This window comes from Streptomyces sp. NPDC042002 (assembly GCF_055588305.1).
The window spans coordinates 1-56,160 of sequence record NZ_JBVJCT010000029.1 but is presented as its reverse complement, the minus strand read 5'-3'; the positions used below and the strand labels follow the sequence as shown (position 1 = coordinate 56,160).

The 56,160-nt window shown below is 72.1% G+C and carries 50 protein-coding genes, 1 other RNA gene and 1 pseudogene (1 of these 52 only partly in view); 26 read left to right on the top strand and 26 right to left on the bottom strand.

Going from position 1 to position 56,160, the window contains the following annotated elements; all coding sequences use genetic code 11:
• The 4 genes from ACZ6KY_RS31195 to ACZ6KY_RS31180 form a co-directional block, all read right to left on the bottom strand.
• Positions 1-741: the start of an ABC transporter ATP-binding protein gene (locus tag ACZ6KY_RS31195; protein WP_469313608.1), read on the bottom strand. Its footprint begins 1,029 nt before the window's first position; only the first 741 of its 1,770 coding nucleotides appear in the window; the start codon lies at positions 739-741; its stop codon lies off the left edge, out of view.
• Positions 738-1,922: an energy-coupling factor transporter transmembrane component T gene (locus ACZ6KY_RS31190; RefSeq protein WP_469313607.1), complete on the bottom strand. Its 1,185-nt coding sequence runs from the start codon at positions 1,920-1,922 to the stop codon at positions 738-740. Before ACZ6KY_RS31190 ends, ACZ6KY_RS31195 begins: the two co-directional genes overlap by 4 nt.
• 193 nt (positions 1,923-2,115) lie before the next feature.
• Positions 2,116-2,772 (bottom strand): SCO2322 family protein, encoded by a 657-nt coding sequence (locus tag ACZ6KY_RS31185; RefSeq protein WP_469313606.1) that lies wholly within the window; start codon positions 2,770-2,772, stop codon positions 2,116-2,118.
• Positions 2,769-4,013 (bottom strand): prenyltransferase/squalene oxidase repeat-containing protein, encoded by a 1,245-nt coding sequence (locus ACZ6KY_RS31180; RefSeq protein WP_469313605.1) that lies wholly within the window; start codon positions 4,011-4,013, stop codon positions 2,769-2,771. Before ACZ6KY_RS31180 ends, ACZ6KY_RS31185 begins: the two co-directional genes overlap by 4 nt.
• Positions 4,014-4,363: 350 nt before the next feature.
• Here ACZ6KY_RS31180 and ACZ6KY_RS31175 point away from each other — a divergent pair, with 350 nt between their 5' ends.
• Entirely contained in the window at positions 4,364-5,026 is a 663-nt protein-coding gene (locus tag ACZ6KY_RS31175) for a phosphotransferase (RefSeq protein WP_469313604.1), read from the top strand.
• Positions 5,027-5,138: 112 nt separating this feature from the next.
• Here ACZ6KY_RS31175 and ACZ6KY_RS31170 read toward each other — a convergent pair whose 3' ends face one another.
• Positions 5,139-6,248 (bottom strand): PP2C family protein-serine/threonine phosphatase, encoded by a 1,110-nt coding sequence (locus ACZ6KY_RS31170; RefSeq protein WP_469313603.1) that lies wholly within the window; start codon positions 6,246-6,248, stop codon positions 5,139-5,141.
• A 160-nt stretch (positions 6,249-6,408) separates the two neighbouring features.
• Here ACZ6KY_RS31170 and ACZ6KY_RS31165 point away from each other — a divergent pair, with 160 nt between their 5' ends.
• The gene (locus ACZ6KY_RS31165) at positions 6,409-8,505 is read left to right on the top strand and encodes an ATP-binding protein (protein WP_469313602.1); all 2,097 of its coding nucleotides are present in this window, start codon (positions 6,409-6,411) and stop codon (positions 8,503-8,505) included.
• Between the two features lie 387 nt (positions 8,506-8,892).
• Here the strand turns inward: ACZ6KY_RS31165 and ACZ6KY_RS31160 are convergent, their stop codons facing one another.
• Positions 8,893-9,972 carry an MBL fold metallo-hydrolase gene (locus tag ACZ6KY_RS31160; protein ID WP_469313601.1) on the bottom strand — a complete coding sequence of 360 codons (1,080 nt, stop codon included), beginning with the start codon at positions 9,970-9,972 and terminating at the stop codon, positions 8,893-8,895.
• A 215-nt stretch (positions 9,973-10,187) separates the two neighbouring features.
• Here ACZ6KY_RS31160 and ACZ6KY_RS31155 point away from each other — a divergent pair, with 215 nt between their 5' ends.
• Both ACZ6KY_RS31155 and ACZ6KY_RS31150 read left to right on the top strand, forming a co-directional pair.
• Positions 10,188-11,645 carry an aldehyde dehydrogenase gene (locus ACZ6KY_RS31155; protein ID WP_469313600.1) on the top strand — a complete coding sequence of 486 codons (1,458 nt, stop codon included), beginning with the start codon at positions 10,188-10,190 and terminating at the stop codon, positions 11,643-11,645.
• Positions 11,646-11,647: 2 nt separating this feature from the next.
• A complete protein-coding gene (locus tag ACZ6KY_RS31150; protein WP_469313599.1) occupies positions 11,648-11,881 on the top strand; it encodes a ferredoxin in 234 nt (77 codons plus the stop codon).
• A gap of 75 nt (positions 11,882-11,956) precedes the next feature.
• On the opposite strand, the gene ACZ6KY_RS31145 is transcribed toward ACZ6KY_RS31150, so the two are convergent.
• Positions 11,957-12,658 carry a TetR family transcriptional regulator gene (locus ACZ6KY_RS31145; protein WP_469313598.1) on the bottom strand — a complete coding sequence of 234 codons (702 nt, stop codon included), beginning with the start codon at positions 12,656-12,658 and terminating at the stop codon, positions 11,957-11,959.
• Positions 12,659-12,898: 240 nt separating this feature from the next.
• Here ACZ6KY_RS31145 and ACZ6KY_RS31140 point away from each other — a divergent pair, with 240 nt between their 5' ends.
• From ACZ6KY_RS31140 to ACZ6KY_RS31130, 3 genes are read left to right on the top strand one after another with little or no spacing between them, the layout of a single operon-like run.
• Complete coding sequence (locus ACZ6KY_RS31140) at positions 12,899-14,350, top strand: glycosyltransferase family 4 protein (protein WP_469313597.1); 1,452 nt, start codon at positions 12,899-12,901, stop codon at positions 14,348-14,350.
• On the top strand, positions 14,344-15,117 hold the full coding sequence (locus ACZ6KY_RS31135; RefSeq protein WP_469313596.1) for a class I SAM-dependent methyltransferase: 774 nt from the start codon (positions 14,344-14,346) through the stop codon (positions 15,115-15,117). The genes ACZ6KY_RS31140 and ACZ6KY_RS31135 overlap by 7 nt, the downstream gene beginning before the upstream one ends.
• Positions 15,114-16,193, top strand: coding sequence for a prenyltransferase (locus ACZ6KY_RS31130; RefSeq protein ID WP_469313595.1), 1,080 nt, complete (start codon positions 15,114-15,116; stop codon positions 16,191-16,193). Before ACZ6KY_RS31135 ends, ACZ6KY_RS31130 begins: the two co-directional genes overlap by 4 nt.
• A 73-nt stretch (positions 16,194-16,266) precedes the next feature.
• Here ACZ6KY_RS31130 and ACZ6KY_RS31125 read toward each other — a convergent pair whose 3' ends face one another.
• Positions 16,267-16,560 (bottom strand): hypothetical protein, encoded by a 294-nt coding sequence (locus ACZ6KY_RS31125; protein ID WP_469313594.1) that lies wholly within the window; start codon positions 16,558-16,560, stop codon positions 16,267-16,269.
• A gap of 178 nt (positions 16,561-16,738) precedes the next feature.
• Here ACZ6KY_RS31125 and ACZ6KY_RS31120 point away from each other — a divergent pair, with 178 nt between their 5' ends.
• Complete coding sequence (locus tag ACZ6KY_RS31120) at positions 16,739-17,302, top strand: hypothetical protein (RefSeq protein WP_469313593.1); 564 nt, start codon at positions 16,739-16,741, stop codon at positions 17,300-17,302.
• 8 nt (positions 17,303-17,310) lie between these two features.
• Here ACZ6KY_RS31120 and ACZ6KY_RS31115 read toward each other — a convergent pair whose 3' ends face one another.
• The 6 genes from ACZ6KY_RS31115 to ACZ6KY_RS31090 all read right to left on the bottom strand — a co-directional run bounded on the left by ACZ6KY_RS31115 (position 17,311) and on the right by ACZ6KY_RS31090 (position 24,056).
• Positions 17,311-18,321 (bottom strand): LLM class F420-dependent oxidoreductase, encoded by a 1,011-nt coding sequence (locus ACZ6KY_RS31115; RefSeq protein WP_469313592.1) that lies wholly within the window; start codon positions 18,319-18,321, stop codon positions 17,311-17,313.
• A 114-nt stretch (positions 18,322-18,435) separates the two neighbouring features.
• On the bottom strand, positions 18,436-19,269 hold the full coding sequence (locus ACZ6KY_RS31110; protein WP_469313591.1) for a hypothetical protein: 834 nt from the start codon (positions 19,267-19,269) through the stop codon (positions 18,436-18,438).
• A 172-nt stretch (positions 19,270-19,441) separates the two neighbouring features.
• The gene (locus tag ACZ6KY_RS31105) at positions 19,442-20,413 is read right to left on the bottom strand and encodes an N-acetylmuramoyl-L-alanine amidase (protein ID WP_469313590.1); all 972 of its coding nucleotides are present in this window, start codon (positions 20,411-20,413) and stop codon (positions 19,442-19,444) included.
• 242 nt (positions 20,414-20,655) lie between these two features.
• On the bottom strand, positions 20,656-20,976 hold the full coding sequence (locus ACZ6KY_RS31100; protein ID WP_469313589.1) for a 4a-hydroxytetrahydrobiopterin dehydratase: 321 nt from the start codon (positions 20,974-20,976) through the stop codon (positions 20,656-20,658).
• A gap of 374 nt (positions 20,977-21,350) precedes the next feature.
• Positions 21,351-22,001: a class I SAM-dependent methyltransferase gene (locus ACZ6KY_RS31095; protein WP_469313588.1), complete on the bottom strand. Its 651-nt coding sequence runs from the start codon at positions 21,999-22,001 to the stop codon at positions 21,351-21,353.
• 309 nt (positions 22,002-22,310) lie between these two features.
• Positions 22,311-24,056, bottom strand: coding sequence for an MFS transporter (locus ACZ6KY_RS31090; protein WP_469313587.1), 1,746 nt, complete (start codon positions 24,054-24,056; stop codon positions 22,311-22,313).
• Positions 24,057-24,351: 295 nt separating this feature from the next.
• Here ACZ6KY_RS31090 and ACZ6KY_RS31085 point away from each other — a divergent pair, with 295 nt between their 5' ends.
• From ACZ6KY_RS31085 to ACZ6KY_RS31070, 4 genes are all read left to right on the top strand, one after another.
• On the top strand, positions 24,352-26,673 hold the full coding sequence (locus tag ACZ6KY_RS31085; protein ID WP_469313586.1) for an acyl-CoA dehydrogenase: 2,322 nt from the start codon (positions 24,352-24,354) through the stop codon (positions 26,671-26,673).
• A 16-nt stretch (positions 26,674-26,689) separates the two neighbouring features.
• A complete protein-coding gene (locus tag ACZ6KY_RS31080; RefSeq protein WP_469313659.1) occupies positions 26,690-27,883 on the top strand; it encodes a lipid-transfer protein in 1,194 nt (397 codons plus the stop codon).
• Positions 27,884-28,165: 282 nt separating this feature from the next.
• Entirely contained in the window at positions 28,166-29,608 is a 1,443-nt protein-coding gene (locus ACZ6KY_RS31075) for an MFS transporter (RefSeq protein ID WP_469313585.1), read from the top strand.
• 152 nt (positions 29,609-29,760) lie between these two features.
• On the top strand, positions 29,761-30,312 hold the full coding sequence (locus ACZ6KY_RS31070) for a hypothetical protein (RefSeq protein WP_469313584.1): 552 nt from the start codon (positions 29,761-29,763) through the stop codon (positions 30,310-30,312).
• Between the two features lie 35 nt (positions 30,313-30,347).
• On the opposite strand, the gene ACZ6KY_RS31065 is transcribed toward ACZ6KY_RS31070, so the two are convergent.
• Positions 30,348-30,980, bottom strand: coding sequence for a response regulator (locus ACZ6KY_RS31065; RefSeq protein WP_469313658.1), 633 nt, complete (start codon positions 30,978-30,980; stop codon positions 30,348-30,350).
• A 378-nt stretch (positions 30,981-31,358) separates the two neighbouring features.
• On the opposite strand from ACZ6KY_RS31065, the gene ACZ6KY_RS31060 reads away from it, so the two are divergent.
• A complete protein-coding gene (locus ACZ6KY_RS31060) occupies positions 31,359-32,852 on the top strand; it encodes an alpha-L-arabinofuranosidase B (RefSeq protein WP_469313657.1) in 1,494 nt (497 codons plus the stop codon).
• Positions 32,853-33,022: 170 nt separating this feature from the next.
• Here the strand turns inward: ACZ6KY_RS31060 and ACZ6KY_RS31055 are convergent, their stop codons facing one another.
• The 3 genes from ACZ6KY_RS31055 to ACZ6KY_RS31045 are packed head-to-tail and all read right to left on the bottom strand — an operon-like array spanning position 33,023 to position 35,888.
• A complete protein-coding gene (locus tag ACZ6KY_RS31055; protein ID WP_469313583.1) occupies positions 33,023-34,273 on the bottom strand; it encodes a sensor histidine kinase in 1,251 nt (416 codons plus the stop codon).
• Between the two features lie 14 nt (positions 34,274-34,287).
• On the bottom strand, positions 34,288-35,007 hold the full coding sequence (locus ACZ6KY_RS31050; RefSeq protein WP_469313582.1) for an ABC transporter permease: 720 nt from the start codon (positions 35,005-35,007) through the stop codon (positions 34,288-34,290).
• Positions 35,007-35,888 (bottom strand): ABC transporter ATP-binding protein, encoded by an 882-nt coding sequence (locus ACZ6KY_RS31045; RefSeq protein WP_469313656.1) that lies wholly within the window; start codon positions 35,886-35,888, stop codon positions 35,007-35,009. The genes ACZ6KY_RS31050 and ACZ6KY_RS31045 overlap by 1 nt, the downstream gene beginning before the upstream one ends.
• 389 nt (positions 35,889-36,277) lie before the next feature.
• On the opposite strand from ACZ6KY_RS31045, the gene ACZ6KY_RS31040 reads away from it, so the two are divergent.
• The 3 genes from ACZ6KY_RS31040 (at position 36,278) to ACZ6KY_RS31030 (ending at position 39,310) form a co-directional block, all read left to right on the top strand.
• Positions 36,278-37,135, top strand: coding sequence for a MaoC/PaaZ C-terminal domain-containing protein (locus ACZ6KY_RS31040; RefSeq protein ID WP_469313581.1), 858 nt, complete (start codon positions 36,278-36,280; stop codon positions 37,133-37,135).
• 56 nt (positions 37,136-37,191) lie between these two features.
• Positions 37,192-38,268 carry a Zn-dependent alcohol dehydrogenase gene (locus tag ACZ6KY_RS31035; protein WP_469313580.1) on the top strand — a complete coding sequence of 359 codons (1,077 nt, stop codon included), beginning with the start codon at positions 37,192-37,194 and terminating at the stop codon, positions 38,266-38,268.
• A gap of 85 nt (positions 38,269-38,353) precedes the next feature.
• Positions 38,354-39,310: a 3-oxoacyl-ACP reductase gene (locus ACZ6KY_RS31030; RefSeq protein WP_469313579.1), complete on the top strand. Its 957-nt coding sequence runs from the start codon at positions 38,354-38,356 to the stop codon at positions 39,308-39,310.
• A gap of 312 nt (positions 39,311-39,622) precedes the next feature.
• Here the strand turns inward: ACZ6KY_RS31030 and ACZ6KY_RS31025 are convergent, their stop codons facing one another.
• Entirely contained in the window at positions 39,623-39,793 is a 171-nt protein-coding gene (locus ACZ6KY_RS31025) for a hypothetical protein (protein ID WP_469313578.1), read from the bottom strand.
• 48 nt (positions 39,794-39,841) lie between these two features.
• Positions 39,842-42,334: a hypothetical protein gene (locus tag ACZ6KY_RS31020; protein WP_469313577.1), complete on the bottom strand. Its 2,493-nt coding sequence runs from the start codon at positions 42,332-42,334 to the stop codon at positions 39,842-39,844.
• 269 nt (positions 42,335-42,603) lie between these two features.
• Between ACZ6KY_RS31020 and ACZ6KY_RS31015 the strand changes: the two genes are divergently transcribed.
• From ACZ6KY_RS31015 to ACZ6KY_RS31000, 4 genes are all read left to right on the top strand, one after another.
• Complete coding sequence (locus ACZ6KY_RS31015) at positions 42,604-43,464, top strand: Nif3-like dinuclear metal center hexameric protein (protein ID WP_469313576.1); 861 nt, start codon at positions 42,604-42,606, stop codon at positions 43,462-43,464.
• On the top strand, positions 43,461-44,204 hold the full coding sequence (locus tag ACZ6KY_RS31010) for a zinc ribbon domain-containing protein (protein WP_469313655.1): 744 nt from the start codon (positions 43,461-43,463) through the stop codon (positions 44,202-44,204). The genes ACZ6KY_RS31015 and ACZ6KY_RS31010 overlap by 4 nt, the downstream gene beginning before the upstream one ends.
• A gap of 12 nt (positions 44,205-44,216) precedes the next feature.
• Positions 44,217-45,800: a bifunctional RNase H/acid phosphatase gene (locus ACZ6KY_RS31005; protein ID WP_469313575.1), complete on the top strand. Its 1,584-nt coding sequence runs from the start codon at positions 44,217-44,219 to the stop codon at positions 45,798-45,800.
• An 83-nt stretch (positions 45,801-45,883) separates the two neighbouring features.
• Positions 45,884-46,117 (top strand): zinc-binding dehydrogenase, encoded by a 234-nt coding sequence (locus tag ACZ6KY_RS31000; RefSeq protein WP_469313574.1) that lies wholly within the window; start codon positions 45,884-45,886, stop codon positions 46,115-46,117.
• Positions 46,118-46,134: 17 nt separating this feature from the next.
• On the opposite strand, the gene eda is transcribed toward ACZ6KY_RS31000, so the two are convergent.
• Complete coding sequence (gene eda, locus ACZ6KY_RS30995) at positions 46,135-46,779, bottom strand: bifunctional 4-hydroxy-2-oxoglutarate aldolase/2-dehydro-3-deoxy-phosphogluconate aldolase (protein WP_469313573.1); 645 nt, start codon at positions 46,777-46,779, stop codon at positions 46,135-46,137.
• Between the two features lie 27 nt (positions 46,780-46,806).
• On the opposite strand from eda, the gene ACZ6KY_RS30990 reads away from it, so the two are divergent.
• Positions 46,807-46,974 carry a hypothetical protein gene (locus tag ACZ6KY_RS30990; protein WP_469313572.1) on the top strand — a complete coding sequence of 56 codons (168 nt, stop codon included), beginning with the start codon at positions 46,807-46,809 and terminating at the stop codon, positions 46,972-46,974.
• A gap of 18 nt (positions 46,975-46,992) precedes the next feature.
• Here the strand turns inward: ACZ6KY_RS30990 and yaaA are convergent, their stop codons facing one another.
• Complete coding sequence (gene yaaA / locus ACZ6KY_RS30985; RefSeq protein ID WP_469313571.1) at positions 46,993-47,793, bottom strand: peroxide stress protein YaaA; 801 nt, start codon at positions 47,791-47,793, stop codon at positions 46,993-46,995.
• A 127-nt stretch (positions 47,794-47,920) separates the two neighbouring features.
• Here yaaA and ACZ6KY_RS30980 point away from each other — a divergent pair, with 127 nt between their 5' ends.
• From ACZ6KY_RS30980 to rnpB, 4 genes and pseudogenes are all read left to right on the top strand, one after another.
• Entirely contained in the window at positions 47,921-49,354 is a 1,434-nt protein-coding gene (locus ACZ6KY_RS30980) for an RNB domain-containing ribonuclease (RefSeq protein ID WP_469313570.1), read from the top strand.
• 187 nt (positions 49,355-49,541) lie between these two features.
• Positions 49,542-50,360, top strand: a complete 819-nt coding sequence (locus tag ACZ6KY_RS30975; RefSeq protein WP_469313569.1) for an AraC family ligand binding domain-containing protein — start codon at positions 49,542-49,544, stop codon at positions 50,358-50,360.
• An 82-nt stretch (positions 50,361-50,442) separates the two neighbouring features.
• A pseudogene (locus ACZ6KY_RS30970) lies at positions 50,443-51,270 on the top strand (DMT family transporter); the annotation flags it as partial.
• 70 nt (positions 51,271-51,340) lie between these two features.
• Positions 51,341-51,754, top strand: an RNA gene (rnpB, locus tag ACZ6KY_RS30965) — RNase P RNA component class A.
• Between the two features lie 204 nt (positions 51,755-51,958).
• Here the strand turns inward: rnpB and ACZ6KY_RS30960 are convergent.
• The 3 genes from ACZ6KY_RS30960 to ACZ6KY_RS30950 all read right to left on the bottom strand — a co-directional run bounded on the left by ACZ6KY_RS30960 (position 51,959) and on the right by ACZ6KY_RS30950 (position 54,459).
• Positions 51,959-53,311, bottom strand: a complete 1,353-nt coding sequence (locus tag ACZ6KY_RS30960) for a hypothetical protein (protein ID WP_469313568.1) — start codon at positions 53,309-53,311, stop codon at positions 51,959-51,961.
• A 182-nt stretch (positions 53,312-53,493) separates the two neighbouring features.
• Positions 53,494-53,862 carry a MazG-like family protein gene (locus tag ACZ6KY_RS30955; RefSeq protein WP_469313567.1) on the bottom strand — a complete coding sequence of 123 codons (369 nt, stop codon included), beginning with the start codon at positions 53,860-53,862 and terminating at the stop codon, positions 53,494-53,496.
• Between the two features lie 51 nt (positions 53,863-53,913).
• Complete coding sequence (locus tag ACZ6KY_RS30950) at positions 53,914-54,459, bottom strand: DoxX family protein (RefSeq protein ID WP_469313566.1); 546 nt, start codon at positions 54,457-54,459, stop codon at positions 53,914-53,916.
• Between the two features lie 132 nt (positions 54,460-54,591).
• Here ACZ6KY_RS30950 and ACZ6KY_RS30945 point away from each other — a divergent pair, with 132 nt between their 5' ends.
• Positions 54,592-54,918 carry a nuclear transport factor 2 family protein gene (locus ACZ6KY_RS30945; RefSeq protein WP_469313565.1) on the top strand — a complete coding sequence of 109 codons (327 nt, stop codon included), beginning with the start codon at positions 54,592-54,594 and terminating at the stop codon, positions 54,916-54,918.
• 363 nt (positions 54,919-55,281) lie between these two features.
• On the opposite strand, the gene ACZ6KY_RS30940 is transcribed toward ACZ6KY_RS30945, so the two are convergent.
• The gene (locus tag ACZ6KY_RS30940) at positions 55,282-56,046 is read right to left on the bottom strand and encodes an ABC transporter ATP-binding protein (RefSeq protein WP_469313564.1); all 765 of its coding nucleotides are present in this window, start codon (positions 56,044-56,046) and stop codon (positions 55,282-55,284) included.
• Positions 56,047-56,160 lie beyond the last annotated feature (114 nt).

Here is a 56,160-nt window from a genome sequence, read left to right as displayed (position 1 = left end):
GGCCAGGCGGCCCAGTTCCACCACCGGGGGGCAGACCGGGGAGACGGCCATGATCTCCGACGGGGTGCCGAGCGTCAGGGGCGCTCCCGGCGCGGGGAGGAGGGCGAGCCGGTCGGCGTACTGGACGACGCGTTCCAGGCGGTGCTCGGCCATCAGGACCGTCGTGCCCAGGTCGTGGACCAGGCGCTGCAGGACGGCGAGGACCTCCTCGGCGGCGCCGGGGTCCAGGGCCGAGGTGGGTTCGTCGAGGACCAGGACCCGGGGGTGCGGGGTGAGTACCGAGCCGATCGCGACCCGCTGCTGCTGGCCGCCGGACAGGGTGGCGATCGGACGGTCGCGGAGGTCGGCCAGGGAGAGGAGGTCGAGGGTCTCCTCCACGCGGCGGCGCATCACCGCCGGTGCCAGACCCAACGACTCCATGCCGTACGCGAGTTCGTCCTCCACGGTGTCCGTCACGAAGTGGGACAGCGGGTCCTGGCCGACCGTGCCGACCACGTCCGCGAGTTCACGCGGCTTGTGCGTACGGGTGTCCCGCCCCGCGACGGTGACCCGGCCGCGCAGGGTTCCGCCGGTGAAGTGCGGGACCAGTCCGCTCACCGCGCCCAGCACCGTCGACTTGCCGACCCCGGACGGGCCGACCAGCAGCACCAGTTCGCCCTCCGGGACCTCGAAGTCCACGCCCCGGACGGCGGGTTCGGCCGCCCCGGCGTACGTCACGGAGACATCCTCGAAACGGATCACGGTGACTCCTCGGGGGCCGGGGTTCGCTGGGGGGCCGGGGCCAGGAAGGCGGGGAGCAGGCCGAGCATGACCGCCGCTGTCGGCCAGAGAGGGAGAGCTGGGGTCACCAGGGGGATGACGCCGGGGCTCAGCGCGGCGGGGTCGTAGGACGCGGCGACGATCATCAGGGCCGCGACCGCCACACCCGACCCGGCGACCAGCCAGGCCCGGACACCCCAGGTGTCCGGCCGGTACCGCGTCCGCGGTGAACGGCGGCCGCCCAGCCACAGGCCGCCGAGCGCCGCGCCGAGCCCGGCCAGCAGGACCGGCAGGCCGTAGGTGTCGCCCGCCGCGGTCAACAGCCCGTAGGTGCCCGCGCAGACGCCGAGCAGGCCGCCCAGGGTGAGGGCTCCGGTGGTCCGGCGGACGGCGGGCGGGACCTGTGCCGTGCGCCCGTACCCGCGTGCGTCCATCGCCGCCGCCAGCGCGACCGAACGCTCCAACGCGCCCTCCAGGACCGGGAGTCCGACGTGCAGCAGGCCGCGCAGCCCCCGGTCGGGGCGGCCACGGAGCCGGCGCGCGGCGCGCAGTCGCTGGACGTCGGCGATCAGATGCGGGGCGAAGGTGAGCGCGACGACCACCGCGACGCCCGCCTCGTACAGCGCTCCCGGAAGTGACTTGAGCAGCCGTGCCGGGTTCGCGAGGGCGTTCGCCGCGCCGACGCAGACGAGCAGCGCGGCCAGCTTCAGTCCGTCGTACAGCGCGAAGAGCAGGCCCTCGGCGGTGACCCGGCCGCCGATGCGGATCCCCTGTGCCCAGTGCGGGAGGGGGATTTCGGGAAGCGTGACGAGCACGTGGGACCCGGGGACGGGGGAGCCGAGGAGGACCGCGAAGGCCAGCCGGATGACGAGGACGGCCGCGGCCAGCTTCACGAACGCGGTGTAGGAGCGGGCCCAGGGGGCGTCGGTGCGATGGGTGGCCACCACGAAGCCCGCCACGCCGATCAGGAGCGCGAGGAGGAGGGGGTTCGTGGTGCGGGAGGCCGCCGTGCCGAGCCCCAGGGCCCAGATCCACCAGGCGCCGGGGTGCAGGGCGTTCGCACGGGTCGCCCCCGGTGTGCGGGAGAGAGGGAGGGCGCGGGCGCTGGAGCCGGGCGCCCGCCCGGTCGGGCCGGCATCCGGCGCCGGGCGCTGAGGTCCCACCGTCCTGGGTTCCCGGTCCTGTTCGGACGGCTGAGGTCCCACCGTCCTGGTTTCCCGGTCCTGTTCGGACGGCTGGGGTCCCATCGTCCTGGGTTCCGGGTCCCGTTCGGACAGGGGAGGCTCCCACCGCGGCGCGGGGCGACGGCCCGCGGCGGTGGGGCGTTCGGGATCGCCCTTGGTCATGATCGGTGCCTCAGCCCTTGCGCCGGCGGCCCTGCCAGACGGCCGCCGCACCCAGCGCGGCCACCGCCGCCGCTCCCGCCAGCAGGCCCACCGAGGGGCCGTGGTGGGCCGGTTCGGAGGCGTGCGTGCGGGCGGGCGCGGTCGGTCCGCCGGCCGCGACCGGGTCGCCGCAGCCCGTTCGCGGATAGCCCGAGATCGCGCACAGCAGGGCGTTGGTGTCGTAGCGCAGGGGCTTGGCGACCGCGGCCAGGGCCTCCGCCGTGCTCGCGTCGGGGGCGACACGGGCGCAGGCGGTACGCGGGGACGGCGGCCGCTCGCCGGACGGCGCGTCGGCGGCCGTACCCGGGTCGATGACCAGGGCCACCCGCTTCTTGCCCCGCTGGGCAGGCGTCTTGGCGCATATCGTGGCGAACTCCCGCCCCCCGCGCGGCTGTACGGCGTGCCGGGAGTCCTCGCTCACCGCGAAGCGGAAGCCCTGGACATCGCCGTCGGACGGCCGCGCGGTCGACGGACCCTGGGTGGCGTACGTCCACTTCCCGCCGGTCAGGTCCCAGAAGGACCAGTAGCGGTAGCCGACGGCCCGGGCCTGCCCCGCGCCGCCGAGGACGAGGAGCAGGAGAGCCAGCGCGAGCGCCAGGGCGGGCGCGGTCGTCCGACGGCCGGTCACAGCTGACGCTTCTTGTTGCGGCCGCTGATCAGGAAGCCGATGCCGATGCCCGCGACCAGGCCGACGCCGACGATCCACCAGACGCCGAGCCCGTTGCCGTCGTCCTTCTTCTCGTCCTTCTTCTTCTCGCTCGGGGTGGCCGAGGCACCCGCCGCGCTCGGCGCGGGGCCCGTCGCGCCCAGCAGCGCGACCAGGTCCTTGCCGCCGAAGTCGCGCGGGTCGGTGCCGGTGGCGTGCGCGGCGAAGATCAGCTGCGCGTACGCGGCGGGGCCCGACTTGGCCGCCCAGGCCGCGGAGTTCTTCTCCAGCCAGGCGAGCGGCTTCTGCGCGAGTTTCGTCGCACCGTCCGCCGAGAGGGCCACCACCGCGTCCGCGGTGTTGCCGTAGTCGGGCTGGTCCGCGGCACCGGGGAGCGCGGACTTCAGGTACGAGGTCTTCGCCAGGGCCGTGGCGAGATAGTCGGCGCCGTTCCCCGCCGCGTCCTGGGGGCCGGGAGTGGCAGCGGTCGCGCACTGCGTGCGGCTGTACGGCAGCCCGCCGGCCTCGGCCGCGAAGCCCTCGCCCAGGCTGCCGACCACGCCCGCCGCGGTCGCGTCCGCGTTCGCCGCCAGCTCGCCCTTCTTGTCGGGCTGGTAGGCGAAGGCGCCGCCGCCCTCTCCCTTGCACGGCATCGACAGCTTCAGCAGGGCGTCGTACGGGGACTTGCCGTCCTTGGAGACGTTCTGGGGCTTCTTGTCGACCGCCGTCAGCGCGCCGATCACGACGGACGTCGAGTTGGCGTCGCTGGCTCCGCCGGCCATGTAGCCCCAGCCGCCGTCCTTGTTCTGCGCGGACTTCAGCCAGGTCACGGCCCTGCCGGTGGCATCGTCCTGCCCGGGGAGCGCCGCGAGGGCCTGGACGGCGGCGGCCGTGCTGTTGGTGTCGACCTGCGTCTTGGCGTCGCACGCGGCGGTCGCGTCGGGGCGGTACGCGGCGAAGGCGCCGTTCGCGCACTGCTGACCGGTCAGCCAGTCCACGGCCTTGACGGCGGGGGTCACGCCGACGGTGTGCTGGGCGAGCAGCGCGAGCGACTGCCGCCAGACGCCGTCGTAGGTCGGGTCGGTGGAGCCGAACAGGCCCGAGGGGAGCGCCGCCGAGGGCGACGGCGAGGGGGACGAGTCGGCGGCGAAAGCGGCCGGTGCGGCGACCGCCCCGATGACGGCGGTGGCGGCCAGTACCGCTGCGGTGCGGCGAACAAACATGACTCTCCCTGCGGGGAGCCGGGCAGCACCGGGCACGCTGAGGATTCCGGGCGGCTCCGGCTCCGTATCCCTCGACGGTGCCGGCCGTCGGCGGGCTGCCGAGGGCACGAGCCGGTCACGTCCCGGGCGAGGCGATCCGGCTCACCACCGAAGTGGCTCACGGTTGCGGGTCAGCGCCGGATTTGCACCGGCTTCTCCTCGTACGGGCGTGATGACGACGCGCTCACTCTACCGGCCGCCCGGAATTCCCCGAGTGCCGCCTGTGGAGCGGGTGCGGGAAGGGCGAGCGGGTGTCGTTCGGATCACCGCGGAGCCGGGGCGAGCCGAACGAAATCCGCTAGGTTCGGGCCATGCGAACGGGGAGACTGCTCGGCTCGGGGCGTTCGGCGGACGTCTACGAGATCGACGAGGCGTGGGTGCTGCGGCGGGACCGCGCGGGCTGGGGCGACGCGACGGCCGAGGCGGCGGTGATGCAGCACCTGCGCTCGCACGGCTATCCGGTGCCGGGTGTACGGGCGGCGACCCGCGGCGATCTGGTCATGGAGCGGCTGTCCGGACCGACCATGCTGGAGGCCTTCGGCCAGGGCCTGCTCTCCGCCCAGGAGGCGGGTCTCACCCTGGCCCGGCTGCTGCGCAAGCTGCACGCCGTGCCCGCCCGGCTCTCCGCCGACCCCGCGGTCCGCGTCCTGCACCTGGATCTGCACCCCGACAACGTGATGCTCACCCCGGACGGACCGAAGGTCATCGACTGGTCCAACGCCGAGGAGGGGCTGCCCGACCTCGACTGGGCCATGTCCGCCGTGATCCTCGCCCAGGTCGCCGTCGGCGGCGAGGCGATCGGGGACGTGGCCGAGGAGACGCTGGACGCGCTGCTCGACGGGAACGAGGACCGGGTGACCGAGGAGGGGCTCATGGAGGCGGGACGGCGCCGGGCGGCCAACCCGACGATGAGCGCGCACGAGGTCGAACTCCTGGGTGACGCGGACGAGTTGATCCGGGCGCTGCTGAGCTGAGCGGCTGAACGGCGGCCGGACGACGCGGCTCACGGCACGCGCGCGGGGAAGCGTGCGCGCGGCGGAACCCGTGGTCCGAGCCGTCGTCACCGGCGGCCGATTCGACCGGTCGTCACAGAACGCGCGCGGGGACCGCGGCCTCCACCGGCTGGCACAGGACCAGCGCGAGATCGTCCGCGAGTGGCGCGCCGGTGTGCCGGAGCAGGCTGGCGTGCAAGGCGTTCAGGGCGTCCTCGGGGAGGGGTTCGCGCAGCGCGAGGGCGGCCTCGCCGAGCAGCGGGAACGGGATGCCGTCCGGGTCGCGGCCCTCGGTCAGTCCGTCCGTGTACAGGAGCAGGCGGTCACCGGGCTGGAGCCGCACGCGGTACTGCCGGGGATCGGGTCGCAGCCCCAACGGCGGTGTGGGGAACTCGGGTTCGAGGAACTCGACGCTCCGGCCGGAGCGCAGCGGCGCGGGGTGACCGCAGTTGACCAGCCGCACCTCGCCGGGCGCGAACTCGGCGAGCAGGGCGGTGACGAAGTCCTCCGGTCCCAGCTCCGGTCCGAGGCGGGTGTCGAGCCCGTCGGCGAGGGCCGGCAGATCGGGCGCGGTGTAGGCGAGTTCACGGAAACCGGTGATCGTCTCGGCGGTCAGCCTGAGGGCGTCGAGGCCGTGCCCGCGTACGTCGCCCACCAGGACCCGTAGCCCGTACGGGGTCACCGCGACGTCGTACAGATCGCCGCCGACCGTCGACTCGGTGCCGGAGCAGTGGTAGCGGGTGCACACCTGAGTGCCGCCCAGCATGCGGGAGATGGGCCGCAGGATCGCCGCCTGGGTGACCCGGGCGACCTCGCGGGCCCGCGCCAACGCCTCCGTCAGACGCTCACGCCGGCCGGCCGTGTACACCGTGATCGCGCAGCCGAGCAGCAGCCCGCCGAAGTGGACGCCGAAGTCGAGGCCGGTCGCGTCACCGTCGGCGAGGCCCGTCGCGAGGCCCAGCGCCGCCGACCAGCAGCAGACCAGCAGGGTCCGGCGCACCCCGAACCGCGCGCACGCCAGCAGCGGCCCGATCAGCAGCAGGGTGACCAGGGGTGGCACGCGGTCGTCCAGCAGATGGGGCAGGGCCGCCGCCAGACAGACGGCCGGCGGCACGAGCACCGGCCACGGGAACCCGGCTCCGACCTGGCCGTCGCCTCCGTCGTCGGCGGACATCCGCTCGCCCCGCTGCTCCCTTTCACGCATCACCCGACAATCGCCGAAAACCGCGCTCGTCGCCCACGCCGACGGAGAGTTGATCACATCTCGCCGGAAGGTGCCCGGAAATGACCTTGCGCTGTGGGTCTTTTGTCCGAGTCCGGGGAGCGGGGCATCGCACGTGTGCGATCCGGTCACACTGGTGCGCGTGCCCGACAACACGACCGGTGGACGGCCCGGCAGAGCGTCCGGTGGACGGCCCGGCAACCTGCCCGTACCGACGCGGAGTTTCATCGGACGGCTCGAGGAGCTCGGCCGGCTGGAGCGCGAACTGGATCCGGGTACCGGGATCGACCGGCTGGTGAGCCTGGTCGGCGTCGGCGGAGTCGGCAAGACCCGGCTCGCCCTCCAGGCCACCGGCCGGATCGAAGGCGCGTACCCCGACGGGGTCTGGCTGGTGGAGCTCTCCCCGCTGCACACCGCCGGACTGGTGGGCCTCGCCGCCGTGGAGGCGCTGCGGCTCTCCGACCGGTCGACACGGCCGGTCACCGAAGTGGTCGCCGAATGGGCCCGGGGCAAAAGGCTGCTGCTGGTCCTCGACTCCTGCGAGCACGTCCTCGCGGACTGCGTGGCCTTCGTCGAGACGCTGCTGCCCCTGCTGCCGGGCCTGCGCGTCCTCCTCACCAGCCGCGAACCGCTCGGCCTGCCGGGCGAACGCGTCCTGCGCCTCGACCCGATGCCGGTCACCGGCGACGCGGTGGCCCTGTTCGCCGACCGCGCCGCCGACAGCGGATTCCCCCTCGCCGCCACCGACCGTCCCGCCGCGGAGGCCGTGTGCCGTCGCCTCGACGGCATCCCGCTCGCCATCGAGCTCGCCGCCGTCCGGCTCGGCGAACTCACCCTGGAGCAGTTGAGCGGCCTGCTCGGCGAGCGGCTGCCGTCCCGGCTCGACCTGCTCGCCGCGCGCGAGGACGAAGGACCGCCCCGGCACCAGACCCTGCGCACGGCCATCGGCTGGAGCCACGAACTGTGCGCACCGCTGGAACGACTGCTGTGGGCCCGGCTCTCGGTGTTCGCGGGCGGCTTCCGCGCGAGCGCCGCCGAAGACGTCTGCGCGGGCGGTCCGCTGCCCGCCGGCCGGATCCCCGGCCTCCTCGACCGGCTCGTCGAGCAGTCCATCGTGAGCCGCCACCACGCCGACCCCGACCGCTACCGACTCCTCGACACCGTAAGGGAGTTCGGCGCCGACTGGCTGCGCGCGCTGGGTGAGGAACACACCCTGCGGCTGCGTCACCGCGACCACTACCGGCGGCTGGCCCGCGAGGGCTGCGCCGAGTGGAACACCGGACGCCAGGCGGCCTGGTGCGAGCGCACCCTCACCGAACACGCCAATCTCCGCGCGGCCATGGACTGCGCGCTCACCGAACCCGACGGACGGGTCGCCCTCGCCATGGCTGCCGACATCGGTTTCCTGTGGCGGCACTGCGGCCATCTGCGCGACGCCCGGCACTGTCTCGACCAGGCACTGGCGAACGGCGCGCCGCCCGGACCCGACCGCATCCGCGCGGTGTGGACACGCGGTGCGGTCGCGCTGCTCCAGGGCGATCTGGAGACCGCGGCCAACTGGGCGGTGCGCTGCGCCGACGCGGCGAGGGAACAGGGCGACCCGGTGGCGGTGGTGGCCGCCAAGTACATCCGGGGCGGCCAACTCGCGCTGAGCGGACGCCTGTCCGAGGCGATCCAGGTGCTGACCGGCGCACCCCGGCTGCCGGTCAGGCGGGACTGGTTCGGGGCGGCGCAACTCCAGGTCCGGCTGGCGCTGGCCCTCGCGTATCTGCTGAGCGGGGACAACGAGCGGGCGCGTGCGGTGGCCGAGGAGGTGCGCGCGGAGAGCGTGGCGTGCGGGGAGTCGTGGGCGCGCGCCTTCGCCGACGGCGTGGTGGCCCAGACCGATCTGCTCCGCGGGGACGTCGGTGCGGCCGTCCGCAACGCCCGCACCGCGCTGGCCGGGCACGGGCTGCTGCACAACACCGTGGGCGCCGCGATGGCCCTCGACGTGCTCGCGGCGGGAGTCGTCGCCGCGGGCGACGGCCACCGGGCGGCCCGCCTTCTCGGCATCGGCGAGCGCGTGTGGGAACTCACCGGGCGCGCCCAGATGGACTCTCCCGACCTGATGGCCACCCGACGCTCGCACGAACTCCGCGTCCGCGGCGAGATCGGCGACCCGGCCTACGAGAAGGCGTACGAGGAGGGGCGCACGATGCCGTACGAGGAGGGGCTGGACTACGCGGTCCACGGCTGGTGAGCTGCGTCCGCCCCTCACTCCGGGACCTGCGGCGCGACCGGCGCACCTTCCCTCGCGGTCGGCGACCAGGGACTGGGAGACCGACGACTGTGCGACCGGAGGCTCGTGACGTGCGACCAGAAGAGCCCGTCACTCGCGACCGCGACTCGTGACGCGCGATCCGGCGACCGGTGACTTCTGCGGGAGGCGCGGACCGGACCGGCGATCCGCGACTCGGCGACGCGCGGACGGTGTCCCGCGCCCGGCGGCCACCAGGGACCGGCGCTCGGCGACCGCCAGGGACCGGCGCTCGGCGGTCACCAGGGACCCGAGCCCTGCGACCGCCAGTGCCCCGCGCCCGGCGACTGCCACTGACTCCCGACCCGCGCCCCGTCGGGCGCGACGGCGTCACGCCGTCACGTACGTCACCGGATCGGTGCCCGTCACCGCCTCCGCTCGTCCCAGTTTCACCAGTCGGCGTACATGGGCCTCGGCCTCGGAGACCGCGATGTTCCGTGATCCGTAGGGGATGTCGGCCCAGGGGCGGTTCCACTCCATGCGCTCGGCGAGCTGCCAGGGCGTGAGCGGGACGGAGAGCAGGGTGAGCAGGCCGGTGAGCCGTTCCTCGTGGTGCGCGAGCAACTCCGCGACGCGGGACGGGGCATCGGTGAACACGTGCTGGTGGGCCGGGAGAACCTCGGCGGGGTCGAGACGGCCGACGCGCTCCAGGGAGTCGAGGTAGTCGCCGAGCGGATCGGCGATCTCCCCGAGGCTCTCGATCCCGTTCGGGTAGGGAGGGTGCCCGAGGGCGCCCGGGTCCTCGTAGAGGCCGATGTGCGGGGTGATCCTCGGCAGCAGGTGGTCGCCGGAGAACAGACGTCCGTTGCCGGGCAGTTGAGCCGGGTGGGCCTCCTCCAGGTGGAGGCAGACGTGCCCGGGTGTGTGGCCGGGGGTCCAGACGGCGCGCAGTCGGCGGCCTGGCAGGGCGACGAACTCGCCGGGGACGATCTCGCGGTCGGGCAGCGCGGGGGAGAAGCCGGGCAGGGTGCTGGGGCGGCGTACGGACGTCTGCGCCTCGCGCAGGGGGGCGACGTGGTCCTCCGGGGCGCCGGAGGCGGCCAGCTTGGCGGCCATGTAGGCGAACCAGAGCTCGGGCCGGCTCTCCCGGGTGCGCCGGACGATCGCCGTGTCGGCGGCGTGCATCGCGATCCAGGCGCCGGACGCCTCGCGGACCCGGCCCGACAGACCGTGGTGATCGGGATGGTGGTGGGTGATGACCACGCCGTGGATCTCCGCGACGGAGGTTCCGCAGCCGGTGATCCCCTCGACGAGGGTGTCCCAGGAGGCGGGGTCGTCCCAGCCCGTGTCGATGAGCACGGGCCCGGCGTCGGTGTCGACCAGATACACCAGCGTATGGCCGAGCGGGTTGTCCGGGATGGGGACTCTGATCGACCGTACGCCCCCGCCGTGATCGGTCACCTGCGTCATGCGCTTCCACCCATCGCCGAGTTCTCGCCACTATAACTAGAACGAGTTCCAATGGGAGCCCAAGTCGACCGTATGCGGCCCGAGTCGATTGCCGGGTCCGCGCGGAGGGCCGCGTCCCGGCCGTGGACTCATCTCACCGGAACTGGTATTCAGTTCTCGTATCTGATGAAGCGTCAGAAGTGCTGGCAGTGAGCGTCCCTGGGAGGCAGTCGGCCATGACCGAGCTCGTGGAACACGGACAGCTGTTCATCGGCGGGGAGTTGACCGACCCCCTGGGCAAGGACGTCATCGAGGTGATCTCGCCGCACACCGAGGAGGTCATCGGCCGGGTGCCGCACGCCTCGGCGGCGGACGTCGACCGGGCCGTCGCCGCCGCGCGCCGGGCGTTCGACGAGGGCCCCTGGCCGCGCATGGGTCTCGACGAGCGGATCGCGGTCGTGACGCGGATCAAGGACGCCATCGCCGTACGCCACGAGGAGATCGCCCGCGTCATCTCCTCCGAGAACGGCTCCCCCTACTCCTGGAGCGTCCTCGCTCAGGCCCTCGGCGCGATGATGGTGTGGGACGCGGCGATCACCGTCGCGCGCGGCTACACGTACGAGGAGACGCGCGACGGAGTCCTCGGCAAGCTCCTCGTCCGCCGTGAGCCGGTGGGCGTGGTGGCGGCCGTGGTGCCGTGGAACGTCCCGCAGTTCGTGGCGGCGGCCAAGCTCGCGCCCGCGCTGCTGACCGGCTGCACCGCCGTACTGAAGCCGTCGCCCGAATCGCCCCTGGACGCCTATCTGCTGGGCGAGATCGCGAAGGAGGCCGGGCTGCCCGAAGGGGTCCTGTCGATCCTTCCGGCGGACCGCGAGGTCAGCGAGTACCTGGTGGGACACCCCGGCATCGACAAGGTCTCCTTCACCGGCTCGGTCGCGGCGGGCAAGCGGGTGATGGAGGTGGCCGCACGCCATCTCACTCGCGTGACACTGGAGTTGGGCGGCAAGTCGGCTGCCGTGGTGCTGCCCGACGCGGACCTCGGCACCTCGGTCCCCGGGATCGTCTCGGCGGCCTGGATGAACAACGGCCAGGCCTGCGTCGCCCAGACCCGCATCCTCGTACCGCGCTCGCGCTACGACGAGTTCGCGGACGCCTTCGCCGCGGCGGCGAACGCGCTGGTCGTCGGCGATCCGCTCGACCCGGCCACCCAGGTCGGCCCGCTGGTCGCCGAGCGCCAGCGGCGGCGCAACCTCGACTACATCCGCATCGGCCAGGAGGAGGGCGCCAAGATCCTGGCAGGCGGCGGGCGTCCGCAGGGGCTCGACCGGGGCTGGTACGTCGAGCCGACCCTCTTCGGCGACGTCGACAACTCGATGCGCATCGCCCGGGAGGAGATCTTCGGCCCGGTGATCTGCCTGCTCCCCTACGGCGACGAGACCGAGGCCGTGAAGATCGCCAACGACTCCGACTACGGGCTGAGCGGCAGCGTCTGGACGGCGGACGTCGCCCACGGCATCGACATCGCCCGCCGGGTCCGTACCGGCACCTACTCGGTCAACACCTTCAGCCTCGACATGCTGGGCCCCTTCGGCGGCTACAAGAACTCGGGCCTGGGGCGGGAGTTCGGGCCCGAGGGATACGGCGAGTTCCTGGAGCACAAGATGATCCACCTGCCGGCCGGCTGGGAGGCCTGAGGATGGGCGACCGCTGGCGGGTCGAGGTCGACCGTTCCGTCTGCATCGGCTCCGCCCAGTGCGTCCACCACGCCCCGGACGCCTTCCGTCTGGACGCAGGCATGCAGTCCCACCCGGTCGAGTCGGAGACCGACGCCAACGAGAAGATCCTCGAAGCGGCCGAGGGCTGCCCGGTCGAGGCCGTCATGATCTCCCTGCCGGGCAGCGGCGAGCCGGTGTTCCCGCCGGAGGAATAGGCCCGGTCCCGGGCCGGGGCGGGGCCGGTCGTCCAGAGGCTCCCGGTCGTCCCGGCTGTCCCGGTGGTACGGGGCCTACTGGCCCCTCGGGTCGGTCAGGTCGATCAGGCGGCAGACCGTCTCGATGTCTATCTTGACCTGCGCGATGGACGCGCGGCCGGAGAGCCAGGTGATCAGGGCCGAGTGCCAGGTGTGCTCGATGACCCGTACGGCGGAGAGCTGGGCCGGCGTCGGGTCGTCCAGGCCCATCGCGTCCAGGATGATCACCGTGGTCTGCCGCGAGACCTGGTCGACCTCGGGGCTGACACTGCGGTCCGCGAAGGTGAGCGCGCGGACCATCGCGTCGGCGAGGTGCGGCTCGCGCTGGAGAGCACGGAACGCCCGCATCAGGGTCTCCGCCACCCGCTCCGCTGCCGTGTCCCCGCCCGGCGGCTTCTTGCGCAGCGTGCCGTGCATGTGCTCCAGCTGGTCCTGCATCGTGGCGACCAGCAGATGCACCTTCGAGGGGAAGTAGCGGTACAGCGTGCCGAGAGCCACCTGCGAGGACTCCGCGACCTCGCGCATCTGCACGGCGTCGAAGCCGCCCCGGCTGGCCAGCTGCGCGCTCGCGTGCAGGATCCGGCGACGGCGCGCCTCCTGCCGCTCGGTGAGCGGGGGAGAGGCGGGACGCGAGATGGGGTGCGGCCGGGAGGGCGCGCTGCCGGAAGGCGCGGCGGGCGTGCTGGCCCCCGGCGCCGGTCGCGCGTTCTTCGAGTCCGCCTTGGCTTCCGCAGGCATGGGTCCGTTCCGTGACATCAGCGAGAGGGAGCGACGAGTCGGCATGGCAGGGTGGGGCACCACCGAGCGGGCCAGCCGACCCCGCCGCGCCGTCGTGGCGTGAATCACCTGATCCACCGCTCACACTGGCGCTACCTGCCGGTAGATTCAATGCTCCTTGAACGATCAAGTCTGAAACTTGTTCTAGATTAGCGTCCCGGCGTAATCTCGCGGGAAAGTGCAGGGAGAAGGGGACCGGAAGTGACCGCTGAGGCCATGGAGGCGGGCCCCGGTAAGGGTGCGGCTGCCGACGGGGACCGACCCCTGCGCATCGCGCTCCTCACGTACAAGGGCAACCCGTTCTGTGGCGGCCAGGGTGTGTACGTACGGCACCTCTCGCGCGAACTCGCCCGCCTCGGTCACCGCGTCGAGGTCATCGGCTCCCAGCCCTACCCCGTGCTCGACGAGGGCCTTCCCGGACTGAGCCTCACCGAGCTGCCCAGCCTCGACCTGTACCGCCAGCCCGACCCCTTCCGCACCCCCGCGCGGGGCGAGTACCGGGACTGGATCGACGCGCTGGAGGTCGGCACGATGTGGACCGGCGGCTTCCCCGAGCCGCTGACCTTCTCGCTGCGCGCCCGCCGCCATCTGCGGGCCCGGCGCGGCGAGTTCGACGTCATCCACGACAACCAGACGCTCGGCTACGGCCTGTTGGGGGATGTCGGCGCCCCGCTGGTGACCACGATCCACCACCCCATCACCGTCGACCGGCAGTTGGAGCTGGACGCCGCCGAGGGCTGGCAGCGCCGCGCGTCCGTCCGCCGCTGGTACGCCTTCACCCGCATGCAGAAGCGCGTCGCGCGCCGGCTGCCGTCCGTGCTCACCGTCTCCGGCACCTCCCGCCAGGAGATCGTCGACCACCTGCGCGTCGAGCGGGACCGCGTCCACGTCGTCCACATCGGCGCGGACACCGACCTCTTCTCGCCGGATCCGTCCGTGCCCCAGGTGCCGGGCCGCATCGTCACCACGTCCAGCGCGGACGTGCCGCTCAAGGGCCTGGTGTTCCTCGTCGAGGCGCTCGCGAAGGTGCGCACCGAACACCCGGGCGCGCACCTCGTGGTCGTCGGCAGGCGCGCCGAGGACGGGCCGGTCGCCCAGGCGATCGAGCGGTACGAACTCGACGGCGCCGTCGAGTTCGTCAAGGGCATCTCCGACGCCGAACTCGTCGACCTCGTCCGCTCGGCCGAGGTCGCCTGCGTGCCCTCCCTGTACGAGGGTTTCTCGCTGCCCGCCGCCGAGGCGATGGCCACGGGGACCCCGCTGGTGGCCACCACCGGCGGAGCGATCCCGGAGGTCGCGGGCCCCGACGGCGAGACCTGCCTCGCGGTCCCGACGGGCGACTCGGGGGCGCTGGCTGCGGCCCTGATCCGGCTCCTCGGCGACCCCGGACTCCGGGCGCGGCTCGGCTCCGCCGGGCGCGAGCGCGTCCTCACGCGCTTCACCTGGGCCAAGGCGGCCGAGGGCACGGTGGCCCACTACCGTGAGGCGATGGCCCTCCCCACGTCCCGGCTCCGTCCGCGCGGCAGCGCCTCCGCCACGGGTGCCGACGGGCGCGGCGGCGTGCCGGGCGCCGACCGCTCCGAGGCCGCGGGAAAGACTCTCGGCGCCGAAGAACTAGTTGCAGCCAACCGCGAAAGCAGGGCCACGTGCTGACCGTCGACTTCTCCCGGTTCCCGCTCGCCCCGGGCGACCGCGTCCTGGACCTCGGATGCGGGGCCGGCCGGCACGCGTTCGAGTGCTATCGGCGGGGAGCCCAGGTCGTCGCCCTTGACCAGAACGGCGAGGAGATCCGCGAGGTCGCGAAGTGGTTCGCGGCGATGAAGGAGGCCGGGGAGGCGCCCGCCGGGGCCACCGCGACGGCCATGGAGGGCGACGCGCTCGCGCTGCCCTTCCCCGACGAGTCCTTCGACGTCGTGATCATCTCCGAGGTCATGGAGCACATCCCGGACGACAAGGGCGTCCTCGCCGAGATGGTCCGCGTGCTCAGGCCGGGCGGCCGTATCGCCATCACCGTGCCGCGCTACGGTCCTGAGAAGGTCTGCTGGTCCCTGTCCGACGCCTACCACGAGGTCGAGGGCGGTCACATCCGCATCTACAAGGCGGACGAACTCCTCGGGAAGATCCGCGAGGCCGGCCTGCGGCCCTACGGCTCCCATCACGCGCACGCGCTGCACTCGCCGTACTGGTGGCTGAAGTGCGCGTTCGGCGTCGACAACGACAAGGCGCTGCCCGTCCGGGCGTACCACAAGCTGCTGGTCTGGGACATCATGAAGAAACCGCTGGCCACCCGGGTCGTCGAACAGGCGCTGAACCCGCTGATCGGCAAGAGCTTCGTGGCGTACGCGACCAAGCCGCACCTGCCGAAGCTCGCCGGTACGACGGATTCCGCGACGGCCGCCTCCGAGGCGGACGCCACGTGACCACTCCCCGGACAGAACACCTCGTCCTGCCCGGGGTCCTCACCGCCGAGGAGGCCGCCGTCACGGTGCGCGGAATCCTCGCGGTGCAGCGCCCCGACGGAGCCATCCCGTGGTTCCGCGGACACCACCTCGACCCGTGGGACCACACCGAGGCCGCCATGGCGCTCGACGCGGCCGGGGAGCACGAGGCCGCGGAGCGTGCCTACGCGTGGCTGACACGGCATCAGAACGAGGACGGCTCCTGGTACGCGGCGTACGCCGACGGGGACTTCGAGGACGTCACCGACCGCGGCCGGGAGACCAACTTCTGCGCGTACATCGCGGTGGGCGTCTGGCACCACTACCTGGCGACCGGCGACGACGTGTTCCTGGACCGCATGTGGCCCGTCGTCTTCGCGGCCGTGGAGTTCGTGCTGCGGCTCCAGCAGCCCGGCGGGCAGATCGGCTGGAAGCGTGAGGACGACGGGACCGCGGTCGACGACGCGCTGCTGACCGGGAGTTCGTCGGTCCATCACGCGCTGCGTTGCGCGCTCGCCATCGCCGAGCAGCGCGAAGAGCCGCAGCCCGACTGGGAGTTGGCGGTCGGCGCGCTGCGACACGCGATCCGGCTCCACCCGGAGCGGTTCCTCGACAAGGACCGCTACTCGATGGACTGGTACTACCCGGTACTCGGCGGCGCGTTGACGGGCGCCGAGGCCAAGTCCCGTATCGAGGAGGGCTGGGACCGCTTCGTCGTGCCCGGTTTCGGGGTGCGCTGCGTCGTTCCCAACCCTTGGGTCACCGGTGGCGAATCGGCCGAACTCGCCCTCGCGCTCTGGGCGGTGGGCGAGTCGGACCGCGCCCTGGAGATCCTCCAGTCGATCCAGCACCTGCGCGATCCGAAGACCGGTCTGTACTGGACGGGCTATGTCTTCGAGGACCAGGCCATCTGGCCCGAGGAGCTCACCACCTGGACGGCGGGCTCCGTGCTGCTGGCGGTCGCCGCACTGGGCGGCGACGAGCCCACCTGCACGGTGTTCGGCGGCGAGCGCCTTCCGACCGGCCTGGACCCGGACTGCTGCACCCAGACCCGCTGAACCGTCCGGACGGTCCCTTTCCTCTGGACCGTCCGGACGCTTCGTACCTGGACTTCCCGGGTGCCGCGGGCCGTCAGTGCCGGTGCATGCGGTTGGCGATCGCGTGGCCCACGAACAGGTAGACGACGGCGGCGAGACCGTAGCCGGCGACCACGCGCGCCCACTGCTCGTCGAAGGTGAACAGGTCACGCGACCAGCCGGCCAGCCAGCTCGCCATGTGGTGGATGAACTGCACGAGGTCGTTGCCACGATTGGCGTCGAGCAGATACATCAGGATCCAGAGACCGAGGATGACGGCCATAACATCCGCGACGATCGCGATGACCGTCCCCGCCTGATTCGAGCCGTTGCGATATCTAGGGGACATGACCAGCGGGTTGCCCGTCAATCCTGGATGAAACCCGAACGGGTTCTCTTGAGTGGCACGTTGGCCGGGACCGGGTGAGGCTGCCGGGGAGAGCCGTCTTCCCCCGCGAACGGTGAGACCCGCGGACCGGGGAGAACCCGCAGACCGGGGAGAACCGTCCCCTCATCCGGAGGATCCCGTGCCCGTACCGATACGGCGCCTGATCGTGGCGCTGACCCTCTCCTGTGTCCTGATCGGTGGTTCCGCGGCCTGTGGCAGCGGCGGAGACGGCCAGGACACCGCCGCCGTGGCGCAGGCGGCCGCCACCCCCACGCCGACCACTTCGGCGCAGAAGCAGAAGTTCGCCAAGACCCGCTTCGTGGCGAACGCGGGACTCGCGGCCGGCGCCACCTACCAGTGGATCGTCAAACCCTGGAAGGCGGGCACGTTCAAGAAGGGCGCGAAGGGCCGCAGGGTCGCCCTGGTCAAGGCCGGGCTCGCCGGCGCCTTCGCGTACAACCGGCTCAAGGCCGCCACGAAGAACGCGCAGGGCGATCCCGCGCTGTCCAAGGCCCTCGCCCCGCTCGCCGCGGGGATCGCCGCCCTCAAGGGACTGCCCGCCAAGCTGCGCAAGGGCGACTCCACCGACGCCGTCGCGAACTCCTTCGACGACATCATCAACAAGGTGAAGGCGGCCGGGAAGAGCGCGGGCGCCGAGGTCAAGGACAAGGTGCCGTCGGCGTCGCAGCTCGGCGGAGGCTAGGACAGGTCCTAGGAGTTCAGCTCGGCCAGTACGCGGAGGGTGCGGGGGTCCGGGGACAGGACCAGCAGGTCGGTCACCGGGCCCTTGCGCCACAACTCCAGCCGCTCGGCGATGCGTTCACGCGGTCCGACGAGCGAGATCTCGTCCGCGAAGGCGTCCGGCACGGCCAGCACGGCCTCCTCCCGGCGCCCTTCGAGGAACAGCCGCTGGATCCTGCCGGCCTCCTCCTCGAAGCCCATCCGGGCCATCAGTTCGGCGTGGAAGTTGCGGGCCGCGTGCCCCATCCCGCCGATGTAGAAGCCGAGCATCGCCTTGACCGGCAGCAGCCCCTCGGCGAGGTCGTCGCAGACGTGCGCGCGGGCCATCGGCGCCACGAGGAACCCCTCGGGCAGGTCGGCGAGCGAGGCCTCGTACGCCTGAGGGCGCGTCGGCGACCAGTACAGCGGCAGCCAGCCGTCCGCGATCCGGGTCGTCTGCGCGATGTTCTTCGGGCCCTCGGCCCCGAGCAGGAGCGGCAGTCCGGCCCGGAGCGGGTGCGTGATCGGCTTCAGCGCCTTGCCGAGTCCCGTGCCGTCGGCGCCCCGGTACGGGTGGGAGTGGAAGCGTCCGTCCAGCTCGACCGGCCCCTCGCGCCTGAGGACCTGGCGTACGACATCGACGTACTCCCGGGTCGCGGTCAGTGGCGACTTCGGGAACGGCCGCCCGTACCAGCCCTCGACGACCTGGGGTCCAGACAGTCCGAGGCCGAGCATCATGCGCCCGCCGGAGAGATGGTCGAGGGTGAGCGCGTGCATCGCGGTGGCGGTGGGGGAACGCGCGGCCATCTGCGCGATCGCCGTGCCGAGTCGGATGCGCGTGGTGTGCGCGGCGATCCAGGTGAGCGGGGTGAACGCGTCCGACCCCCACGACTCGGCGGTCCACACCGAGTGGTAGCCGAGCCGCTCCGCCTCCTGGGCGAGCGGCACATGGTCCGCCGAGGGGCCGCGCCCCCAGTAGCCGAGCGCGAGACCGAGCCGCATGTCGCCTCCAGAGACAGAGTCCTGACGGTCCGTCAGTTCCTGGCGTGCTGCGACTGTACGACAACGGCCCCCCGCCGGAAAGGGCGAGAGGCCGTCGCTGCGACGATGAGCGGGTCAGCCGCGCTGGATCCCCGAGGTGTCCTGAAGCACACCGCGACGGCCGTCCTGCGTCTGCGCCACCAGGGTCGCGCCGCGCTGCTCGACGGCCAGGTACCAGGTGCCCGGCGCCAGTTCGGCGATCGGCGCCTGCGCGCCGTCCTCCGAGAACAGCGGGCGCGCGACCGGCACGGCGAACCAGAACGGCGAGAAGTCCTGAGCGGGCTGCTGCGTCTGCGGAGCCGGCGGCTGGCTCGGCTGCGCGCCGAACGGCTGCCCCGGCTGCGACGGCTGAGCACCGTAGGGCTGCTGACCGGGCTGACTCGGCTGACCCGGCTGCGAGGCCCCCGGGTACCCGTAACCACCCTGCGGCTGACCGCCGTAGGGCTGGGGGGCGGGGGGCTTGGGGGCGCCGACGAGGGCGACGCCCAGGGCCGGGACCAGCGGGGTGGCGATCGCGGCCGCCGCCAGGACCAGGGTGCCGATCAGGCCGAGGATGAGACCGGCGCCCGCGCCGACGTTCCCGGCACCGTAGGAGCCACTGAAGGGGCCCAGCGGGTCGACGATCGTCCAGAAGGACGTCCAGACCGCGAACAGCGTGAGCGCGACACCGAGTTGACCGAGGTCGAGTCCGATGACCTTGCGCGGCTGCGGAAGGGCGCGGGAGACAACGATCAGAGCCGCACCGGCGATGCCACCCACGTACATGCTCATCACCAGACCCAGGTTGTCCCAGGCGTTGGGGGCATCGCTGCCGGAGCTGTCGAACGTGTGCAGGAACGACGCGATGAACAGCAACACCGCTGCTCCGATCACCACGCCGTCGCCTCGAGTGAGGGAGCGGATATTCACTTCAGGTCCTTCGTCAGTCGTCTCGTCGTCGGTGAGGCACCGCTGTTCACCGTGTCGCCGTCATGGTGTCGCCGTCGGGACTCGGTGTGAAGCGCGGGGGTGGCCCTTTATCGTACGGACGACACTATCGCCCGGACGATCAGGGTGTCCGCCGGGTTGGGACCGTAGATCACTACCCGTGCAGGAAACCAACGATTCCTTCAGAGATCCCCCGTGCCGCCTTCTCTCGCCACGCGCCACTGGTGAGCAGTGCGGCGTCCTTGCTATCGCGCATGTTGCCGCACTCGATGAACACCTTGGGAACCGTTGACAGATTGAGACCGCCGAGATCCTTCCTGACCACCAGTCCGGTGCCGTCACCGACGTAGTTGGAGGGCGCGCTGCCCGTCTCGCGGACGAACAGTCCCGCGATGCGCTCGCCCAAGTCGCGGGAGGCGGCGACGATCGGACGGGTGTCGGCGGCGTGCGCGTGCACCGACGCCGGGAGGATCACGTGGAAGCCCCGGTTGCCGGCCGCCGATCCGTCGGCGTGGATGGACACGACCGCGTCCGCGTGCGCCGCGTTGCCGATGCGGGCCCGCTCGTCGACGCAGGGGCCGAAGGAGCGGTCGCCGTCCTGGGTCAACTTCACCGTGGCGCCCTCCTTTTCGAGGATCGCCCGCATCCGGTGCGCGACGTCGAGGGTGAACCGGGCTTCCGTGTAACCCGCGTTGGTCGACGTGCCGGTCGTGTCGCACTCCTTCCAGTTCGTTCCGATGTCCACCTTGCGGTTGATCGCGGACGTGTGCTGGAAGTTGCTCGGGTTGTGCCCCGGGTCGATGACGATGACCTTGCCCTTGAGGGAGCCGGAGGCGGCGGCCCCGGAGGAGGACGAGGGTGCCGGGGCCGACGACGCACTCGGCTTGCCGTCGTCCGTCGCCGGGGCGGACGCCCGGCCGGAGGGGGAGGCGGAGCCGGGCGCGGAGGACGACGACGCGGGAACGGCCCGGTCGGACCCGCCCCCCGAATCGTCTCCCACGGCCTGGTACACCAGCCAGCCGGCCAGCGCGCCCGGTACGAGCGCGGCGAGCGCGACGGTGAGCGGCCCGCGCCGGAAACGGCGCGACTGCTGGGGCGGATCGAAGTCAGGGCCTACGTACGACACGTCTGCCACCCTAGCGGGCGTCCGTGGTGTCCATGGCGTCCATAGGGAGCTGGGAACGGACAGGCCGGAGGCCGGTGAGCCGCCTTTGGCCGTCATGCCTGTGAGATGTCGTCGTGTTCGACGAGTGCCACGAGCCGCCCATGCCTGAGGATCATGGCAAAGAGGCCGCCGAGCTGGCCGTCGAGGTGATGAGGAAGGCCCGCGGGACTGCCATCCCCCTGGGGCCTTTCGCAGGTCCGGGGTCAGCCGCCGAGTGGCTCGGCATTGTGTGCGACAGCGATGACGTCGATGCGCCGCGCCAAGTCGAAATCCGCGGCCGTCAGCCTGTGGCCGGCGTCGTGCGTGGTGATCCCGAAGCGGATGCGGTCCCACCGCAGATCGATGTCGGCGTGATGCCCGATCAGCCGCTCGATGTCGGCGACGTGCACGATCAGGGCGACTCCACCGTGGTAGCGGATGGCGAAAGTGCGGGTGATCTCGTCGCCGTCACGCCGCCGGCCCGACACGCCCTCCACCGCGATCACGATCTCATCCTCGGTCAACGGCACCGGTGCGTCTGCCACGCGTCAGTTCCCCTCGGTCGCGGGCGCCGGAACCTCAGCGAGATCCCGGCCGGCCCGGGCATCCTGCCACGGCCGCATCGCCCGCTGAGGGGTGACCAACTCCCTGCGCATACGAGCGGAGCGGGTCTCTACGGCAATGTCGGCGACCGTGCGGGCAATCCCCACCGCCTGTTCGGGTTCGCCCGCTCCCGCCGCGGCTGTGGCGTGCCGTGCCAGGTACACGCCGCGGTCCCTGCGCGCGGTCTCCGGGACGACGTCGAGGACCTGGTCCAGAGGGAGACCGCCTCCGCGCCGAGGCCGAGGCGCCCGTAGCAAGTGGCCCGCTGGATCTCCAGGTAACCGGGCGCAGTGCAGGAACGACTCTGACCGGGCGCTCAGATCCCTGCCCCGGTTCGTCGCAGGACGCGCAAGGAGTCGGTCACCGCGGTCTCGGTGAACGCGCCTGATTCCAGGGCCCGGAGGTAGACGCGGTAGGGGGCCTGGCCGGTGAACTCGTCGGCGGGGTCCGGGAACACGTCGTGGATGACGAGGAGGCCGCCCTCGGCGACATGCGGCGCCCAGCCCTCGTAGTCGCCGCTCGCGTGCTCGTCGGTGTGGCCGCCGTCGATGAACACGAGACCGAGGGGCGTGCCCCAGAACGCGGCGATCTGCGGCGAACGACCGACCAGCGCGACCACATGGTCCTCCAGGCCCGCCCGGTGGAGCGCCCGGCGGAAGGTGGGGAGCGTGTCCATCAGGCCGATCTCCGGGTCGACCGTGGACGGGTCGTGGTACTCCCAGCCCGGCTGCTGCTCCTCGCTGCCCCGGTGGTGGTCGACCGTGATCGCGGTCACCCCGGCCTCGCGCGCCGCGTCGGCGAGCAGGATCGTGGAACGGCCGCAGTAGGTGCCGACCTCCAGGAGCGGCAGCCCGAGCCGACCGGCCTCGACGGCGGCCTCGTACAGCGCGAGTCCCTCACCCCGCGGCATGAACCCCTTCGCGGCCTCGAAGGCGGCGAGGATCTCGGGCTTGGGTGCCGCGGGCATGGGGTCTCCTCCATCGGTGCGAACAGCGGGTGCGAACAGCGGGTGCGTGGAGCACCTGCGAGACAACGGGTGCGTGGAGCAAGTACGAACGGCTGGTGCGTGGAGCGGGTCCGTACGTCCGCGCGTGCGTCCGGCGCGGAACAGCGGGCCGCGCGGACGTACGGCGTGGACATCGGGTGCCTGCCTCGGGTGCCGACATCCGGTGCGAACGAACCGGGCGTACGGGTCCCTGGCCGCCCCATCGTGCACCACACCCCCGCCGCGTGGGCGACGGGGGTGTGAATGATCACTCCGGGACGGGTCCGGGCGTCAGGCGGTGACCTCGACGTCCTCGCCCGGCAGGGACAGGTCGAGGGCGACCGGCCGGTCGTCGCCCGTGTGCGTCGCCGACGAGGCGAGCGGGCCGTGGCCGGCGGCCCGTGCGGCGAGCACGTACGCGCCCTGGGCCGGCACGGCGAGCGCGTAGCTGCCGTCCTCGGCGGAGAGGGTGGCGCCCGCCTGGCGGCCGCGCCGGTCGATCAGGGTGACCTTGGCGCGCGGGACCGGACCGCCGTCGGCGTTCAGGACCCGGCCGCGGAAGCCGCCGAGAACCTCGTGCGCCCGCTCCATCGCGGCGTCCTCCTCGCTGCTGGCGCGCAGCTGAGGCTTGGTGGCCGGGGGGCGGCCCGGCAGGAAACACGCCATGAGCAGGCCGACCGCGACCGCGCCCGTGGCGATCAGGAAGGACACGCGGAAGCCGTGCATGGTCGGGATCGCGACCCCGCCGACGTGGTTCGCCGTGTTGGCGAGCACCATGCCGATGACCGCGCTCGACACGGACGTACCGATGGAGCGCATGAGGGTGTTCAGGCCGTTGGCCGCGCCGGTCTCCGAGGCCGGGACGGAGCCGACGATCAGCGCCGGCAGCGAGGAGTAGGCGAGGCCGATGCCCGCGCCCAGGACCACCGCGATGACCAGGGACTGCCAGGCGGCGTTCATCAGGCCGAGGCCCGCGCCGTAGCCGATGCCGATGATCACCATGCCGATGATCAGCGTGACCTTCGGGCCGTACTTCGCCGACAGGCGGGCGTACACGGGCGCGGTGAACATCATCGTCAGGCCGAGCGGCGCGACGAGCAGACCCGCCTTCACCATCGACTGGCCCAGGCCGTAGCCGGTGGACGTCGGCAGCTGGAGCAGCTGCGGCAGGACGAGGGAGACGACGTAGAAGGAGACGCCGACCATGATCGAGGCGAGGTTGGTGAAGAGGACCGCGGGGCGGGCCGTGGTGCGCAGGTCGACCAGCGGGGCCTTCAGACGCAGCTCCATCACGCCCCACAGCAGGAGCACGGCGACGGACGCGCCGAAGAGTCCGAGCGTGGTGGGCGCGGTCCAGCCCCAGTCGCTGCCCTTGGTGATCGGCAGCAGGAAGAGCACGAGTCCGACGGACAGGCCTATCGCGCCCAGCACGTCGAAGGTGCCCTCGGCGCGCATCGGGGACTCCGGCACGACGAGGAGGGTGAGGATGATGGAGAGGACGCCGAGGCCGGCGGCGCCGTAGAAGAGGGCGTGCCAGTCGGTGTGCTGCGCCACGAGGGCCGCGGCGGGCAGCGCGAGTCCGCCGCCGACGCCGATCGAGGAGCTCATCAGGGCCATCGCCGAGCCGAGCTTCTCGCGGGGCAGCATGTCGCGCATCAGGCCGATGCCCAGCGGGATCGCGCCCATCGCGAAGCCCTGGAGCGAACGGCCCACGATCATCGGCACCAGGGCGCTGGTGAGCGCGCTGATCAGGGCGCCGACCACCATCACCGCCAGGCTGGTGAGCAGCATGCGCCGCTTGCCGAAGAGGTCGCCGAGGCGGCCCATGATCGGTGTGGCCACGGCGCCCGAGAGCAGCGTCGAGGTCAGGACCCAGGTGGCGTTGCTGGGCGAGGTCCCCAGCAGCGTCGGCAGGTCCTTGATGACCGGGACGAGCAGGGTCTGCATCACCGCGACAACGATGCCCGCGAAGGCGAGCACGGGCACGGTCGCGCCGCTCGGCCTCCGCGCGGGCTGGTCGGTCGTCGTGTGCGTCATTGCGGGGGGCCTCCAGGCCGTAAGGAAGGGAGCTCTCGGGAGAGCGGCAAAGGGGAGTGGTCCATGCGGATGCGGGGACGGTCGGTCGAGTGATCCGTGGGGATGCGGGGACGTCGGTCGGGTGATCCGCGCGGGATACGTGCAGGGGGAACCCGGTGCGCCTGGGCAACTATTCCGGTGCTTCGGCGTACTAACGAATTCTTGACCGATCCATGGGTATCTGACCTATCGTCAGAATGGAACGTGTTCTAGTCTGGCGCGGATCCACGCACCTTGGGCCTTTGGGGAGGCACGCATGGGTATCGCGATCACGCCGGAACAGCGGGAGCTGGCCGAGGCCGTACGCGGCTGGATCGCCCGCGCCGTGCCGCCCGAGGAGGTCCGCAAACTCCTGGACGCCCCGGGCAGTGGCAGGCCTCCGTTCTGGGACGCGCTCGCCGCGCAGGGGCTGCTCGCCGTGCACCTTCCCGAGGTGTACGGCGGTGGCGGTGGCGACCTCGTCGACCTCGCCGTCGTCGTGGAGGAGGCCGCGCGCGCCGCGCTGCCGGGACCGTTCGCGGCGAGCGTCCTGGCGTCAGCGGTCCTGGTGGCGGAGATTCTCCGCGAAACGGGCGATCTGGTACGGGTGTCGGGGCGTGGTGATCTCGCCCGCGCGTCGGAGCGCGGTGATCTCGTACGGGCGCTGGGGTGCGGGGAGCGCGTCGGCGCCGTCGCGTTCGGCACCGGCTCCCTGACGGCCCTGGCGGTGGACGGCGGGTACGTGCTCGACGGGACGGCGCCGCCCGTGCTGTCCGGCGCGGACGCGGACGTGCTGGTGCTGGCGGCGGCGTGCGACATAAGAGACAACAGGGGCAGTTGGGATAGTTGTGGTGATAGTCACGATATGGGTGACGGGGGTGACGGAGACGGCGGAGGCAGTGGGAGCGGCGGAGACAGCGGGGCGGTGGCTGGCGGCACCGTCTGGCTGGTCGTGGACGCCGTCGATCTCGTCGTCCGGCCGCACGAGAGCGCCGATCCGACGCGGGCGACCGCCGAGGTCCGGGCGGAAGGCGTACGGGTCTCCGCCGACCGCGCCCTCGCGGTCGACCCGTCGCTGGTCCGGGACCTCGCCGCCGTCGTCCTCGCCGCGGACGCCTGCGGCACCGCGGCCTGGGCGCTGGACACGGCCGCCGGGCACGCCAGGGTCCGCGAGCAGTTCGGCCGTCCCATCGGACACTTCCAGGGCGTGAAGCACCTGTGCGCCGACATGCTGGTACGGCTGGAACAGGCGCGGGCGCTCGCCTGGGACGCGGCGCGCGCCGGGCAGGAGCCTTCCGGCGTACGGGAGTTGGTGGCCTCCCTCGCGGCCGGTACCGCCCTCGACGCCGCCTGCTCCTGCGCCAAGGACTGCGTCCAGATCCTCGGCGGCATCGGATTCACCTGGGAGCACGACGCCCATCTCTATCTCCGACGAGCCCTGGTGGCACGGCAGTTGCTCGGGGCCGGGAGCGGACACCTGCGCAGGGCCGCGCGGCTCGCACGGGACGGCGTACGGCGGGAACTGCGCCTGGAACTGCCGCCGGAGGCGTCCGGGTACCGGGCCGAGGCCCGTGAGGTGATCGACCGGGCGCGCGGACTCGGTCCGGCGGACGCCCGCCGGTCGCTGGCGCCCGCCGGGTACGCCGCCCCGCACCTTCCCCCGCCGTACGGACTCGGCGCGGGACCCGTCCAACAACTCGCCGTACAGCAGGAGTTGGCGGCGGCCGGAGTGCGGATCAGCGATCTGGGGATCGCGACCTGGGTCGTACCGTCCCTCATCGCGTACGGGACCGGCCGGCAGCAGGAGCGCTATCTGCTGCCCACCCTGCGCGGCGACCTCCTGTGGTGCCAGCTCTTCTCGGAACCGGGCGCCGGATCCGACCTCGCCTCGCTGCGGACCCGCGCCGAGCGCACGGCCGACGGGCGCTGGCGGATCAACGGGCAGAAGGTGTGGACGAGCGCGGCCCAGTGGGCCGACCACGGAATCCTCCTCGCCCGGACGAACCCGGCGGCGCCCAAGCACAAGGGACTCACCTACTTCGTCGTCGACATGAAGAACACGGACGGCATCGACATCCGCCCCCTGAAGGAGATCACCGGGGACTCCCTGTTCAACGAGGTCTACTTCGACGATGTGCTGCTGCCCGCGGACGCGGTCGTCGGCGAGGTCGACGACGGCTGGCGGGTCGCCCGCAACACGCTCGGCAACGAACGCGTCCACATGGCCGACCAGTTGACCTTCGACACCGGCCTGGAGGCGCTGATACCGGCCGACGTCGACGGCGCCCGGCTCGGAGCGCTGCTCGCCGAGGCGCACGCCCTGGCCTGCGTCACCCTGCGCACCACCCTCCGCCAGGTATCCGGCGTGGAACCGGGAGCGGGCGCCTCCGTCCGGAAGCTGGTGCAGACCGCGCACCAGCAGAAGGTCGCCGAACTCGGACTCGAACTCCTCGGCCCCGAAGGCGCGTTGTGCGAAGGCCCGGGCGAGCGGGCCGTGCACGGATTCCTGCTCTCCCGCTGCCTGACCATCGCGGGCGGCACCACGCAGGTCCAGCTCAACGTCGTCGCCGAGCGCATCCTCGGCCTGCCGCGAGACTAGGAGCGCCATGACCGCCATGAAGACGTACGTCGTCGGTGTCGGTATGACCAGGTTCGAGAAGCCCGAGACCCGGGAGTGGCAGTACTGGGACATGGTCCGGGAGGCCGGCTCCAACGCCCTGGCCGACGCGGGGATTTCCTACACGGACGTGGAACAGGTGCCCGTCGGCTACTGCTTCCAGGCCTCCACCGCCGGTCAGCGCGCCGCCTACGAACTCGGCCTGACCGGCGTCCCCGTGTACAACGTCAACAACAACTGCGCCACCGGGGCGAGCGCGTTGATGCTGGCCCGGCAGTTCGTGATGGGCGGGATCTCCGACTGCGTTCTCGCGCTGGGCTTCGAGAAGATGAAACGGGGGGCGCTCGGATCGGGCGCCGACGGCGGGGACTTCTCGACGTCACCCGTCGCCCGGCACTACGGGATCATGGCCACCCGGCACGGCTTCGAGATGTCCCCGCCCACCGCGCAGATCTTCGGCGACGCGGCCCGCGAGCACATGGAGCGGTACGGCACGACGGAGGCCCAGCTCGCCGCCGTAGGCGCCAAGAACCACCGCCACTCGGCGCACAACCCGTACGCCCAGTTCCGGGACGTGTACTCCGTCGACGAGATCCTCGCCGCCAAAGCCGTGCACCGGCCGCTGACCAGACTCCAGTGCTCGCCCACCTCGGACGGGGCGGCCGCGGCCGTCGTCGTGTCCGAACGGTTCGCGGAGCGGCACGCGTTGGAGGACAGGGCGGTCGAGATCGTCGCCCAGTCGATGACCACCGACACCGAGGAGTCCTTCGCCTCCGGCTCCTGCGTCGACGTCGTCGGGCAGCCGATGTCGCGGGAGGCCGCGCGCCAGGTATACGAGTGGTCCGGACTCGGCATCGAGGACGTGGACGTCGTGGAACTCCACGACTGCTTCTCGATCAACGAACTGCTGACCTACGAGGCGCTCGGCATGTGCGGCGAGGGGGAGTCGGGCGGACTCGTCGAGTCGGGGGCCACGACGTACGGCGGACGCTGGGTGGTGAACCCCTCCGGTGGCCTGATCTCCAAAGGACATCCGCTGGGAGCGACCGGCATCGCCCAAGTGGCCGAGCTGGTATGGCAGTTGAGGGGACAGGCCGAAGCCCGGCAGGTGCCGGGGGCGCGGGTCGGGCTCGCCCACAACATCGGACTGGGCGGCGCGGCGGTGGTCACGCTGCTGCGCGCGGGGGCTTGAGGTTCTCTGCGTCGCACTCCGGGCAGATGCCGTCGTCACGCTGCTGCGCGCGGGGGCCTGAGCGGACACCGGTCCTCAGCCGACCCGGCGCCGAGCCGACGCAGACCGTGCGCCGACCGAGCGCAGACCCGGCGCCGAGCCGTGCGGGCCACCGCCGACGGCAGCGAACGGTCCTGGTTCCTGTTCCCTGTTGCGTGCTCGCCCGCGTGTGGTCCTAGGTCCCGTGGCGCACGTCCACCTGCGTCGAAATCCTGATGCAAGGGGCGTAAGCCGGTTGAGAGCATGACACCCATGCTCCGAGCCGCTGAAGACACCCGGATATCCGCCCGTACCGCGCCACCCACCTGGGTGGTGATCGCGCTCGCGTGTGCCGGACAGTTCCTGGTCGTCCTGGACGTGTCCGTCGTCAACGTGGCCCTGCCGTCCATGCGGACCGACCTGGGCCTGAGCGGCCCGGGGCTGCAATGGGTGGTGAACGCCTACTCGATGGCCTTCGCCGGATTCATGCTCCTCGGCGGGCGGGCCGGGGACCTGTACGGGCGCAAGCGGATGTTCCTGGTGGGGCTCGCGCTCTTCACGCTCGCCTCGGCCGGCGGCGGGCTCGCCCAGGAAGGCACCCAACTGCTGGTCGCCCGGGCCGCGCAGGGTCTGGGGGCCGCCGTTCTCGCGCCCTCGACCCTGACGATCCTGACGTCGGCCGTCCCGGAGGGCGCCGCACGCGCGCGGGCCATCGCGACCTGGACCGCCGTCGGCGCGGGTGGCGGCGCGGCGGGCGGACTCGTCGGCGGACTGCTGGTCGACGGACTGTCGTGGCGCTGGGTCCTCCTCATCAACGTGCCCATCGGCGCGGTGGTGCTGGCCGGTGCGGCGCGCTGGCTGGTGGAGAGCAGGGCCGGGGACGGGCGACGGCTCGACCTGCCGGGCGCGCTCCTGGTGACGTCGGGCCTCGCGACCCTGGCGTACGGGATCGTGCGGACGGAGGCCGAGGGCTGGACGGCGGCGGCGACGCTGGTGCCGCTGTGCGCGGGAGCGGCTCTCCTCGGGGTCTTCCTGGTCGTCGAGGCGCGGACCGGCGCGCCGCTGATGCCGCTGAAACTGCTGCGGCTGCGGTCGGTGTCCTCGGCGAACGCGGCCATGTTCGTCTCCGGCTCCGCGATGTTCTGCATGTGGTTCTTCATGACGTTGTACACGCAGAACGTGCTCGGCTACTCGCCGCTGGGCGCGGGCCTCGCCCTGGTGCCGAGCTCGCTGGCGGTGGTCATCGGCTCGAAGTCGGCGCCGCGCCTCATGCCGGTCGTCGGGGCGCGCAATGTGGCGGTCCTCGGCACACTCCTGGCCGCGGCCGGTTTCGGCTGGCAGTCGACCATGACGGCGGACGGCCCGTACCTCACGGCGATCGTGCTCCCCGGCATCCTGATGATGACCGGCGCGGGCCTGGCCGCGACCCCGCTGGCCGCGCTCGCGACCTCGGGCGCGGCGCCGGAGGACGCGGGGCTGGTGTCGGGCCTGGTCAACACCTCACGGGTGATGGGCGGTTCGCTGGGGCTCGCGGTCATGTTCACGATCGCGGCGGCCCGCACCGGGGGAGGCACCTCCGGAGAGGCCCTGACCGCCGGGTACGCGCTGGCGTTCCGCGTCAGCGGGGTGATGCTGCTGGCCGGGGCGGTCCTGATGCTCGTATGGCTGCCGCGGAGCATCTCGCCGCGGAGAATCTCGCGGCGGTGAGGCAACGAAATCCGATGCTAGCGGACTCCTTTTAACCTCTAGGAGGTGCTCATGGGGGATCGGAAACAGGCTCGGGACGAGGAGTTCCAGAGCTTCGTCGTCGGCCGCTGACCGCGGCTGATGCGGACGGCATTTCTCCCGAGCAGCGGCATGTGTACGCACCCCAGAGCACCACGCTGGCGAGCGCGCGAGACAACGGCGAGGACTGGAGCGTCACCATCGACGTGTGGGGGGCGCCGAAGAACGAGGTGGAGGCAGAGCGTCAGTGGGCCGCGATGGCCGAGTACCGGGTGCGGCCGGCGGACGTGAGCAAGGCCAAGGAACTGATGGGCCTTGACCGGTACTTCGTGCACCTGACCGTGGAAGCCCACAAGACGACGAGGATGTGGGGCGAGTTCGGCGGGAGCGACCGCCAGGCGGGCGAGTTCCTCAACTCCTACGCGACGCCGCTGCACACGGGCCGGCACGGCGCGGCCGACGCCCGCAAGCGGCTCGTGATCGGCGATGTCTCCGCGACCACCCGGGAGGTCACGTGCACCTGGGACGACGGCACGACAACCCAGGTCCCCAGGGCCCCCGAGGGCTCCGGCTTCGGCCGGACCCACAAGCCGCTGATCCGCGAGGTCGAGGGCTCCCCGACCAACTGGTTCGGGTGCCTCGCCCCGGAGGGCAGGAGCTACAAGTCGGCGCAGGCGACACGGTGAGGTGACGTGAGCGGCGGGACGTCAGCGGGGGTCGGCTACAGCCAGCCCTGCTGGCGGGCCTCCCGCATCGCCTCCATGCGGTTGCGGGTGCCCGTCTTGCCGATGGCGGACGAGAGGTAGTTGCGGACGGTCGATTCGGAGAGATGGAGCTTGCCGGCGATGTCGGCGACGGTGGCGCCGTCCACCGAGGCCTTCAGTACGTCGCACTCGCGGGCGGTGAGCGGATTGGGCCCGGCGCTCAGCGCGGCGGCGGCGAGCGCCGGATCGATGACGGTCTCCCCGGTCAGCACCCGCCGGATCGCCTCGGCCAGTTCCTCCACGGGCCCGTCCTTGACCAGGAAGCCGGCGGCTCCGGCCTCCATGGCCCGCCGCAGATACCCGGGGCGGCCGAAGGTGGTGAGGATCAGCACCCGGCAGTCGGGCGCCTGCTCGCGCAGTTCGGCGGCGGCGTCCAGCCCGCTCATCCCCGGCAACTCGATGTCCAGCAAGGCCACATCGGGCCGGCTGATCAGCGCCGTGTCCACGATCTCGTCGCCCGCGGACACCTGCGCGACCACCTCGATGTCCGGCTCCATGCCGAGCAGTAGAGCGAGCGCCCCGCGCATCATTCCCTGGTCCTCGGCGAGCAGGACACGGATGGACTTGGCGGGCCGGTGGTCCTGGGGCATCTCGTTCACGGGGCAAGCGTAAGGCGGACAGGTCCCCGGCCGGCCGTGGTGTGCGTGTCGGGGGCCGCGTCGGAGGTCGCGTAGGGGCCGATAAAAAAATCGTCCTCGTTCGAGTCCGTGAGTCTTGACGGCCTCCGGCTGCGGGCAAATAATCGCCTCGGAATTCAGCGCTCCCCTTTGTAATTCCTGAGCCGGGTCGATTTTCACAGACGTTCGGCATTTCGACCGGGAATTGGTTCGGTATTTCGATCGAACGTTGTCCGGTATCTCGACCAGGCACCCGCACTGTCCTACCAGGAACGGAAGAGGTGCACCGTGTTGTCATCCTTAGTGCCGTTGCGGCGTCTCAGAAGCGCGGCCCTGGCCGTGCTGTCGGTGATGGTGGCCGTCGTCGCGCTCGCCCTGGGCGCGCCGCGGGCCACCGCCGCGGGTTCACTCCCGTGTGACGTCTACGCCACCGCGGGCACGCCCTGCGTCGCCGCGCACAGCCTCGTCAGGGCGCTCTACACGTCGTACAACGGCTCGCTCTACCAGGTACAGCGCGCCTCCGACAGCGCCACCGCGAACATCGGTCTCCTGACCGCCGGAGGGTACGCGAACGCGGCGGCGCAGGACTCCTTCTGTACCGGCACCACCTGCGTCATCACGAAGATCTACGACCAGTCCGCGCGCCACAACGACCTCACCGTCGAGGGCGCGGGCGGGGCGGGAGCTGCCGATGTCGGAGCGCCCGCGGACGCGCTGCCGGTGACCGCCGGCGGTCACCAGGTCTACGGTCTGGAGATCTCGGCCGGCATGGGCTATCGGGACAACTCCACCTCGGGCGTGGCCACCAACGGGGCGGCCGAGGGGATGTACATGGTGACCTCCGGCACCCACGTCAACGGCAGTTGCTGCTTCGACTACGGCAACGCCGAGACGAACAACAAGGACACCGGCAACGGCCACATGGACGCGATCAACTTCGGCACCGAGTGCTGGTTCTCGCCCTGCTACGGCCAGGGCCCGTGGGTGCAGGCCGACCTGGAGAACGGGCTGTTCCAGTCGGACTCCGGATACAGCAAGAACACGTCGAACACCGGCACCGGGGCGATACCGTTCGTGACCGCTTTGCTGAAAAACAACGGTCAGGACCATTTCGCGCTGAAATACGGCAACGCCCAATCGGGCAGTCTCACGACCTCCTATTCCGGAGGTGAACCCACCACCAGCGGCTACTCGCCCATGCACCAGGAGGGCGCGATCGTCCTGGGCACCGGCGGAGACAACAGCAACGGCTCCATAGGGTCCTTCTTCGAGGGCGTCATGACCTCCGGCATCCCGACGGACGCCGCCGACAACCTGGTGCAGTCGAACATCGTCTCCGTCGGCTACGGCGGCTCGACCGGGACCACCGGCTCGCTGACCGCCGGGTCGGAGATCTCGCTGCGCGCGACCACCTCGTGCTGCACGACCGACTACATCCGCCACCAGGCCAACGCGGCGGTGGTCTCGGCGATCACGTCGAGCAGTTCGGCGCTCGACAAGAGCGACGCCACCTGGATCGTCCGCAGGGGCCTCGCCGACAGTTCCTGCTACTCCTTCGAGTCACGGAACTACCCGGGTGACTTCCTGCGGCACTACAACTACCAGCTCCTCAGGCAACCCATGGCCGGAACGGCGCAGTTCAGACAGGACGCCACGTTCTGCGCCGGGACCGGGAAGAGCGGAACGGGGACCTCGTTCGCGTCGTACAACTACCCGACGAGATATATCCGGCACTACAACTACAACGTCTATATAGCGAGTGATGGCGGCTCGAACGCCTTCGACACGGCCACCTCGTGGACGGACGACGTGAGCTGGGCGGTCACGGCTCCCTGGGCGCCGTAGTCACCGGCGAGGAAGCCAAGTCCGCCGATTCCACCGGATGTTCGGCGGGGATCGTGAAACAGCCGCACGGCGACGGGCCGGACCGCAGGGGCCCGCCCGCCGCCGTGCGGCGTTCCGTCAGGCACTTCGGGCCCTTTGTGGCCTTCGGTTCCTTTGGGTCCGGCGCTCGCTCAGATCGACGCCTCCGTCAAGTCGACTGCCTCCACGGGGAGTTCTGCTCTCACTTCGAAGCCGCCGCGCGGAGTCCGTCCCGCCCGCAGGGAGCCGCCCGCTGTGGCGAGGCGTTCGGTGAGGCCCTTGAGGCCGGTGCCGCCGATGCCCGGCTCCGGATCGGCGGGGGAGGCCTCGGTGCCGTTGTCCGAGACGGTCAGACGGACCAGGTCCGGAGTGCCGCCGACGGTGATCTCGCAGCGGGTCGCGTCGCTGTGGCGTACGACGTTGGTGACGGCCTCGCGGAGCACCCAGCCCAGCAGGGCCTCGGTCTGCGGTACCAGTGGTGGCCCCGACTGCCGTACGACCGGCTCCACCCGAGCCGCGGACAGCGCCGAACGGGCGCGGTCCAGCTCCGTGGCGAGGCTGCCCTCGCGATAGCCGGTGACCGCCTCGCGGATCTCCGTCAGGGCCTGCCTGCCGACCGACTCGATGTCCGTGACCTGGACGAGTGCCGCGTCCATGTCGCGGGGGGCCAGCCGGCGGGCCGCCTCCGACTTCACCACGATGACCGAGAGCGTGTGCCCGAGCAGGTCGTGCAGGTCGCGGGAGAAGCGCATCCGCTCCTTCTCGACCGCCCGGCGCGCCAACTCCTCGCGGGCCTCCCGCAGTTCACGTACCGCCTCGGAGAGGGACAGGATCGCGGCCGTCACCATCGTGGACAGGAAGGTGCCGTAGGCGATGTTCACCGCGTCCCAGCCCGCCCGGACGGCGGAGACCGCCGCGGCGAGCGCCGTCAGACCGAGGCCGATCTTCCCGAGCCAGGGGCCGCGCAGCACCGCCCCGGTGGCCAGCCCGAGCAGCGGGAAGAAGTACAGCCAGCTCCCGCCGTACCCGAGGGCCAGCGCGCAGGTGACCACACCCATCAGGACGAGCGCGACCCGGGTCGAGCGGGCCTCCCGCTTCGACCTCACGAACGCGCGGAACGTCACGTAGATGTAGAGGGAGTTGAAGACGAACAGGCCCAGGCCGCCGATCCAGGGCTGCGGGGTCCTGCCCTGGAAGAGGTTGGAGAAGGCGCCCATCCCCAGCAGCAGCCACGGCAGCAGCGCGAAGCCCGTCGGCGGCGGCCCGGGGTTCTCCGGCATCTCGCCGCCGCTCTCGCGCGCGGCCCGCTGCTCGGCCTTGAACCGCTCCATGTCGGCCTTCCAGCGGATCCGTTCGGCCCGCCACGCGCGGACCTGGCAGCCGATGCTCTTCATCAAGGGCATGTCCAGCTCCCCGTTCAGACGGTTCGGGCGGATCGACGGTACGAGACCACAGCGTACGAACCGAACACCAGCAGCCAGCCGGTCAGCACCACCACCGCGCCGAGGCCGGGCGCCCGGCCCTCGGTGACCGACACACCCAGCTCCGCGAAGCGGTTCGTGGGCGTGAACGCCGATACCGAGCGCAGCCAGCCGGGGAACAGGGCGAGCGGGAACCACAGGCCCCCCACCACCGCGAGCCCCAGATTGCACGCCATGTTCGCGACACCCGTGGTCTGCGCGGTCATCCGGTAGCCGTTGCCGAGGCCCAGCAGAGTGAAGGGGACCGAGCCGAGCCACAGCAGCACGGCCGTCGCGGCCCACTGCCAGGCGTCCAGCCGTACGCCGTTGACCAGGCCGCCGGCCGCCAGCACCGTGACGATCGAGGGCAGCACGGTCACCGAACCGGTCAGCGCCCGCCCGAGCACCACCTCGCGCGATGTCATCGGGGTCACCCGAAGCTGCCGCAGCCAGCCGGTCACCTTGTCCTCGGCGACCCCGCCGCCGGTGTTCAGCGCCGAGCCGACCGCGCCGTACGCGGCCATACCGACCATCGACGCCGTCCTCCACTGGCCGTCGTCGCCCCCGCCGAGGTTGGTGAACAGCAGGTACATCATCACCGGCATCGCGACACCGCCGATCACGAAGCCGGTGTCGCGCAGCGTCCGGCGTACTTCGAGCCGCAGATAGTCGAACATCACACCTTCTCCTGAGCACGTGAGGTGAGTGCCATGAACGCGTCGTCCAGGGACGCGGGGACGACCTCCAGGCCGCGTATCGCACCCCGTTCGGCCAGCGCGACCACCGTCGCGTCAGAGTCGTCCGTACGCAGCCGGGCCCGCTCCCCGCGCACCTCGACGGCCACCACGCCGGGCAGCAGCGCGAGACCCTCCGCGCCGCGCCCCGCCAGGTCGAAGGAGACCCGATTGCCGCCCGCCGACCGCTTGAGCTCCTCGCCGGTCCCGTTCGCGACGATCCGCCCCCGGTCGATGACGACGATCCGGTCGGCGTGCGCGTCGGCCTCCTCCAGATAGTGCGTGGAGAAGAGCACGGTGTGGCCGCGCAGGGCGTAGGCCCGCATCGACTCCCAGAACGCGTGCCGTGCCTCCACGTCGAGCGCGGCGGTCGGCTCGTCGAGCACGATCAGGTCGGGGTTCCCGGCGAGGGCCACCGCGAACCGCACCCGCTGCGCCTGCCCGCCGGACAGCCGGTCGACGCGCCGCCCGGCCAGCTCCGGGATGCCCGCGAGCCGCAGCGCCTCGGCCACCGGCAGCGGCGCGGGATAGCGCCCCGCCACGAAGGAGACCAGCTCCTGGACGGTGACCCGCGGCACCGGCCGGGTGTCCTGGAGCATCGCGCCGACCCGTCCGGCGCGCACCGACTCCTCCGGGCGGTCGCCGAAGAGCGCGACCGAGCCCTCGTCCGGCTCGTCCAGACCGAGCAGCAGCGAGATCGCCGTCGACTTGCCCGCGCCGTTGCGGCCCAGCAGCGCCACCGTCTCGCCGGGTGCCACGTCGAGGTCGAGACCGGCCACGGCGCGCACCTCGCCGAAGGCCTTGACCGCGCCCCTGAAGGACACGGCCGGTGGCGTCCCCGTCGTCCGTGTCCCCGACGGCGTTCCCGCCGTCGTCCCCGCGCTGTTCCCCGCGGCCGTCCCCGTCGTCTGTGTCATGAGAACGACGCTAGACGTCCGGGGCCGTGCCCCGGCAGATGCACTTGTCGGCGATCGGCCGGGACAAATGTCACGGCCGCCCGCCGCGGCGCGTTCCGCGAAAGGCCGCCGTGACGGCTTGATCTGACATGGCGTCAGTAGTCTTCCCAAGTAATGGGCGCTGGGCTATACAAGGGTTCGCCGGACTGGAACGCGTTCTAGAACGAGCGGGTTCCACGGCCCAGTGTCGACCTCGGTGCGGCCGACGGTGCGGACGGCCGCACCGAGGTCTTTCGCGCAGTCGAGTCAGGAGCCCCATGCCCATTGACGCCGCCAAGGCCGTCGCAGCGGAACCGCGGACCGGAGAGATCGCCTGGACCCCCAAGGACGTCCAGCTCTACCACCTGGGCCTGGGCGCGGGCGTCCCCGCGACCGACCCCGACGAGCTGCGCTACACCCTCGAATCCAGGCTGCACGTCCTGCCGAGCTTCGCCACCGTCGCGGGCGCCGGCTCACCGGGCGTGATCAGCGGCCTCTCCATGCCCGGCGTCGACGTCGACCTCGCCCGCGTCCTGCACGGCGGCCAGACCGTCCGGCTGCACCGCCCGATCCCCGCCGAGGGCGCGGCGACCGCCACCGGGCGCATCGCCGCTGTCTACGACAAGGGCAAGGCCGCCGTCCTCGTCATGCGCACCGAAGTGGCCGACGCCGAGGGCCCGTTGTGGACGAACGACGCCCAGATCTTCGTACGGGGCGAAGGCGGCTGGGGCGGCGACCGCGGCCCGAGCACCCGCCTCGAAGCGCCGACGGGCCCACCGGACAGAACCGTCGAACGCCCGATCCGCGAGGACCAGGCCCTGCTCTACCGGCTCTCCGGGGACCGGAACCCGCTGCACGCAGACCCCGAGTTCGCCAAACTCGCCGGATTCGACCGGCCGATCCTGCACGGGCTGTGCACGTACGGCATGACGCTCAAGGCCGTCGTCGACACCCTGCTCGGCGGCGACGTGGCCCGGGTCCGCTCGTACACCACCCGCTTCGCCGGAGTCGTCTACCCCGGCGAGACCCTGCGCATCCGGATGTGGCGGCGGGACGGCGAGGTCCGGGTGGCGGTGAGCGCGGTCGAACGGGACGACGCGCCGGTCCTCGCCGACACCGTCGTCGATCACGCCTGACACCGTCGTCGATCACGCCTCACACCCGTACGAACCGTCCTGAGGGGAGCCGCACCATGCGCGCAGCCGTACAGCACGAGATAGGCCAGGACAAACTCGAAGTCCTCGACGACGTCGAGGCGGTGGGCTTCGGACCCGGCAAGGTGCGCATCAGGGTGCGGGCCACCGGGCTGTGCCATTCGGACCTGTCCGCGATGAACGGCGTCCTGCCACAGCCCGCGCCGTTCGTGCCCGGACACGAGGGCGCCGGCGAGATCACCGAAGTCGGCGAGGGCGTCACCCACGTGAAGCCCGGCGACCGGGTCGTCATCTGCTGGCTCCCGGCCTGCGGCGCCTGTCCCGCCTGCAAGCGCGGCCAGACGGAACTGTGTCTGGCCGGCTTCATGAACGCGGGCACCCCCAACTTCAAGCGCCCCGGCGGTGACGTCTTCGGTTTCGCCGGCACCGGCACCTTCGCCGAGGAGGTGGTCGTCGACGCGGGCTGCGCGGTCCCCATCCCCGACGACGTGCCCTTCGACATCGCCGCGCTGATCGGCTGCGGCGTCACCACCGGACTCGGCGCCGCCCTCAACACCGCTGACGTGGAAGCCGGTTCATCGGTCGCCGTCATCGGCTGCGGAGGCGTCGGCATCTCCGCGATCCAGGGAGCCAGGCTCAGGGGAGCCGCCGAGATCGTCGCCGTCGACCCGGTCGCCTCGCGCCGGGAGGCAGCGCTCGGCTTCGGCGCCACCAAGGCCGTCTCGCCCGACGAACTCGCCGACGCCAAGCAGTCGGTGACCGCGGGCGAGGGCTTCGACTACGTCTTCGAGGTCGTCGGCAAGTCCGCCACCGCACGCACCGCCTACGACCACACCCGGCGCGGCGGCACCCTCGTCGTCGTCGGAGCGGGCGCCATGGACGACTTCCTCCAGCTCAACATGTTCGAGCTGTTCTTCGACGAGAAGCGCATCCTGCCCTCCATGTACGGCGGAGGGGACGTCCTCCGGTCGTACGAGCGCACGATCGCCCTGTGGCGCGCGGGCCGCATCGACCTCGCGGGCCTGATCACCCACCGGGTGCCGCTGGCCGAGATCAACGAGGCGCTCGACCAGATGCGTTCGGGCACCGCGCTGCGGACGTGCATCGAGATCTGACCCGCGAGATCTGCCCCGGCCACGACCGCCGAGGACCTCCACGACAACGGCTGAGGAACCTCCACGACAACCGTTAAGGACCTTGATGTCACTGCCACTTGAAGGGCTCACCGCGATCGTCACCGGCGCGGGGCGCGGGCTCGGCCGGGCCGAGGCGCTGGAACTCGGCCGGCTGGGCGCGGCCGTCGTCGTCAACGACTACGGGCAGCCCGGACGGGACGGCTCGGGAGAGGCCTCGGCCACCCCGGCCGAGGAGGTCGCCGCCGAGATCCGTACGGCGGGCGGCCGGGCCGTCGCCCACACCGGGGACGTCGCCGACCACGAACAGGCCCGCGAACTCGTCGAGTCGGCGGTCACCGCGTTCGGGAAACTGGACATCCTCGTCAACAACGCGGGCATCCTGCGCGACCGGATGGTCTTCTCGATGACCGAGGACGAGTGGGACTCGGTCATCAGGGTCCACCTCAAAGGCCATTTCAACACCACCCACTTCGCGTCCGCGCACTGGCGGACCCGTTCCAAGGCGGCCGACGGCCCCGTCTACGGGCGCATCGTGAACACCTCCTCGGAGGCGTTCCTCGCCGGCTCCGCCGGACAGCCCAACTACGCGGCGGCGAAAGGCGGGATCGTCGGTCTGACCACCTCGACGGCGCTGGCGCTCGCCAAGTACGGCGTCACGGCGAACGTCATCTGCCCGCGCGCCCGGACCCGTATGACGCAGGACGTCTTCGCCGGATTCGGGCTCCCCGACGACGGTCTCGACCCGCTCGCCCCCGAGCATGTCGCCCCGCTCGTCGGCTACTTGGCCTCACCCGCCGCCGCGCACGTCAACGGCCAGCTCCTCGTCGTGCACGGCGGCATGGTCGCGGTCGTCGAACGGCCGCGGGTGGCCGCGAAGTTCGACAGCAAGCAGGTCACTTTCAGCCACGACGAACTCGACGCGCTGCTCACCCCGTACTACGCGGACCGGCCGAGTGGCGAGACGTTCGCGGCGGCGGAGGTGCTGGGGCTCAAGCGGGACGGGTCGGGCTCTCCCGGCTGAGCAGCCTGCCGTCGGCGGACAGGGGAGGGTGCGCGAGCCGCGGCAAGCGGTGCCGTGGGGGAGCCCCACACGGAAACGGCCCCGCTCGGACCACTCACTGGAACGCGAGTGATGCGAGCGGGGCCGTACGCCGGGTCGGCGTGCCGTGGGTCAGTCGGGCCGTCGTGTGTGTCGGCCGTCCCGCGTCCTCGGGCTGTCGTGCTGTTGTTCGTACTGTTCGTGTTGTTCGTACTGCTCGTGTCGCGTCCGCCGGGCGCTGTCCTGCCCGACCAGTCCTGCGGCCCGTCAGGCCGCCGTGATGTCTGCCGCCCGTCAGACCGTCGTGGTCTGCTGGCCGGACGGCTTGCGGTGGCGGCCCTGAGGGGTCGCCTCGTCGTCGTGGCCGGAGACCGGGCCGCGGTGTCTGCCGTGGCCTTCGGACCGGGCCGCCGACGTCTCGTGGACGTTCGTGCCCGGTGCTTCCATGGTGCTGAAGTCGTTCATTGAAGTGTTCACCCCGTATGCAAGATCCTTCTTTACAGCCGGGGGATTCTAACGTGCGGTCATCGCGCGGGAGTCGGAGGGTGACGTTTCTTCGCCCGCGTCGTCCCTTTTCTCCGCGTCCGTGTGGGCTACCGCACTCGTTCCGCCGACGCGAGGGGCGGTCCACGGTCCGGCGTCTTCCTGGTACTCCGCGGGCGCCTGCGGGGCGACGGGGAGTGCCGAGGCGGGTCCGGCCTCGAACTCCGGACGGTTCACCGTGGGCCTCAGGGCGACCTGCCCCCTGAACTCCCCGAAGGTGTGCGGCGCGTCGGCGCTTCCGCTCCCGAGCCCGATCCCGCTCCCGAGGTCCGTGCCGGACGGGAGCGTTCCACCGGCCCTGGTGCCGAGGCTCATGCCGGGTGGGGGTGTTTCGGCGACCTTGGTCCAGAGGCTCGGCTCGGTGGTGGGTGGTTCAGTGGTCTTGGTCCAGAAGTTCGGCGCGGGCGAGAACGGTTCGGGCGTCGCGTGGCCGGGGCCCGCGATGGCCGGGAGCCGTTGGCCGGTTCCGTGGCCCGTGACGGCCGGGAGCGGTTCGGCGGTCCGGGCGCCGTGACCCGTGACGGGCGGGAGTGGCTGGGCGGGCGGGAGTGCCCCGGCGGGCGTTGTCCTGCCGGCACCGGCACCGGCATAGGCGCGGGGAGCGGTACCGGCGCTGGCCTCTGAGCCGACGTCAGTACCGGTCCATGAACGGACGTCGGCGCCGGCGCCTGAACCGGCACTGGCGGCGTTACCCGCGCCCGCACTCGCACCCGCACCGATTCTCATGACCGGCGGGAGTGGCTCCGTCGTTTCGATGTTGAGGGTCATGCCGCCCGGGAGTGTTCCGTCGGCCCTGGTCCTGAGGCTCATGCCCGGTGGAGGTGTTTCGGCGACCTTGGTCCAGAGGCCGGGCTCGGTCGTGGGCTCGGTCGTGGGTGTTTCGGTGACCCTGGGCCGGAGCTTCGGTTTCGGTTCGGCGGTGGGTGTTTCGGACACCCTGGTCCAGCGGCTCGGCTGAGGCGGGACGGGTTGGGTGGTCTCGGTGGCGCGTCGCGCGACGGGCCGGAGCGGTTCTGTCTTCTCGGTGGTGGGCCGAACGCCGGGCGGGAGCGCTCCGGCTGTCTCGTCGCCGAGGTTCGTATCGGCCCGCCTGGCTCCGGCGGGTGCGGTCCTGGCGGTGAGGTTCGTCACTGTCGGCAGTGTCTGCGGGCCCTCGGGCGCGGGGCCCGTACCGGCGTGCGATGCCCCGGCGGCGGCTTCGTCGATGCCGTGGATCGCTTCGTCTCTCAGGTTTCTCAGGTCTCTCGGGAAGCGAACGGTGTCCGTTCTCAGAGCCAGGCGGACCGAGAGCGGTCGCGCCGGGCCGGTCCTCGGGGCCGGGTGGAGCGAACCGGCCGGCGGGGCGCTCTTGAGGGGCGCCTGCTGGAGGGGGACGGGTCGCGGCGCGGGGCGCTCCGGATGAGCCGGCTCCCACGTGTCCGGCTCACTCGCCCCCTCGGGTGCCTCCAGCCGCGCGACACCGCACGGGACGAGCCCCGTGGTGTACGGCAGCTTGAGCACCCCCTCCACGGTCCACAGGCCGGTACCGGGCAGCCAGCCCCCGGGCGCCGGGCGATGGTGGATCCGGCGCTCGGACGGGCGCCACACGCCCACCCAGGTGCCGCCCGGTCCGTCCATGCGCAGGGCGACGGCGCAGGACTCCGGGGTCAGCACCTGGCCCGGCTGGATCGCGAACGGGCTGATCGAACAGCCCGTCGCGGTCAGGCAGTCCGGGAAGCGGACGGGCAGCGTGCTGCCGAGCACCCCCCAGCCCAGACGGTCGCGGCCGGGGGACGGCGCGTCGGAACGGATGAGCAGAAGTCCGCTGTCCGCGTCCGCGAGGAGCAGCCGGTCGTTGCTGTGCTCGGCGATCTGGAGAAGCGGCGACACCTCTCCGCCGCGCTCCAGGTCGACGACCACGGTCTTGGTGCGGCCGTTCTGGAAGCGGTCCAGCGCGAGCAGCCGTCCCGTGGCGTCCAGCCACACCCCTCCCGAGCAGTGGCCGGGCACCTCGGCCAGATGCTCCGGACCGAACGCCCCGCCCGCCACCAGCCACACCGCCGTCGACCCCCGGCCCACCGCGAGGGCGTACGCGCGTTCCCCGTCCGGCGCGGGCGGCAGCAGCCGCAGCTCGGTGCCGGCGTCGGGGCACTCCACCGCGCCGAGCGGGAGTTCGCCGGTGCCCGGCCCGGTCGGGTAGAGGAGGGAGAAGGCGTGCCGTCCGTCGTCCGAGCGATGGATCAGCACCCTGCCGTCCGTCAGCGGCAGCACCTCGGTGCCGGGCTCCTCCGGCTGCGGGCCGGGCAGCGGTACGGCGTACGGCTCGGGGCCGTCCAGCGTCCAGCGCTCCGGGTACCAGGACTCGCCGTCGCGGGCGAGCCGCGCTCCGTAGGTGCCGTCGGCGGTGATCACACAGCCGGGACGGGCGGCCCACCGGCTCGCGTCGCCGCCGTACTCCGCGCCGTTCTCGCGCTCGCTCTGCATCACGGGTTTTGTCGCACCGGCCGTCATCTTTCGGTCACCTCCGGCGACGAAGGTAGTTTTCGCACGCACAGACGGGGGAGCGACGGGCTGCTGCTTCACACATAAGGGTGGCCATGTCGGGATTCGCCTGAGGGAACGTGCCGGATGTGCTGAACGATGGTGGGGAGACAGGTCCGGGGCGGGGGAACCGCGTTCCGCCCGCCGCCCGAGCGCCGGTCCCGTGGTCCGCGACCGGTCGGACAGGGACGTAAGGCAGGTAGCCTTTCCCCGTGCCCCGTCTGTCTGAAGTCATCGCCGCGCTCGACGCCCTCTGGCCCCCGGAGCGGGCCGAGGGGTGGGACGCGGTCGGCACCGTCTGCGGCGACCCCGACCAGGACGTCACGCGCGTTCTGTTCGCCGTCGACCCGGTCCAGGACATCGTCGACGAGGCGGTGAAACTGGACGCCGACCTGCTCGTCACGCACCACCCGCTCTATCTGCGCGGTACGACGACCGTGGCGGCCGGGACCTTCAAGGGCCGTGTCGTGCACACGCTGATCAAGAACGACATCGCGCTGCACGTCGCCCACACCAACGCCGACCGCGCCGATCCGGGAGTCAGCGACGCGCTCGCCGGTGCGCTTGACCTGCGGGTCGTACGACCCCTCGTGCCGGACGCCACCGACCCCGAGGGCCGCCGTGGCCTCGGCCGCGTCTGTGAGCTGGACCACCCGCTGACCCTGCGCGAGCTCGCCGCGCGGGCCGCCGAGCGGCTGCCCGCCACCGCGCAGGGCATCCGCGTCGCGGGCGACCCCGAGACGCTGGTGCGGACCGTCGCGGTCAGCGGCGGCTCCGGAGACAGCCTCTTCGACGACGTGCGCGCCGCCGGCGTGGACGCCTTCCTCACCGCGGACCTGCGACACCACCCGGTGTCGGAGGTCATGGCGGATCACGCCCACAGTCCTCTCGCGCTGCTCGACGCGGCGCACTGGGCCACCGAGTGGCCCTGGTGCGAGCTGGCCGCCGCCCAGCTCGACGAGATCTCCGACCGGAAGGGATGGGGACTGCGCGTCCACGTCTCCCGGACGGTCACCGACCCCTGGACCGCCCACGCGGCCTCACACACCGACACATCAGGAGCCCCCAACTGAACGCCGCGCCCGCCGACCAGATCCGACTTCTCGACGTCCAGACCCTCGACGCCCGCCTGCAGCAGCTCGCGCACAAGCGGAGGTCGCTGCCCGAGCACGCCGAGATCGAGTCGCTGAACAAGGACCTCACCCAGCTGCGCGACCTGCTCGTCGCCGCGCAGACCGAGGAGAGCGACTGCGCCCGCGAGCAGACCAAGGCCGAGCAGGACGTCGACCAGGTGCGTCAGCGCGCCGTCCGCGACCAGCAGCGCCTCGACTCGGGTGCCGTCACCTCCTCCAAGGACCTGGAGAACCTCCAGCGCGAGATCGTCTCCCTCGCCAAGCGCCAGGGCGACCTGGAGGACGTCGTCCTGGAGGTCATGGAGCGCCGCGAGTCCGCCCAGGAGCGGGTCGCCGAGCTGACCGAGCGCGACGCCTCCGTCCAGGCGAAGATCGACGACGCCACCGGGCGCCGTGACGCCGCCTTCGAGGAGTTCGACGGCGAGGCGGCCACGCTCACCAAGGAGCGCGAGGTCATCTCCGCCTCGGTGCCCGCCGACCTGCTCAAGCTCTACGACAAGCTGCGCCTCCAGCAGGGTGGCGTCGGCGCCGCCCGCCTCTACCAGCGCCGCTGCGAGGGCTGCCGCCTGGAGCTCAACATCACCGAGGTCAACGATGTGAAGGCGGCCTCCCCCGACACCGTGCTGCGCTGCGAGAACTGCCACCGCATCCTCGTGCGTACGTCCGAGTCCGGCCTGTAGGGAGTCCGGCGCGTGCGGGAGTTCATCGTCGAGGCCGACGGAGGTTCCCGGGGCAACCCGGGGCCCGCGGGCTACGGCTCCGTGGTCATCGACGCGGCCACCGGGGAGACGCTTGCGGAGCGCGCCGAGTACATCGGCGTCGCCACCAACAACGTCGCGGAGTACCGGGGCCTGGTCGCCGGTCTTGAGGCGGCCCGCGACCTCGACGCGGCCGCGCGTGTCCGGGTCCGGATGGACTCCAAGCTCGTCGTCGAGCAGATGTCCGGACGCTGGAAGATCAAGCACCCGGACATGAAGCCCCTGGCGGCGCGGGCGGCCCGGATTCTCCCGTCGTCCCAGGTCACGTACGAGTGGATGCCGCGCGAGCGCAACAAGCACGCGGACCGGCTGGCCAACGAGGCGATGGACGCCGGCAAGCGCGGCGAGGCCTGGTCGCCGTCGGCGTCGACGGCGGAACTGGACGCCCGGGCGGCGCGGACCGCGCCGCCCGAGCCGACGGGCCCGCCCGGGGACGCGAGGGCCGGCGCGGCGAAGGCGCGAGCGGCCCTGGCGCCCGCTGAGGGGCGCGAGGAACGGCGCGACGGGCCACACTCGGCTGGTAGTCGGGCGACGACCGTGGGTCCCGCCCCGTCATCCGGCGGCGTAGCCGCGAGGCCAGTGAGCGACGCGGCGCCCTCTCAGGGGCGTGAGGAACGGCGCGACGGGCCACACTCGGCCGGCAGCCGGACGGCGGTCACGGGCCCCACCCCATCACCCGGCGGCGAAGCCGCAAGGTCGGGGAACGATGCGGCGCCCGCTGAGGGGCGCGAGGAACGGCGCGACCGGCCACACTCGGCCGGCAGTCGGGCGACGGTCACGGGTCCCACCCCGTCGCCCGGCGGCGAAGCCGCGAAAAGGGTGGATGACAAGCGGGCCGCGCAGAACGTGGCCACCACCGCACCGACGACCGGTTGGGGCGCGGCCCCCGACATGGGCGCCCCCGCCACCTTCGTGCTGCTGCGGCACGGCGAGACCCCGCTGACCCCGCAGAAGCGGTTCTCGGGCAGCGGCGGCAGCGATCCGTCGCTGTCCGACGTGGGCCGGGAGCAGGCGGAGCGGGCGGCCGCGGCGCTGGCGGCGCGCGGCACGATCCAGGCGATCGTGGCCTCCCCGCTGGCCAGGACCCGGCAGACCGCGGGGGCCGTCGCCGCCCGGCTCGGCCTCGACGTCGTCATCGAGGACGGCCTGCGCGAGACGGACTTCGGCGCCTGGGAGGGACTGACCTTCGGCGAGGTGCGCGAACGCCACCCGGAGGACCTGAACACCTGGCTCGCCTCACCGGAGGCCGAACCCACCGGCGGCGGCGAGAGCTTCGCCGCGACCGCGCACCGCATGGCGGCCACCCGCGACAAGCTGATCGCCTCCTACGCCGGCCGCACGGTCCTGCTCGTCACGCACGTCACCCCGATCAAGACCCTCGTACGACTGGCCCTCGGCGCCCCGCCGGAGTCCCTGTTCCGGATGGAACTGTCGGCGGCGTCCCTGTCGGCGGTGGCGTACTACGCGGACGGCAACGCGAGCGTCCGCCTCTTCAACGACACCTCGCATCTGCGCTGACCTCAACCGCGCCGACCCGGTACGGGTGCCGACCTCAACCGCGCTGATTCCGTACGTGCGTTGACCTCGTCGGCGTCGCCGTCATGTGCGGTGATGGCGTCCTCGCCGGCCTCATCGGCGCCGGCGGCGCGCTCGCGAAGGATCTCGGCGGTCTCCCGGTCCGCCGGGCCCACTTCGAGTCCATGAACAGGGCGTTGGAGCTGCACGGGACGCGCCCGGTCGTGGACCGCGTCCTCGGTTTCGACGAGGTGCGGGAGGCGTTCCGGTACTACGAGAGCGGCGTGGCCTTCGGCAAGGTGGTCATCCGCGTGAACTGAGCGAGAGCGGGCCGTGGTTACCGGCGCAGCGCCGACGCCTCCCGCGCCAGGTTCTCCACCCGGCGCCAGTCCCGCGCGGTGATCGCGTCGGCCGGGAGCATCCAACTTCCGCCCACGCAGCCAACGTTGGGGAGCGCGAGGTAGTCAGGCGCGCACTCGGGGCCGATGCCCCCCGTCGGGCAGAACCGCGCCTGCGGGAGCGGACCCGCCAGTGACTTCAGGTACGCCGTGCCGCCCGCCGCCTGCGCGGGGAAGAACTTCATCTCGCGCACCCCTCGCTCCAGCAGCGCCACCACCTCCGAGGTCGTGGACACCCCCGGCAGGAACGGCACCCCGGACGCCTTCATCGCGTCGAGCAGTACGTCCGTCCAGCCGGGGCTGACCAGGAAGCGGGCGCCCGCCGCCACCGACTCGGCCACCTGCTCCGGCGTCAGGACCGTGCCCGCGCCCACCACCGCGTCCGGCACCTCGGCCGCGATGGCCCGGATCGCGTCGAGCGCCGCCGGGGTCCGCAGGGTCACCTCGATCACCGGCAGTCCACCGGCGACCAGCGCCCGTGCCAGCGGCACGGCGTCGACGACATCCTCGACCACGACGACGGGGACCACGGGCGCGAGATCCAGGACGGAGGCACGCGGAGACGGGGGCGATGACGAAGCCATGCCCACATCCTGCCCGGGGTGTGCAGCATGCGCAAAGATCGTTGCGCATGCTGCAACGCTACGATCTCGCTGCCGGTGCTGCCGGTGCTGCCGGTGCTGCCGGTGCTGCCGGTGCTGCCGGTGCTGCCGGTGCTGCCGGTGCTGCCGGTGCTGCCGGTGCTGCCGGTCAGGCGGCTCTGGCCGAGCAGTGGGTGACGGCGAGGCGGTTGCCGCTCAGTGGATCTCCCTCACCACCACGTCGAGTGCCCACGGCCTGCCCGTCCTGCCGGGCGCCTCCGCCTCCACCGTGTATCCGAGGTCCCGCAGCGCCTCCACCAGCTCCGCCGGGTTCTTCGGCGCGGCGCTCGCGGTGAGCAGGCTTCGGACGATCTTGCCCTTGGTCGCCTTGTTGAAGTGGCTGACGACGGAACGCTTCTCGACCCCGTTCACCCACTGCGCGTGCAGCACCCGTACGGTCGCCGTCCGCCCCGCGACCTCGCCCTTGGGCTTCCACGCCGCCGTGTACGCCGAGGACCGCAGGTCCAGCACGAGCCCGTCGCCCGCGGCCTCGGGGAGCGCGGCGGCCATCGGCGTACGCCAGTGCGCGCCCAGCGCTCCGACGCCCGGCAGCTTCACGCCCATCGAGCAGCGGTACGAGGGGATCCGGTCGGTCACCCGCACCGCGCCCCACAGACCGGAGAAGACGAGCAGCGAACGGCCCGCGCGCCGCTTGGCGGGGGTGTCCAGCGAGGCCAGGTCCAGGGCGTCGTACAGGACCCCCGTGTAGATCTCCCCGGCAGGGCGGGCGCCCGCGGTCCGTAGCTCCGTGTTCTTCCCGATCTCGCCGCGCAGGCCCTCGCTCAGTCCGAGGACCTCGCGGGCCTTCTCCTCGTCCGCCACGCACAGCTCGACCAGCTCGTCGAGGACCGCCTGGCGCGCCTCCATGAGACCCGGCAGGGACAGCGACTCCGGCTTGAGCGCGGGTCCCCGGCCGGAGGGCGCCTTGCCTTCGGAGGGCGGCAGCAGCACGAGCACGGTTGGTTCTCCTCACGGTGGATATGGCCCGCGCCAGCCTACGGGGTACGACCGAGCCGCCTCAGCCGCCCGGTTCCGCCGCTCGGCTCGGCGTGCTCAACGGTCGGCCCCGGCCTACGCTCGACCCATGCCTCGCCGTCACGTCCGCGTCACCGGTGCCCCGGAGGCTCCGCTGCGAGCCGCCCTCGGCGCGTTGCGGACCACGCTCGGCGTACCCGAGAGCTTCCCGGCCGAGGTCCTCGCGGAGGCCGGGCGGCCACCCCGCCTGCCCTCGGACGACGCGACGGACATCCCCTTCTTCACCATCGACCCGCCGACGTCCAACGACCTCGACCAGGCGATGCACCTGTCACGCCGTGAGCGGGGCGGTTACCGCGTCCAGTACGCCATCGCCGACGTCGCCGCCTTCGTGACACCCGGCGGAGCCCTGGACGCCGAGGCGCACCGGCGCGTGGCGACCCTCTACTTCCCGGACGAGAAGGTCCCCGTCCACCCGCCCCAGCTCTCGGAGGGCACCGCGAGCCTCCTCCCGGACCAGACCTGCCCCGCCGTCCTGTGGACGATCGACCTCGACCCGGACGGCCGCACGGAGACGACCGCCGTCCGCCGAGCCCTGGTCCGCAGCCGCGCCAAGCTCGACTACGCGGGGGTGCAGGGGCAGATCGACGCGGGAACGGCGGAGGAACCGCTCGCCCTGCTCAAGGACATCGGCACCCTGCGCGAGGCCCTGGAGGTCGAGCGCGGCGGCATCTCGCTCAACGTGCCCGAGCAGGAGATCGTCGAGCAGGACGGGACGTACGAACTCGTCTACCGGGCCCCGCTGCCCGCCGACGGCTGGAACGCGCAGATCTCCCTGCTCACCGGGATGGCGGCGGCCGACCTGATGCTCGCGCACGGCACGGGAGTGCTGCGGACGCTGCCCGCCGCGCCGGACGGGGCCGTCGGACGGCTGCGCCGCACCGCGCGGGCCCTGCGCATCGACTGGCCGCACCACGTCTCGTACGCGCAGCTCATCCGCTCCCTCGACCCGCACCGCCCGCACCACGCCGCCTTCCTCCAGGAGTGCACGACGCTGCTGCGCGGCGCCGGGTACACCGTCTTCCGGGACGGGGTGCTCCCCGAGGTCACCGCGCACGCCGCCGTCGCCGCGCCCTACGCCCACTGCACGGCCCCGCTGCGCCGGCTCGTCGACCGCTACTCCTCGGAGATCTGCCTCGCGGCCGCCGCCGGCCGGCCGTCTCCCGAGTGGGTCCTCGCGGCCCTCGACGCCCTGCCCAAGGAGATGGCGGAGGGCAGCAGGCGCGCGGGCACCGTCGAGCGCGAGTGCGTCGACATCGTCGAGGCCGCGCTGCTCAAGGACCGGGTCGGCGACCTCTTCGAGGCCTGCGTGGTGGACGTACAGGAACACGAACCCACGGTCGGCACCGTGCAGTTGGAGTCCCCGGCGGTGTTCGCCCGGATCACGGGCGGCACGACGAAACTGCCCCTGGGCGAACGCCTGCGGGTCCGCCTCACCCAGGCCGACCCCGGAACGGCGAAGGTGCAGTTCGCACCCGCTTGACCCCTGGGGGCAGAACGCCGGCATGAAACGGGGGACGCGCGTGTTGGCCTCGTAGCAGCGACCGCTGCGAACACGGCGGCAAGGGGGAGAGACGGCCATGGCCGGACGGGGAGAGGCGACCGCGACCGTACGGCGTGGACCGACGGCGTCCGCAAACAGATCCGCGAAGGAATCCGCGAAGGGACCCGTGAAAGAAGAGGCCCGTTGGACCCGGGCCACCCTCGGTCGGGACGGCCGGCCCCTGGATCTGCTGACCGCCCGCTTCGACCGGCACCGCTACGCCCCGCACGCCCACGACGAGTTCACCATCGGTGTCTGTGTCGGCGGCTCGGAGATCATCGACTACCGCGGCGGCCACATCCGGACCGGCCCGGGGTCCATCGTCGTACTGGCCCCCGGCGAGATGCACACCGGCGGTCCCGCCGCCTGCGACGGCTACGCCTACCTGGCCCTGTACGCGGAGCCGTCGCTGCTCTCCGAGGGTGCGGTCGGCGGCCTCCCGCACTTCCGCGAACCCCTGCTCGACGACCCCGGACTCGCCGCAGCGCTGCGCGCCGCGCACACCGAACTGAGCGCCTGCCCCGACCCGTTGGAGGCCGAGTCCCGCTTCCCGTGGCTGCTCGCCGCGCTGGCCCGGCGCCACTCCACGGCCCGCCCGGACCGCGACGAGATCCCGGGCGCCGCGTACATAGCCGACGCCGTACGGGACCGCCTGGCCGACGAACTCCAGGACCCGCCCTCCCTCGCCTCCCTCGCCATGGACCTGGGCCTGTCCCGCTACCAGCTCCTGCGCGCCTTCCGTACGACGATGGGGATACCGCCGTACGCCTGGCTGGCCCAGCACCGGGTGAACCGGGCCCGCAGGCTCCTGGAGTCCGGACTGCGCCCCGCCGAGGTCGCCGGGCTCGTGGGCTTCGCGGACCAGGCGCATCTGACACGCTGGTTCCGCCGGGTGCTCGGGGTGACACCGGCGGCGTACCGCGCGAGCGTGTTCCCGTCACCGTAAGGCGGACGGCCACGGCCACCGGCACCGGCGGCGCGCAACAGCGTTCAAGACGGCCCGCCGGGCGGTGACCGAGACTGCCGCCATGACTGCACGCGGCTGGTTTCTGTTCTCCCTGATGGGAGTGATCTGGGGCATCCCCTATCTGATGATCAAAGTGGCGGTGGACGAGGTGTCCCCGTCGGTGGTGGTGTTCACGCGATGTGCGGTCGGCGCGCTGCTGCTGCTCCCCTTCGCGATCCGTCAGGGCGGCCTGACCAGGACCGTACGGGCCCACTGGCGCCCGATGCTGGCCTTCGCGATCATCGAGATCATGGTCCCCTGGTGGACCCTGACGGACGCCGAACGCCATCTCTCCAGCTCCACCGCGGGCCTGCTCATCGCCGGGGTGCCGATCATCGGCGTGGCCGCGGCCCGCTTCTTCGGCGACACGGAACGGCTCGGCGCCCGGCGGATCGCGGGCCTCGCGCTCGGCCTGTCCGGCGTCGCGGTCCTCACGGCCCCGCATCTGACCGGCGGCGACACGCGCTCGCTCGTCGAGGTACTGCTGACGGTCGTCGGCTACGCCACCGCGCCGGTCATCGTCGCCCGTCACCTCAAGGACGTACCGTCGCTCCACCTCACGGCCCCCTGCCTGGCCCTGGCGGCGCTGGTCTACGCCCCGGCGGCGGCCGTCACCCGGCCGGACGCGATACCTTCCGGACAGGTCCTGGCCTCCCTCGCGGGCCTGGGCGTCATCTGCACGGCCGTCGCCTTCGTGGCCTTCCTCGAACTGATCAAGGAGGCGGGCCCGACCCGGGCGACGGTGATCACGTACGTCAACCCGGCGGTCGCGGTCGCGGCGGGCGCCGTCTTCCTGGACGAACGCCTGACCCCCGGAATCCTCGCCGCCTTCGCCCTCATCCTGGCGGGCTCGGTCCTGGCCACGGCGACTGCCGGTCCGCGGCGTCCCGCCCGCCCGGTACCATGGTCGACACGGCAGACGAGCCGGGCGGACGGCCGCGTGAAGTCCCCTTGGGGGCTTCCCGAGGAACGTCCGGGCTCCACAGGGCAGGGTGGTGGCTAACGGCCACCCGGGGTGACCCGCGGGACAGTGCCACAGAAAGTAAACCGCCGAGAACTCCGGTTCCCGGTAAGGGTGAAACGGTGGTGTAAGAGACCACCAGCGCCTGAGGCGACTCAGGCGGCTAGGTAAACCCCACCCGGAGCAAGGTCAAGAGGGGCCGCTTTCCCGGAAGAGAAGGCGGCTCTGCGCGGACGTTCGAGGGCTGCCCGCCCGAGTCCGCGGGTAGACCGCACGAGGCCGGCGGCAACGCCGGCCCTAGATGGATGGCCGTCTCCCCGGCCGCCGCGAGGCGCCCGGGCGACAGAACCCGGCGTACAGCCCGACTCGTCTGCCCTCAGGGCTCCGACCTGGTCCTATGACCTGGGTCGGGGCCCTTCGGTATGTCCGGGAGAACTCCGGCTCGCTTCCCCTGAACTCCGGCTGCGCTGTTGTCCGGGCCGCAGCCCGCAGCATGGACGCGCGGCGGCCCGCACCCCGGCCGTCGGTCGGGGTGCGGGCCGCCGTCCGGGCGCCATGAGGCCCGGTTCCCGCAGGGTCAGTTCGTGACCGTGAACCAGGTGGCGCGGGACTTCTTCCACTCGGCGTGGGTGAGGTCCTTGGCCTCCGTGCCGTCGCCGTACAGGTCGGCGGAGCCGTCGTCGGTGATCAGCTGGACGCGGGCGCCGGACACGGTGAGGTCCGGGACGTCGACGACCGCCTCCCAGCCGCCGGGGTCCGAGGTGGGCAGGTCCAGGCGCTTGACCGGCGCGTGCGCCGGGTCGCCGTCCCAGGAGTAGAGGGCGTACGGGTCCGAGTTGTCGTCGGCGGCCCAGGAGCCCGCCACGATCAGATACTGGTTCGAGGCGTTCTTGCGGATGTCGCGGATCGCCAGACCGCCGAGGTCGAGTTCGATCGGCGTGCCGAAGGCGGCCGCCGTGCCGCTGCTCAGCACCTTGTCGAAGTTGGTGACCGGCACGATGAGGGCCTTGCCGCCGGCCACCGCGGGGGCCAGCGGGGCGCGGAAGCCGACGTAGGCCGTGGTCGTCGAGCCCGGCGCGAACTCCAGGCCCTCCACGTTGAACCCGTCGATCTCCTTCGGGATCTCGCCGTCCGCGGTGCCGGCCGCGAAGCCGTAGCGGTTGTTGTTCGCCTTGTCCCAGGCGACGAGGTTGTCCCGCAGCTTCTTGTACGAACGGCCGTACGTCAGGGCGGTCGAGGCGCCGGAACCGGTCACCGTCGTGGTGAAGACCGTGTTGCGGTCCGCCTTGTACTCGCCGTCCTTGTTGTTGCCGAGCGAGCCCGTCCAGTAGATCGTGTCGCCGACGCGGGTGGCGGCCTCGATGTCGATCTCCTTGGAGGCGCCGATGTTCGAGGAGAAGTCCCAGGTCTTGACCGGAGCGCCCGACACCGAACGGTCGTACAGGCGCAGGACGTTGGACTCGTCGTCCGCGACGACGGTGTAGCCGCCGCCCGCGTCGACAGCCGCCGAGGCGTCGCTGGAACCGGTGAAGTACCGGCTGTCGGAGGCGTATTGGACGGCGGCCGACGCGGCGTAGTGCAGTGTCTTGGTGGCCGTCTGGCCGTCGACCCCGGTCACCTTCACGGTGAGGTCGGTGTAGCCCTCGCCGCGCGCGGCGACGACGACCTTGCGGGTGGCGCCCGTGCCGGTGACGCTGACGTCCGCCGTGGTCGCCACCGCGGTCTTGCTGCTCTTGGTGACCGTGACGGTGAGCGCGCCGACGTCGGCCCCGCTCTGCGCGACGGTCACGTTCACGGCCGGATCGGCGGTCGCGCCCACCGCGCCCGACAGATACGTGGCCGACAGCGAAAGGCTCGGTGTGCCGTAACTCGCCGCCTGTGCCTGGCTTCCCAGACCCACGGCCGTAAGCGTCAGCACGCCTCCGATCATGGCGACTGTCCTGCGGCCTGTGGAGAAAACGTAGTCCTGCACGGGGACCCTTTCGTCGGCTCTGCGTCGACGAGAAGGCTGAGCTGTGATCGCCAACTCCAGGCCGCGCGTACACATCCGTGGAGTGAACACTTCCGGTCACCCGGGCGCGGCCGAAAAGGGTCGCTGACTCCCGTACCTCGTCAGGGGGTTGGGGGCGCGCCGAGCGAGCGGGCGGCGACGGATTCCAGGTGGGCGGTGAAGACCTCGCGCGCGTCCGGCGCGAGCGTGCGCAGCGCCACCATCGCCGTGATCACGACGTCGCACAGCTCCGACCGGACGTCGTCCCAGGTGTGGCTCACGCCCTTGCGCGGGTTCTGGCCCGTCGCGCCGATCACCGCCTGGGCGACCTCGCCGACCTCCTCCGACAGCTTCAGCACGCGCAGCAGCAGGCCCTCCCGGCCGCCGTGCGCCCGGTTGGCGTCCAGCCAGGCGTGCAGCCGGTCGATCGTGTCCCAGAGGTCGTCCTCGGTGATGCGCTCGGCCGGGGCGTCCTCGGCGTGGTCAGCCATGGAGCCAGCCTCCCCCACGTCGGCGGGGCCGACTCCTGCTCGTCGGGACCGCTACTCCTCGAACAGGGTTTCCTGCTCACCCTCCCGCGCCTTGCGCACCCGCTTGTTCCGGGTGCCCACGACGACCGCGGTGACCGCCGCCGTCGTACCGAGGGCGATCGGCACCATCCAGCCGCGGTTCACCGCGTGGCCCATCAGATGGTCGAGGGAGAGCCGGCCCGGACCCGTCACCGCGAGGCCCGCAGCCGCCAGGCCGAGCGACGCCGTGTACTCGTAGCCGCCGCTCTGCGCGAAGAACCCGTTCGGTACGTGGACGGCAGCCGCGCCCGCCATCGCGCCGGCCGCCGCGGCGCCGGCCGCGGGTGTGGCGAGCCCCAGGGCCAGCAGGGTGCCGCCGCCCGCCTCCGCGAGGCCCGCCGCCCGGGCGCTCGCCTTCCCCGGCGAGTAGCCCATGGCCTCCATGGCCGCCCCGGTGCCTTCGATGCCGCCTCCGCCGAACCAGCCGAACAGCTTCTGCGCTCCGTGCGCGGCCAGTACGCCGCCCGTGCTCAGACGGAGCAGCAGCAGTCCCAGATCACGCCGGTCGATACAGGTCACGGTGACTCCCAGTGCAGACAGCGGCAACGGTTCCCTCCCGGGTGTCCACCGTCGCACCGATCGGACGGGCCCGGCGTCCCCGCGCAGCCGTTCGGGTGGCGGGCGCCGGGGACCGGTGTGAGTCTGGCTCCCATGACAATCCAGGTAGCGAAGCTCAGCGACCCGGCCGTCCGGGCCTTCGTCTCCGCGGTGAACGCCCATGACCGGAACGCCTTCGATGCGCTTCTCGCGCCGGGCGCCACCATGTCCGACGACGGCTCCGACCGTGATCTCGACGACTGGACCGACCGGGAGATCTTCTCCTCCCGCGGCCACATGGACGTCGACAACGAGTGCAACGGCGGGCGTTCCCTTGTCGTGCGGTACCGCAACGACACCTGGGGCGAGATGAAGACGAAGTGGAGCTTCATCGTCGACGAAGGCGGCAGGATCAGCCGCTTCGAGACCGGCCAGGCGTGAGGGTCCGTCGTACGGGTCGGGCGTGACGCTCCGTCGTACGGGTCGGCGTGACGCTCCGTCGTAACGGTCACGTGTGACGGCCCGTCATGAAGACCTGGCGTTAAGCCCGTTGCGCGACCAGGCGAAGTCGGCTGTCGCGCGGGCCGGTCGTCCCTCTCCGCCGCGTCGGCCGGACGTATCGCCAAGGGCCGCTCACCGAAACGCGGTTGACCGAGGTAGGTCGACGGCTTGCTCGGCCGGTGAGCGGCCAGGGGGTGTACACGGGACGCACAGGGGCGTAGGGGAAGCGCGTGCGGGAGGTGCGCAACGGCGGGCGGGCCGCCCCGGGTTCAGCGGTCCCGGGCCGGCCGAGGCCCCGCGGGGTCAGTAGCCCTGGGCGGCGCCGTACTGCTGCGCGTACTGCTGCTGACCCGGCAACTGGGCGGACGGCTCCGGGGCGGACCGGCGGGCGCCGCCCTGCTCGGTCAGGCTGATCTGACCGGCCTTGATGGTCGCGAGGCGCGGCGCGCGGCGGGCGATGGACGAGTCGTGGGTGACCATGATGAAGGTCAGCCCGTACTCGTGCCACAGCCCTTCGAGCAGGCCCATGATGTCGTCACGGGTACCTTCGTCGAGGTTGCCGGTCGGCTCGTCGGCGAGCAGCACCTTCGGCTTCTTGACCAGCGCTCGGGCGATGGCGACACGCTGTTGCTGACCGCCGGACAGCTCGGTCGGGACGTGCGTGAGCCGTTCGCCGAGGCCGACCGAGCGGAGTGCCTCGGCGGCCCGCTCGCGCCGGTCGGCGGGCTTCACCCCGAGGGGGACGAGGGCGGTCTCGACGTTCTCCTGCGCGTTCAGCGTCGGGATGAGGTTGAACGACTGGAAGATGATGCCGATCTTCTCGGCCCGCAGCCGGGTCAGCTTGGCCTCGCTGATGGAGGCGAGGTCCACGCCGTCCAGCTCGACGCTGCCGGAGGTCGGCCGGTCGAGACCGCCGATCATCTGGAGCAGCGTCGACTTGCCGCCGCCGGTGGGGCCCTGGATGACGAGCTGGTCGCCGTCCTCGATGGTGAGGTCGACGCCGCGCAGCGCCTCGACCGTCTCCTTGCCCCGCGTGTAGCGCTTGGTGACGCCGGTGAGCTTGTACATGAGGTTCTCCGAGGATGAAGGGGGTGGGGGGGGGGGGGGGGGGGGGGGGGGGGGGGGGGGGGGGGGGGGGGGGGGGGGGGGGGGGGGGGGGGGGGGGGGGGGGGGGGGGGGGGG

Bases quoted from the DNA above. Each gene is read 5' to 3' on its own strand.
- ACZ6KY_RS31000 (WP_469313574.1), top strand. From the start codon at position 45,884: ATGTGCGGTGATGGCGTCCTCGCCGGCCTCATCGGCGCCGGCGGCGCG.
- ACZ6KY_RS31170 (WP_469313603.1), bottom strand. From the start codon at position 6,248: ATGCGTGAAAGGGAGCAGCGGGGCGAGCGGATGTCCGCCGACGACGGA.
- ACZ6KY_RS31080 (WP_469313659.1), top strand. From the start codon at position 26,690: ATGAAGACGTACGTCGTCGGTGTCGGTATGACCAGGTTCGAGAAGCCC.
- ACZ6KY_RS30940 (WP_469313564.1), bottom strand. From the start codon at position 56,046: ATGTACAAGCTCACCGGCGTCACCAAGCGCTACACGCGGGGCAAGGAG.
- eda (WP_469313573.1), bottom strand. From the start codon at position 46,779: ATGGCTTCGTCATCGCCCCCGTCTCCGCGTGCCTCCGTCCTGGATCTC.
- ACZ6KY_RS31065 (WP_469313658.1), bottom strand. From the start codon at position 30,980: ATGCCCCAGGACCACCGGCCCGCCAAGTCCATCCGTGTCCTGCTCGCC.
- ACZ6KY_RS31145 (WP_469313598.1), bottom strand. From the start codon at position 12,658: ATGCCTGCGGAAGCCAAGGCGGACTCGAAGAACGCGCGACCGGCGCCG.
- ACZ6KY_RS30945 (WP_469313565.1), top strand. From the start codon at position 54,592: ATGACAATCCAGGTAGCGAAGCTCAGCGACCCGGCCGTCCGGGCCTTC.
- ACZ6KY_RS31030 (WP_469313579.1), top strand. From the start codon at position 38,354: ATGTCACTGCCACTTGAAGGGCTCACCGCGATCGTCACCGGCGCGGGG.
- ACZ6KY_RS31095 (WP_469313588.1), bottom strand. From the start codon at position 22,001: ATGCCCGCGGCACCCAAGCCCGAGATCCTCGCCGCCTTCGAGGCCGCG.
- ACZ6KY_RS31075 (WP_469313585.1), top strand. From the start codon at position 28,166: ATGACACCCATGCTCCGAGCCGCTGAAGACACCCGGATATCCGCCCGT.
- ACZ6KY_RS31175 (WP_469313604.1), top strand. From the start codon at position 4,364: ATGCGAACGGGGAGACTGCTCGGCTCGGGGCGTTCGGCGGACGTCTAC.
- ACZ6KY_RS31025 (WP_469313578.1), bottom strand. From the start codon at position 39,793: ATGAACGACTTCAGCACCATGGAAGCACCGGGCACGAACGTCCACGAG.
- ACZ6KY_RS31060 (WP_469313657.1), top strand. From the start codon at position 31,359: ATGGTGGCCGTCGTCGCGCTCGCCCTGGGCGCGCCGCGGGCCACCGCC.
- ACZ6KY_RS31160 (WP_469313601.1), bottom strand. From the start codon at position 9,972: ATGACGCAGGTGACCGATCACGGCGGGGGCGTACGGTCGATCAGAGTC.
- ACZ6KY_RS31050 (WP_469313582.1), bottom strand. From the start codon at position 35,007: ATGTTCGACTATCTGCGGCTCGAAGTACGCCGGACGCTGCGCGACACC.
- ACZ6KY_RS31180 (WP_469313605.1), bottom strand. From the start codon at position 4,013: ATGTTTGTTCGCCGCACCGCAGCGGTACTGGCCGCCACCGCCGTCATC.
- ACZ6KY_RS31115 (WP_469313592.1), bottom strand. From the start codon at position 18,321: ATGCGGCTCGGTCTCGCGCTCGGCTACTGGGGGCGCGGCCCCTCGGCG.
- ACZ6KY_RS31125 (WP_469313594.1), bottom strand. From the start codon at position 16,560: ATGTCCCCTAGATATCGCAACGGCTCGAATCAGGCGGGGACGGTCATC.
- ACZ6KY_RS31035 (WP_469313580.1), top strand. From the start codon at position 37,192: ATGCGCGCAGCCGTACAGCACGAGATAGGCCAGGACAAACTCGAAGTC.
- ACZ6KY_RS30990 (WP_469313572.1), top strand. From the start codon at position 46,807: ATGCGCAAAGATCGTTGCGCATGCTGCAACGCTACGATCTCGCTGCCG.
- ACZ6KY_RS30955 (WP_469313567.1), bottom strand. From the start codon at position 53,862: ATGGCTGACCACGCCGAGGACGCCCCGGCCGAGCGCATCACCGAGGAC.
- ACZ6KY_RS31040 (WP_469313581.1), top strand. From the start codon at position 36,278: ATGCCCATTGACGCCGCCAAGGCCGTCGCAGCGGAACCGCGGACCGGA.
- ACZ6KY_RS31020 (WP_469313577.1), bottom strand. From the start codon at position 42,334: ATGCAGAGCGAGCGCGAGAACGGCGCGGAGTACGGCGGCGACGCGAGC.
- ACZ6KY_RS31055 (WP_469313583.1), bottom strand. From the start codon at position 34,273: ATGCCCTTGATGAAGAGCATCGGCTGCCAGGTCCGCGCGTGGCGGGCC.
- ACZ6KY_RS31150 (WP_469313599.1), top strand. From the start codon at position 11,648: ATGGGCGACCGCTGGCGGGTCGAGGTCGACCGTTCCGTCTGCATCGGC.
- ACZ6KY_RS31090 (WP_469313587.1), bottom strand. From the start codon at position 24,056: ATGACGCACACGACGACCGACCAGCCCGCGCGGAGGCCGAGCGGCGCG.
- ACZ6KY_RS30980 (WP_469313570.1), top strand. From the start codon at position 47,921: ATGCCTCGCCGTCACGTCCGCGTCACCGGTGCCCCGGAGGCTCCGCTG.
- ACZ6KY_RS30960 (WP_469313568.1), bottom strand. From the start codon at position 53,311: ATGATCGGAGGCGTGCTGACGCTTACGGCCGTGGGTCTGGGAAGCCAG.
- ACZ6KY_RS31085 (WP_469313586.1), top strand. From the start codon at position 24,352: ATGGGTATCGCGATCACGCCGGAACAGCGGGAGCTGGCCGAGGCCGTA.
- ACZ6KY_RS31155 (WP_469313600.1), top strand. From the start codon at position 10,188: ATGACCGAGCTCGTGGAACACGGACAGCTGTTCATCGGCGGGGAGTTG.